Origin of the sequence: Methylomonas defluvii, from assembly GCF_033949435.1 — a bacterium.
GTDB classification, from domain to species: Bacteria; Pseudomonadota; Gammaproteobacteria; order Methylococcales; family Methylomonadaceae; genus Methylomonas; species Methylomonas defluvii.
This window is the reverse complement of sequence record NZ_JAXARY010000022.1, coordinates 57,672-98,921: the sequence shown is the minus strand read 5'-3', so window position 1 is coordinate 98,921 and position 41,250 is coordinate 57,672. Positions and strand designations below refer to the sequence as shown.

34 protein-coding genes and 2 pseudogenes (1 of these 36 cut by a window edge) are annotated in these 41,250 nt (G+C 51.9%); 20 read left to right on the top strand and 16 right to left on the bottom strand.

Annotated elements, in window-relative coordinates; genetic code table 11:
- The first annotated feature begins 147 nt into the window (after positions 1-147).
- Positions 148-639: a hypothetical protein gene (locus tag QLH52_RS19855; RefSeq protein WP_319962701.1), complete on the top strand. Its 492-nt coding sequence runs from the start codon at positions 148-150 to the stop codon at positions 637-639.
- A gap of 228 nt (positions 640-867) precedes the next feature.
- On the opposite strand, the pseudogene QLH52_RS19850 reads toward QLH52_RS19855, so the two are convergent.
- From QLH52_RS19850 to QLH52_RS19835, 4 genes and pseudogenes are all read right to left on the bottom strand, one after another.
- Positions 868-1,212 (bottom strand): annotated as a pseudogene (locus QLH52_RS19850) (DUF2956 domain-containing protein).
- Positions 1,205-1,573 (bottom strand): PIN domain-containing protein, encoded by a 369-nt coding sequence (locus QLH52_RS19845; RefSeq protein ID WP_319962700.1) that lies wholly within the window; start codon positions 1,571-1,573, stop codon positions 1,205-1,207. The pseudogene QLH52_RS19850 and the gene QLH52_RS19845 overlap by 8 nt, the downstream one beginning before the upstream one ends.
- On the bottom strand, positions 1,560-1,757 hold the full coding sequence (locus tag QLH52_RS19840) for a ribbon-helix-helix domain-containing protein (protein WP_054762424.1): 198 nt from the start codon (positions 1,755-1,757) through the stop codon (positions 1,560-1,562). Before QLH52_RS19840 ends, QLH52_RS19845 begins: the two co-directional genes overlap by 14 nt.
- Positions 1,758-1,769: 12 nt before the next feature.
- The gene (locus QLH52_RS19835) at positions 1,770-2,594 is read right to left on the bottom strand and encodes a restriction endonuclease subunit S (protein WP_319962699.1); all 825 of its coding nucleotides are present in this window, start codon (positions 2,592-2,594) and stop codon (positions 1,770-1,772) included.
- A 505-nt stretch (positions 2,595-3,099) separates the two neighbouring features.
- Between QLH52_RS19835 and QLH52_RS19830 the strand changes: the two genes are divergently transcribed.
- From QLH52_RS19830 to QLH52_RS19810, 5 genes and pseudogenes are all read left to right on the top strand, one after another.
- Positions 3,100-3,552 (top strand): hypothetical protein, encoded by a 453-nt coding sequence (locus tag QLH52_RS19830; RefSeq protein ID WP_319962698.1) that lies wholly within the window; start codon positions 3,100-3,102, stop codon positions 3,550-3,552.
- A 39-nt stretch (positions 3,553-3,591) separates the two neighbouring features.
- Positions 3,592-4,206 (top strand): annotated as a pseudogene (locus tag QLH52_RS19825) (PDDEXK-like family protein); the annotation flags it as partial.
- A 36-nt stretch (positions 4,207-4,242) separates the two neighbouring features.
- Positions 4,243-4,842: a hypothetical protein gene (locus tag QLH52_RS19820; RefSeq protein ID WP_319962702.1), complete on the top strand. Its 600-nt coding sequence runs from the start codon at positions 4,243-4,245 to the stop codon at positions 4,840-4,842.
- 163 nt (positions 4,843-5,005) lie between these two features.
- The gene (locus QLH52_RS19815; RefSeq protein ID WP_319962697.1) at positions 5,006-5,248 is read left to right on the top strand and encodes a type II toxin-antitoxin system Phd/YefM family antitoxin; all 243 of its coding nucleotides are present in this window, start codon (positions 5,006-5,008) and stop codon (positions 5,246-5,248) included.
- On the top strand, positions 5,245-5,508 hold the full coding sequence (locus tag QLH52_RS19810; RefSeq protein ID WP_319962696.1) for a Txe/YoeB family addiction module toxin: 264 nt from the start codon (positions 5,245-5,247) through the stop codon (positions 5,506-5,508). The genes QLH52_RS19815 and QLH52_RS19810 overlap by 4 nt, the downstream gene beginning before the upstream one ends.
- Before the next feature lie 391 nt (positions 5,509-5,899).
- On the opposite strand, the gene QLH52_RS19805 is transcribed toward QLH52_RS19810, so the two are convergent.
- Positions 5,900-7,519 carry a diguanylate cyclase gene (locus tag QLH52_RS19805; protein WP_319962695.1) on the bottom strand — a complete coding sequence of 540 codons (1,620 nt, stop codon included), beginning with the start codon at positions 7,517-7,519 and terminating at the stop codon, positions 5,900-5,902.
- Positions 7,520-7,580: 61 nt separating this feature from the next.
- Complete coding sequence (locus tag QLH52_RS19800) at positions 7,581-14,441, bottom strand: cadherin-like domain-containing protein (protein WP_319962694.1); 6,861 nt, start codon at positions 14,439-14,441, stop codon at positions 7,581-7,583.
- Positions 14,442-14,811: 370 nt separating this feature from the next.
- On the opposite strand from QLH52_RS19800, the gene QLH52_RS19795 reads away from it, so the two are divergent.
- The 6 genes from QLH52_RS19795 (at position 14,812) to QLH52_RS19770 (ending at position 23,432) form a co-directional block, all read left to right on the top strand.
- On the top strand, positions 14,812-15,678 hold the full coding sequence (locus tag QLH52_RS19795; RefSeq protein WP_319962693.1) for an HDOD domain-containing protein: 867 nt from the start codon (positions 14,812-14,814) through the stop codon (positions 15,676-15,678).
- 54 nt (positions 15,679-15,732) lie between these two features.
- Positions 15,733-16,566 (top strand): HDOD domain-containing protein, encoded by an 834-nt coding sequence (locus QLH52_RS19790; protein ID WP_319962692.1) that lies wholly within the window; start codon positions 15,733-15,735, stop codon positions 16,564-16,566.
- Entirely contained in the window at positions 16,563-18,311 is a 1,749-nt protein-coding gene (locus QLH52_RS19785; protein WP_319962691.1) for a GAF domain-containing protein, read from the top strand. Before QLH52_RS19790 ends, QLH52_RS19785 begins: the two co-directional genes overlap by 4 nt.
- A 21-nt stretch (positions 18,312-18,332) precedes the next feature.
- On the top strand, positions 18,333-20,477 hold the full coding sequence (locus tag QLH52_RS19780; RefSeq protein WP_319962690.1) for a biotin/lipoyl-binding protein: 2,145 nt from the start codon (positions 18,333-18,335) through the stop codon (positions 20,475-20,477).
- On the top strand, positions 20,470-22,467 hold the full coding sequence (locus QLH52_RS19775) for a preprotein translocase subunit SecA (RefSeq protein ID WP_319962689.1): 1,998 nt from the start codon (positions 20,470-20,472) through the stop codon (positions 22,465-22,467). Before QLH52_RS19780 ends, QLH52_RS19775 begins: the two co-directional genes overlap by 8 nt.
- A 77-nt stretch (positions 22,468-22,544) precedes the next feature.
- Positions 22,545-23,432 (top strand): efflux RND transporter periplasmic adaptor subunit, encoded by an 888-nt coding sequence (locus tag QLH52_RS19770; RefSeq protein WP_319962688.1) that lies wholly within the window; start codon positions 22,545-22,547, stop codon positions 23,430-23,432.
- A 578-nt stretch (positions 23,433-24,010) separates the two neighbouring features.
- On the opposite strand, the gene QLH52_RS19765 is transcribed toward QLH52_RS19770, so the two are convergent.
- From QLH52_RS19765 to QLH52_RS19730, 8 genes are all read right to left on the bottom strand, one after another.
- Positions 24,011-25,915 carry a hypothetical protein gene (locus QLH52_RS19765; protein ID WP_319962687.1) on the bottom strand — a complete coding sequence of 635 codons (1,905 nt, stop codon included), beginning with the start codon at positions 25,913-25,915 and terminating at the stop codon, positions 24,011-24,013.
- Between the two features lie 41 nt (positions 25,916-25,956).
- Entirely contained in the window at positions 25,957-26,421 is a 465-nt protein-coding gene (locus QLH52_RS19760) for a putative lipoprotein (RefSeq protein WP_319962686.1), read from the bottom strand.
- 91 nt (positions 26,422-26,512) lie between these two features.
- Positions 26,513-27,472, bottom strand: a complete 960-nt coding sequence (gene lipA / locus QLH52_RS19755; RefSeq protein WP_319962685.1) for a lipoyl synthase — start codon at positions 27,470-27,472, stop codon at positions 26,513-26,515.
- Positions 27,473-27,553: 81 nt separating this feature from the next.
- On the bottom strand, positions 27,554-28,174 hold the full coding sequence (gene lipB / locus QLH52_RS19750) for a lipoyl(octanoyl) transferase LipB (protein ID WP_319962684.1): 621 nt from the start codon (positions 28,172-28,174) through the stop codon (positions 27,554-27,556).
- Between the two features lie 9 nt (positions 28,175-28,183).
- Positions 28,184-28,450: a YbeD family protein gene (locus QLH52_RS19745; RefSeq protein WP_020485010.1), complete on the bottom strand. Its 267-nt coding sequence runs from the start codon at positions 28,448-28,450 to the stop codon at positions 28,184-28,186.
- Positions 28,447-29,286, bottom strand: coding sequence for a D-amino acid aminotransferase (locus tag QLH52_RS19740; RefSeq protein ID WP_319962683.1), 840 nt, complete (start codon positions 29,284-29,286; stop codon positions 28,447-28,449). Before QLH52_RS19740 ends, QLH52_RS19745 begins: the two co-directional genes overlap by 4 nt.
- Positions 29,283-30,446, bottom strand: coding sequence for a D-alanyl-D-alanine carboxypeptidase family protein (locus tag QLH52_RS19735; protein ID WP_033155709.1), 1,164 nt, complete (start codon positions 30,444-30,446; stop codon positions 29,283-29,285). Before QLH52_RS19735 ends, QLH52_RS19740 begins: the two co-directional genes overlap by 4 nt.
- 143 nt (positions 30,447-30,589) lie before the next feature.
- Complete coding sequence (locus tag QLH52_RS19730) at positions 30,590-31,258, bottom strand: helix-turn-helix transcriptional regulator (protein ID WP_308441609.1); 669 nt, start codon at positions 31,256-31,258, stop codon at positions 30,590-30,592.
- A 159-nt stretch (positions 31,259-31,417) separates the two neighbouring features.
- On the opposite strand from QLH52_RS19730, the gene QLH52_RS19725 reads away from it, so the two are divergent.
- Together QLH52_RS19725 and QLH52_RS19720 are read left to right on the top strand one after the other, a co-directional pair.
- Complete coding sequence (locus QLH52_RS19725; RefSeq protein ID WP_033155819.1) at positions 31,418-31,798, top strand: group I truncated hemoglobin; 381 nt, start codon at positions 31,418-31,420, stop codon at positions 31,796-31,798.
- Positions 31,799-31,813: 15 nt separating this feature from the next.
- Entirely contained in the window at positions 31,814-32,800 is a 987-nt protein-coding gene (locus QLH52_RS19720; RefSeq protein WP_319962682.1) for a 2Fe-2S iron-sulfur cluster-binding protein, read from the top strand.
- On the opposite strand, the gene QLH52_RS19715 is transcribed toward QLH52_RS19720, so the two are convergent.
- Positions 32,773-33,705: a LysR family transcriptional regulator gene (locus QLH52_RS19715; RefSeq protein ID WP_319962681.1), complete on the bottom strand. Its 933-nt coding sequence runs from the start codon at positions 33,703-33,705 to the stop codon at positions 32,773-32,775. The genes QLH52_RS19720 and QLH52_RS19715 overlap by 28 nt on opposite strands.
- Positions 33,706-33,796: 91 nt before the next feature.
- Here QLH52_RS19715 and QLH52_RS19710 point away from each other — a divergent pair, with 91 nt between their 5' ends.
- The 5 genes from QLH52_RS19710 to QLH52_RS19690 all read left to right on the top strand — a co-directional run bounded on the left by QLH52_RS19710 (position 33,797) and on the right by QLH52_RS19690 (position 39,775).
- Positions 33,797-34,654 (top strand): hypothetical protein, encoded by an 858-nt coding sequence (locus QLH52_RS19710; RefSeq protein ID WP_319962680.1) that lies wholly within the window; start codon positions 33,797-33,799, stop codon positions 34,652-34,654.
- Positions 34,655-34,678: 24 nt separating this feature from the next.
- Positions 34,679-36,259, top strand: a complete 1,581-nt coding sequence (locus QLH52_RS19705; RefSeq protein ID WP_319962679.1) for a DHA2 family efflux MFS transporter permease subunit — start codon at positions 34,679-34,681, stop codon at positions 36,257-36,259.
- Positions 36,259-37,704 (top strand): efflux transporter outer membrane subunit, encoded by a 1,446-nt coding sequence (locus tag QLH52_RS19700; RefSeq protein ID WP_319962678.1) that lies wholly within the window; start codon positions 36,259-36,261, stop codon positions 37,702-37,704. Before QLH52_RS19705 ends, QLH52_RS19700 begins: the two co-directional genes overlap by 1 nt.
- Positions 37,701-38,873 (top strand): efflux RND transporter periplasmic adaptor subunit, encoded by a 1,173-nt coding sequence (locus QLH52_RS19695; RefSeq protein WP_319962677.1) that lies wholly within the window; start codon positions 37,701-37,703, stop codon positions 38,871-38,873. Before QLH52_RS19700 ends, QLH52_RS19695 begins: the two co-directional genes overlap by 4 nt.
- A 167-nt stretch (positions 38,874-39,040) precedes the next feature.
- Positions 39,041-39,775, top strand: coding sequence for a DUF5765 domain-containing protein (locus QLH52_RS19690; RefSeq protein ID WP_319962676.1), 735 nt, complete (start codon positions 39,041-39,043; stop codon positions 39,773-39,775).
- A 35-nt stretch (positions 39,776-39,810) separates the two neighbouring features.
- Here QLH52_RS19690 and QLH52_RS19685 read toward each other — a convergent pair whose 3' ends face one another.
- A complete protein-coding gene (locus QLH52_RS19685; protein WP_319962675.1) occupies positions 39,811-40,692 on the bottom strand; it encodes a PfkB family carbohydrate kinase in 882 nt (293 codons plus the stop codon).
- 215 nt (positions 40,693-40,907) lie between these two features.
- On the opposite strand from QLH52_RS19685, the gene QLH52_RS19680 reads away from it, so the two are divergent.
- A protein-coding gene (locus QLH52_RS19680; RefSeq protein WP_319962674.1) for a circularly permuted type 2 ATP-grasp protein crosses the window boundary here: on the top strand, positions 40,908-41,250 show its 5' end (the start). Its footprint extends 1,091 nt past the window's final position; only the first 343 of its 1,434 coding nucleotides appear in the window; it begins with the start codon at positions 40,908-40,910; the stop codon falls past the right edge of the window.

Below are 41,250 nucleotides of genomic sequence, written 5' to 3'. Positions count from 1 at the left end.
GCTGCAGATTTCATTGAAAACATGCGGATCGTTTTCGACGAACATCTACCGCGCTGGAACTATCGGGCTATTCCTCAAACCAACTAATTTCAGGAAGTTATTTTTGGCGGAATCCTTAGCGATAGCCAGCCAGGGTCTAAATATTCGGTGGAAACCACAAGCGGACCAATTGGTGAGCGAGTTGCGACACTCCAGCGTGAGGCGAGCAAATACAAAGGCGCCAGTTTGCCAGCTGCCGTTACATGCTTACAAGAGGCTGTTGAGTTGATGCGGCAACATCCCAGTAATTATCCATTGGACCGGTGGCTTCGCTTACCGGTGGTTCTTCAAAAAGCAGGGCTATTTGACGCAGCTATCGCGGAATTTCACCGGTTGTTGGATGAGGTTGAAGAGCGCGTCAAGCATGAGGCTCCCCGCCAGAGACCCGCTATCAGGCAGAAGTTTGCGCACCTCAATTATTTCCAGATTTATGAAAAAATGAGCTTGGTTTGTGAGCGCCAGAAATTGGTTAATCAAGCGCAGCAATACGCAGTACTGGCCGAACAACATTATCAGGTGTTTATGGATATGTCGGTGGAGTCCGGTTACTATAGATCGAGACACGAGCGCTCGACCACCGATCATAAGCCTTTAGCGTGAATGACGCAAAACAGCGGTTAAAGCCCGTCGCCCTTCTCACGGCAGAGCCCATTCGACCGCTAGACGCGGGATGTCGGTCAAGCGGTGGCAGCAACCCTCACACCCCCTGCGGCAAAGCCATTCGGAATGTCTTTCGCGAATAGCGTTTACACGTTGATCGATGTCGGCATGGAGTTCGGTCAAGGCCTTTATTCCTTCCTTTTCAATCAGTATGTTTGGGGATTGGGGCTAGAGCGAATACAACTTGAAAGAATAGATTGCGATACCCAGCCAAGTCAACAGCAGTAAGGACCAGGGCAGCCAGTGTTGGTGATAAACAATGATTTCGACGACCTCCCGGTTATCCTGCTCGATCTCCGACGCTTTCTGTTTAGCTGATTTCTTACGCTGTTTACTGAGCTCGCGGGCTTTTTCTTTTTGCTGTCATTTGTAAAGATCGATGCCTTGCTGAATACCTTGGGCAATGAGCTTGGTTTGCTCTTTAGTTTGTGCGGGGCGCTGAATGCTCTTGGCGATTTTTAAGGCTTCTTCCTGAGTTTGTGGGGATGGCTCTTGGTAGCTGATTCTAGTCATGGATATAAGCGAGTTGCTGAATGGATGGCGGTCGATCCGTGTCGGGGACCAGTCCTACGAGTAGCAGCAGCGTAATGTACTGTTGTAAACACAAAGCCAGCGCTTCGCGTTCACCTTGATGCAAGGTATATAAAGCCGCGACGGCATTGACTTGTGCAGAGGCCGACAGCATCGATTGCCTGAGCAGCTTGACGGCGGGATGTGATAAAGCCTGCGGCCGGTGTTGTTGCACTTCCCGCCAAACCGCATCGGGGACGATCACGGCGGAGAAATCGCCAATTACATCCAGAGCGCCCAATTCATCCAGATGAATCAACGGCCCGGCGTCGGCGACGACCAGCGCGGCTTTAGTCATCCCCATGCAAGCCCCATTGCACATCGTCCTGGATGAGGGCTTCGGTCAACGCCTCCTGATGGGATTCCAGATAACGCCGCAGGGCATCGTTGACGATTTCCTGAAAACTGCCCGCCCAACCCTGATGCACCAGGGTTTGCGCCTGTTGGAACAGTTGATCGGGTATTTCGGCTTGTACGGTTTGGCTCATGGTCAAGTCCTCCTAAAGGATGCAGATTTTACCGGTCACGACATCGTTAATCAGGGTTTTACGCAATGCTTTCAGGTTATCGATTTGGCTGTTGATGGTTTCGACAATCGCATCGATTTGCGCGGTTTTCTCGTCGAGATAGTCGGCGATGGCTTTTTGTTCTAACAATGAAGGATATGAAAAAATAAAGCGATTAAACACATTTTGGTATAGATGTTGAATTGTTGAACCGCCTTTTGTCAGATCAATAAAAGCGGTAAACTGAAAAGAATGCAAAACCCAGTACATGAATTTAGTTACATACGAATTTTTAAGTGACCTTGTAACAAAAACTCCGCTATTCAAAGTTGCTGGCAAAGGAATGTCTTTAACAATGGCCACCTTACCAATTGTTCCATCTTTAGTAATTAAAATGTCATCAATTTTTAATTGAATATTTGTATCCTGTTTATATCTCTCTTGATCGACATAATAACAATTACTCCAATCAATTTCCCCCTGCTTTAGATCTGTGCCTGTAACACAGTAATAACTTCCGCTATCAAGAAAATCTTCGTTGCGTAAGCCTTGCCAACCTATGCGTCCTTTGACATAGGTTGTATCTTTAATACGCTTCAAATCCCAATGCGCCGGAATCTCCCCAATCCACTCAATCCCGCTGTCTTTCATCGGAACGGTTTTATCCTGCCCGCGTGTGACGGTTTCGTTAATCAGGGCTTGTTTCAGTTCGCCATAGTGCTTGGCTTTTTGGGAAAGCAGGTCGATTTGTTGGTCAATTTTTGCGGTTTTTTCGTCGAGATAATTGGCTATGGCGTTTTGTTCTTCAAGTGAAGGCAAACATAGCCTTTTTCCAAAACCAGCTTCGTAGCATCTCGCTTGAACTCAAGGCTGTATTTGGGCCGATTGTGTTTTTTGTCGTTACTCATGGTCACCTCTGCTAGCAGTATAAATTCTGCCTTTAGAAGTGTCCGGGGTGATTAGACCATTTCAATTCACTTGTGTTACTTTGAGCTAAATGGATTAGCTATAACGAGTCGCATCAATCTGTATTTCTCGTAATTCAGCGCTTACTGAGATTAATAACAGATCCGCCTGTGATTAAGTACTTTGGCGAGTAGTGTGAATGAGTTCATCACAAAGATATCGCAATCACTCGCCCTGACGAGTACTATCAAACATCTTATTTGAGATGAGTAACCCGAAGACTAAATGCCTATAAAATAGGGAAATAAAAGGCCTCGCCTTTGCTATGGTAGTAGGAGAGACAGCAATAATGGTAAAAAAGCATGTTCAAAGAGTTGTAGTTTCTAGCGTTTAAATAAAAATACATTAATCATTCTTCATGGACGTATTATCAGATTACTCTATAAACCTAAGTTCTGCAGTAATCCAACTTGAGGTTCTTTATCAATATAAAACATATCTAAGTGTTTTGACCGGCCATCCAACACATTCACAGAATGAGAGATTGGTAGAGAAAGCTATTAATTATGCGAAGGAAAAATTATGGTGTTGTGAAAATCCGTATTTAATTACACCAGTAGAAAGCGTAATAGATATTTCGCATAATAGTAAATTGTGTTCAAACGAAAACCAACATTATAAAAGATTGCCGTTTGTTACTTGCTGCGCAACCTTTAGCTCCTCAAATAAAGGCGCAAATAACAGGGGTGACTATTCGCAGATTCACATAGTTTGGTTCCAAGATCATTTCGCATTGCCGATAGCCGACGATGTTTTGAATGATATTCGCGCAATTGATTGGAGTGGCGTTGCTACTCCTTGTTACTTTTAGTGCATATTAAGTCCGTTAAATAATATTAAAAAAACTCTAATGGAATCTAGTGTTGAATCACAATTAAAAAAGTTGATGCTTGACGAAAAATTTACTAGTTTGCAAAACCTTGTAAATGAAGAAGTCAATCTTATGGAAATTCTTAAGGTTTCTAATAAGGAATTGCAACACTCAAATTTTCTGGCATGTATATTTAATCCAAAAGGAAGTCATAATCTTGGAGATCTTTTTCTAAAAGAATTCATCAAGATTTATTTCAGGGAAAACGAGCACAAAAACCTAGGGTCAGAGTCAAGTTTGTCAGTATTTGACTTTGTTTTACTTGATTTTAGTGATCTTGAGATTCGCAGAGAATACAAAAACATAGATCTAATATTATTATAAAATAAAAACAAGTTCTGCTTAGTTATAGAGAACAAGATTTATTCTGGAGAACGTGGTGGGCAGCTCAAAAAGTATAGAGAGCATATAGAAAAAGAATTAGCCGAATTCAAATACAGGATATACATTTATCTATCTCTTTATGATCAAGAAATTTCTGAAGATGAAAGAGATAATTATGTTCAAGTAACTTACAGTCATATAGTTAAAGTCCTGGAGCGCGTTATAAATGGGAGCGGGGTTCATCTTGCTGAAAAGACAAAGTTTGTTTTTGACCAATATTTGCAAACACTAAAATCAATGTTGAACATGAATAAAGAAATTGAACAGGTTGCTCAAGACCTTTATAGAAATTATAAGTCAGCTTTTGACTTGGTGTTTAAGTATGCAATGAGTTTTGATAACGACGAAACTAGCTCTATTTCAAACAAAATAGACGAACTGATTGCCAATCAAGCTAATATAAAACCATTCCATGGTAACAAGACTTATAGAAGATTCCAGCCTGTCTATTTGGTTAGCAACCTAGATATACTAAAATCTCATGGACTTGTTGCTCCCGATGGCGACTTAGAAAACAATTGGGTTTTTCTTTTTGAATTTAATATAAGAAAAAACAAAGTTAATTTTGATTGTAAAGTTGGAGATGGCGACCAGGCTACACGTAAAAAACTATATGATATTTATAAAAAATATCCAGATGTTTTTTCAAAAAAACAGCTCAATAAAGAGCTGAGTCCGCAATGGCACTTGGTTTTCCAAAGAGAAATTCTTTCTAAAGACGAAATTGCAAATTACTTGTCAGACGAAAATTCTGAAAAAATACTGACTGAAAGATTCAATAAGCTAATAAAGAACGATATTCAGAATATAGTTAGTTGCATCAAAAGCGAGATTGAAAAACCATGAATTAAAGTAAGTTAGTCCCCAAATGTTCTATTGATTTCTCAGCGCCTTGAAGCAATCTCTTTACCAACGACCTCTTGAGTCACAAGTGGCAAAACATGGGTGCGGTTGAATTTTAGTACGTAATATCGTACGATTGATAGCATTCTTTCTCCAGGAGTTTTACATGCAAACACTCACAGCAAGCGAAGCACGTACAAACCTCTATAGACTCATCGATCAAGCAAACGAATCGCATGAACCGATAACAATTACTGGTAAACGCTCTAACGCTGTTTTGCTTTCCGCTGAGGATTGGTCAGCGATTCAGGAGACGCTCTTTCTATTAAGTGTTCCCGGTATGCGAGAGTCTATTATTGAGGGTATGGCTACACCTGCTGACGAATGTAGCAAGGAACTAGATTGGTGAGTTGGGAGCTAATTTTCACGAAGCAGGCACAAAAAGACGCAAAAAATCTTGCATCAGCGGGTTTAAAGGAAAAGGCTTTGCAGCTGCTAGACATACTGAAGAACGATCCCTATCAAAATCCACCTGCCTATGAAAAGCTAGTGGGTGATTTATCAGGCGCGTATTCACGGCGAATCAACATTCAGCATCGCCTTGTCTATCAGGTGCTTGAATCTGAGCGACAGGTAAAGATTTTACGGATGTGGACACATTACGAGTAGCCTTTGCCTAAGTCAGTTCACTAGTGTTGAAGATTCAAAGGACCGCAAAAATCTTACGCGAGATTTACGCGACTTAGTTATGCTCAGTTGTGATTCGTCGTGTCGCGTAGATAGACCAGAAAAAGTTAATAACTAAATAAAAACAATAACTTACAAAAAAGTAATTGCACTTTTAATGCGATGGTCGTGCGTTAGAATCGCACACGACCCACCATCAATTCGATAAGCAAATCAACCAGTTGCTGAGAAATCAGAGCTGGTTTTTTTGTGCCTGAAATTTGGCTTGCGTGATTTTTGCGTGACTTGATTTTCACCGGCTCCAAGCCAACTTTGTTGCTGTGCTGTATCGATTCATCATTTGAGAGCCGCTTTCATTCAAACCAACATTCAGTCATTGATGATAACAATCATCGGCGGCCTTAGCGGCCTCTGGTTGCGGTGCAGGTAGATTTTTTTCGGCGGGCTCCGGAGCGGTTTTAACTTTTTCCGCAAATTCGTTTTGCAGTTGCCAGCGCACAACGCGGTTTCGGCCCGATTCCTTGGCAACATACAACGCTTCATCGGCAAATTTGTTCAATTCGCTCGGGTCTTCCGGTTTGTCTAGGATGCTGGCGACACCCAGACTCGCGGTCACCCAAGGGCCGGTTTCGTAACGGGCGACCGATTCGGATTTGATGCGCAACCGAATACGCTCCGCCACTGTAATGGCTTCGTCTACGCTTAGACCCGGTAACACGACGCAAAACTCTTCGCCGCCGTAGCGGCCAACCAAATCAATTTTGCGGGTGTTGTTGGTTAAGATTTCGGCGAGCAATTTGATGATGACGTCACCGGTGGCATGACCGTAATTATCGTTAACCCGTTTGAAATGGTCGATGTCGACCATGATGCAGCACAGCTCCAAATTGTTTTGCAGGGCATCGGCAAACGCTTTTTCAAACAGTTCGTTAAATGCTCGCCGATTCAAACAGCCGGTCAGAGAGTCCCTGGTGGCCAGAAAGTGCAATTCCTTGTTTTGTTCTTTAACTTGCGCCTGACTTTCCTCCAACTTGCTGACCATGATTTGCAACTTGGTATTGCGTTCTTCTATTTCGGTGATGTCATCCAGCGTGATCAACACGCCTTGAGGGGCGTCGTTGCCAGAAAGAATGGGCGATGCGTTGATCACAAATTTAAATGTGTCATTGTCAGGACTAGTCAGTTTCAGATGCGCGCCAATCGAACTTTTGCCGGTTTTTAAAACAGTTTGCCAGGGCAGGTAGACGTCGGTGGTCGAATCTTCCGCGCTTTTCCATTCTAATTGTGAGGCCTTTTTCCCCAGCAAAGCCGACGTAGGGCTGGCGATTTTTTTCAGAAAGGCATCATTGACCAAGACAATTTGCTCATGCTCATCAATGATGATGACACCCTCGGCCAGCGTATCGAAAGCCGCGTTGACCCGTTCGGGAATCACGGCGCTGGGGTCGAGTACTTTCAAGGTTCTGAGCATGAACGCCAAGTAAATAAAAAAGCCGACAACCAAAAAGAATATCGCCATTTTAAAACTGGGGTGTTCAAGAAAATCCGAGGCCGATTCTCCGGCTATTGGCGCGAATTTAAATTCAATATCCCCCCATTTTTCCGAGTCGCGAAAAATAGGCACCACCAAATGCGTGGACGTGGATTTTTGGCTATCGTAATCGGCCCATTCTTTAACGTGATCGTTGACTTGAAAAATTAATTGATTGTTTTGCAAGCGGATTCCGGCGGATAAAATGTCCGGGCTTCTCTTGATCAAAGCATTGAGCATTCGCTCAATGCGGTGTGGGTCTTGATCAGGGGCGATGGTGGAAAATTGAATGGCTAGTGCTTCGCTGACTTGTTTGCGCGACTCCAGCATAAACTTGGATCTATCCGGCATGAAACCCAACATTTCCGCTGCAAACAGTAAGCAGATACTCAGCATTACTAAAGCCAGGCTGATGCGCATTGCCGGCAATAAAACTCCGACCGCTTTTTTTAGGGCGTCCATGATTTTAAATGATGCGATGCCGGAATATTAAACCGAAACTCAAGCAAACAGTTTCTGATCATCACGGGGTTTCTTCAGAGTGGGAGGATACTGAGTCAAGCTCTTTGGCTTCATGGTCTTTTGCCAGCCTTGATTTTTTGACTGACCTCATTATAGGCAATGGATCAAAGCGTTTCAGTAAGGGCACCGTGGACATAAAGCTGGCCATTAACGACCCAGCCCGCAAGATCCAGCTGACAAATCCGGCAGTCAGACCGGCGCTGGTCCCCAGGATGATTTTAATGTTTACCGGATTGGCGTCCTCTACGACCGTAGGGTCGCTCATTTGCTTGTGAATGTTTTCCAATCTGTTCCAAAACTCCACTTCTTCTTGCTCGCTTAAAGTCGTCTGGCTATCAATTCTGTATTCATCGACCGATGGAATTCTGGATTCAAAGTGGTATTTTCGGCTAGTTTCGTTCCTGCGTGGTTCTTCGTTTTTATTAGTGTCCATCAGTCCGGATAAGCGTGGGCTATTTCCATTATCAATCCATGCGTTGGATTCTAAGATAAATCGATTGCCTGTTGCCTGCTTATCTTGGCTTAATTCCTGGACTGATTGATCTGTATAGGCTTTAAAATCGACAACAGTGGCAAATTGCTGGGCCGGAGCGTGTTGACTTGGTGAGATATTCGTTTGAGCGTCGTCTCCCTGATTTTTATCATTCAAACCATTTTTTTGGTTATAAGTGATGATGTCACTAAAAGTATCCGTAGTATCGGTAGATGTAACATAGTTAATGGTGGCGGCCACTGTAGTGGAGCCCGATAATCCGTCGTTGACGGAGAGGCTAAAACTCGGTGCCGATTCATTGTTGCCGTCGTCGATGAATTGCACTTGGTTGGCGGTCAGCTGGGCGCTGGTAAAGCCGGTGATCGGTAATCCTGCACGGGATGCCAATTGGAAATACCCCCCCGTTACATCGCCGACCGTGTAAGTAAAACTGTCACTATCCGGATCGGTTATCCCAAAATGGGCCGCGCTAAGCGTGACCGTTTCCCCCTCGCTTACCGTCAAGCCCAGATTATTGATGATCGGTGCATCATTGATACCGGTGTAGTAGATCGTCGCGGATAAGGTATTGGAACTGAGGCTACCGTCGCTGACCGTGACATCAAAACGCGGCGCCACTTCATTGCTGTCATCGACAAACTGCACCTGGCCGGCGGCCAGCTGGGTGCTGTTGAAACTGGTGACGCTGACACCGGGATTGGTGGTGAGTTGGAAGTACCCGCCACTCACGCTGCTGAGCGCATAGGTGACGCTGGCGTTGTCGGGGTCCGTAACGCCGAAGTTGGCGGCCGCTAGGGTGACAGTCTCGCCTTCATTCAACGTTAGGCTGGCACTGGTCAGGACTGGCACATCGTTGAGCGCGCTGTAGTTGATGGTCGCGGCCAGCGTATTGGAATGAAGCGTGCCATCGCTGGCTGTAGCGTTGAAGTTTGGCGGAGCCTCGTTGGCGTCGTCGACAAATTGCACTTGATTGGCGGCGAGTTGCGCGCCGGTGAAGCTGGTGATAGCAATGCCGGGGGCCGTTGTTAGTTGAAAGTAACCCCCGGTCAGCGCGCTGATGGTAAAAGTGAAATCACTACTGTCTGCGTCACTCACCACAAAATTGGCAGCGTTCAGAGTCACCGTCTGGCCTTCGCTCAGGGTCAAATTGGTTGCACTGAGCACAGGGGCATTGTCGTTGAGGTTGGTTATATTGATTGTAAAGCTTTGGCTGTCAGTCGAACCGTCGGAACTGGTCGCCAGCAGGGTGATGCTGTGGTTGGTGGCAGACTCGTAATCGAGCAGACCGCCATCGGCAACCGTGACCACGCCGGTGCTGCTGTCGATGGCAAAACGGCCGCCGGCGTTGTCCGTCAGGCTGTAGCTGATCGTCGCCCCCGTGTCGGCATCGCTCGCTAACGCCGTGATGCCCACCACCGTGCCGTTGGCGGTGTTCTCGGCGATACTGTTGGCGGTGGCGTTGCTGTCACTGATCGCCGAGACCGGATTGTCGTTGAGATTGACGACCGCCAAGGTCACGGCCAGACTACTGCTCAAGGTGCCGTCGCTGGCGACGACATCGAAACTGTAGCTGGACTTGCTTTCGTAATCGGCGAAGGCGTTGAGGGTGACTGCGCCGCTATTGGCGTCGATGGTCAATAACCCGGCATCAGTACCGCTTAGACTCCACGTCAGCGGGTTGCCGTCGGCATCGCTGCCGGTGGCGGTGTAGACCACGGTGTTGATCGGACTGTTCTCATTGACGCTGGCACTGCCGCCGGAGCTGATCGCCGGGGCGTTGTCGTTGACGGCCGTATAATGGATCGTTGCGGCCAATGTGTTGGAATTCAACGCACCGTCACTGACAGTCATACTGAAACTCGGCGCCACTTCGTTGCCATCATCGACGAACTGCACAAGACCGCCACTCAAATCGGCACTGGTGAATTGCGTGATCGAGTTACCCGCCGCGCTGCTCAATTGGAAGTAACCGCCGCTGACGCTACTGACTGTGTAGGTGAAGCCGGCATTGTCGGGATCGCTGACGCCAAAGTTGGCCGATGACAAAGTAACGGTATCGCCTTCATTCAAGGTCAGCGACGCACTGCTGATGACCGGCACCTCGTTAACATCAGCCAGCGAGATGGTAAATGTTTTATCGACGCTGAGCCCGCCTGTGTCGGTCGCACGGATGATGATGTCGTGGCTGGTCGCGGCTTCATAATTAAGTAGACTGTCGTTAGCGACGGTGATTTGGCCGGTGTTGGCGTTTATCGCAAAACGTCCGCCTGCATCGTTGATCAGCGCATAACTCCAATTTTCCCGCAGATCGTTATCAACCCCCACAACCGAGCCTATGACCGTGCCAATGGCGGTATTCTCGGCGATACTTGCCAAGGCAACAGTGCCGCCTTCCAGGCGCGCATTGGCCCAAACACCATGATCAAAAGCGTTGCCGTTATTGGCGTTGTCGATAGCAAGCCTTAACGTACTGGCTCCGGTCACGTCGATGTTCAGGTCGATAGGTGTGCTGGTGGAGTTTAGAATAGGGCTGCTATAAGTCTGTACACCATCGACATATACATAAAACTGCACCTTGCCATACGAGCCGGTTTGGTAATCGTTGATGCCGATTGTGGCCTTGAACGATGTGGCGCCATTGACCGCATAGTCGACATAACCGTAGCCATTGCCGCTAGCGGCGGGATGAGTTCCCAAGCCACGGGCGTAGCTGACCCCGTCCAGGACAATGCCGTAGCCACTATGTCCGGTATCGAGGGTTAAGTCATACATCGATTTTGTCAAATAGCTCTGCTCAGACAGATAGCGTGTCTCGGCGATGTCCGTTGGCGCTTCGTTGGCGGCGGTATAGTTGATTGTTGCTGCCAGAGTATTCGAATTCGCCGAGCCATCACTTACGGTAACGCTAAAACTAGGCGCGACTTCATTGCCATCGTCAACAAATTGCACTTGATTGTTAGACAGTTGCGTGCTGGTAAAACTGTTGATGTTGAAGCCGGGGTTGGTCGTAAGCTGGAAAATACCGCCGGACACATTGCTGACCGTGTAGGTGAAACTGTTGTTATCCGGATCGGTTACGCCGACGTTCGCCGCCGAAAGGGTGACGGTTTGGCCCTCGCTCAAGGTCAGACTGGCACTGGTCACAACCGGCGCGTCGTTGCTGGCAATAATACTGAGTGTGCCGGACACCACATTGCTGGTGCCGCCATCGCCATCAGTCAGATACCCTTGCAAGGTACGCACCAAATTTGACGGGGCGTCCGAGACATTCTGATAAGTAATGTTACGCCCCAAGGCCTGTGCTGCGGCTACGCTGGCGTTGCTGTTAAAGCTGATGACCAAAGGTGTCGTGCCGTCGGTACCGCCGGTGAAAGTACCCATTACGACCCCACCGTAGCTGACATTGCTACCCGACACGCCGATTTGTCCACTGGCCGTACCTTGGTTACGGATCGCCAGACGATCTTCTGCCTGGCCGTTGGCGCTAAACGAAACTACCAACTGGCCGCCGTTAAAATCTGTCGAGTCAGCATCGGTCACGGTCGCAGTGGGTGCCAATATCACGGCGCCGGCATTTTCCGGATAACTGACGCTACCGGTGGCAAAACTCAACACCGGCGCGTCATTGACCGCCGCGACCGAGATACTGCGCGTTCCGGTGTTACTTGCCGTGGTGCCGTCGGTCACGCTGAAGCTCACGGTGCGGCTGGCGGTGGACGGTGCATCGCTGGTGTTTTGATAGGTAACAGAACGCAGCGCGGTTTGGTATTGAGAAACGGTGGCCGTGCCGGATAAGGTCAGTGTGCCGGTGCTACTATTCCAACTGCCGGTGATACCGTTTTGGTTGGTGAATGCCAGTACGTCCTGCCCGCTGGCGTAGTTGCCGGTGATCTGCACCGTGGCGCCGCTCAGATTAGCGTTATCGACGTCAGTAAGTACCAGGCCTGAGGTAATCGCTGTCGCAGCGCCGTTCTCGGTGTAAGCCAGGGTCGTGGCTTCGATGGCGGAAATGAGCGGCGCATCGTTGACTGCCGTTACTGTGATAGCCACCGTATCGGTGTCTGTTAAGGTCAGGTCTCCGGCGAGTGCGGCAATTTCCGCCCCAGTTAAAGCGCGGTTATAAATCCGTGCTTCGTCGATCTTGCCATTGAAATCGTAGGTAGTACCACCGTTTCCGTGCTTGCCGATAAAACTATTGGTTCCCTGATTGTAAGCGATGGATGTGGTGTAAGCGGTAGAGGCCACGGCAACGCCGTCTATATAAACCGCTTGGGTATGGGCTACGCTGTCGATGGTGTATGCAACGTGGTGCCAGCCGGTTCCGGCCAATGTCGTAGCCGTTTCGGTAAATCTGAACGTGCCGCTATCGACATAACTACCTTTGATTTTGCCGCCGGCATCCAGGCGTAATATCACGTTGTCGCCCAGCGAAATGACTTCTGCACCCCCCGTGTCGGCGGATGTCAAGTTTACCCAGGCCGCCAGGGTGACACTGGATGGCTGGCCATAAACCCCAGTAGTTTGCACATAACCGTCGCCAGCCAAGCTCAGCACATTGCCGCGGGTAGTGTCATTGACGGACGTGCCATTGACGACCGAAACCGTGGAACCGGCCGCCGGACTGCTATCGGTCTCCAGTGCGCTAGTGTTATCGAAAGCGTAACGGCCCAAGAGGCCGGTATCGATATCCAAACTCAGGAGTACCGAGTCTTTGGTGGCTAATGTCAGCGTCGCGCTGCCGCTGTATTCGGCAGTGGGCGTGAAGCTCAAGCCATTCAGCGCCGTGTTGATGGCGCTGGCCGTGCCACGAAACCTCATCGTGTTGTCGGCCGTGCCGTCGCCGGCTACAAAGGTCAAGCCGGTGGTGCCGCCCAAGGTCAGGGTGCCGTTGGTGACCGTCAGAGTGATTTCGTTGTTTGCGCCGCCGGCATCAGCGTCGGTTATCGTAATCGCATTGCCATTGGCCGATGAGAACACTTTGGCCGTGTCCTCATTCGTCGTTTGTGCTACGGGTACTGTATTTACAGGCGCGGTGTTTATACTTGCTTTGATAGATACCGCACCTATCGACCAATCGGCAGCAAGTAACGCTGAACCGCTCATCGTTACTGAGCTCGCGCCTTCCGCCACGGAAGAGCCTGCCTTTGCCGTAGACAATAGGGGAGAGCTGCTCCATTGCGAAGTTTGCCCGGTACCCGAAGTAACAGCGGAAATAGCTTTCCAATACTGCACGTCGATAACCAAATCGCCAGTCGCACTGGCGACATTCACCGTGCCTGATCCTCCCAACAAACCGGTGGTGCCGGTGTTGCCAGCGTAAGTACCGTAGGGCGTCGATTGGTTAACACCGTTAAAGGTCGATGCACCCGCAGCAGCTTCTGTATTTCCGGTAAATGATATAACGACGTTATCGGTTCCCTCTGTGGGGTTGACCAACGCCCAAATTTCGACGGCGTGATTGGCTGCTGTGCGCCCTACGCGGGTGAGATCGGCGGTACCGTATTTAACGCTGTTGACCCCAGCGCTGCCGTCATCAATGGCAATCTCGACAAATAGTACCCGGTCGAAGCCGGCACTGACCGTATGCGACCACGTCATTTGGTTGGTGCTGGTGCTGCTGGTGGATGTCACTGTGCCATTGGCAGTCACCGCCATCAAGCCAGTCCATTCGCTTTGACCCGCCGTGCTGACTACAATTTCGGTTTCGACGTCGCCGGTTTGGTATTCAAGTAGCCAGTCCCCTCCCAAATCCGCACTGCCGGTGGTATCTTCCGACGCCGCGACGTCGATATTGGTGATCCCGGACAGATACTCGACAAAGCTCTGCCCGAACTGGGTTTCCGCGACATTGCAGCCGTAAATCAGAATATCGCCGTCGATATTGAAGGCATCTCCCCAGGCGCTGATGTCGGTCTGGTTTTGAATCAAGGTATCGAAATTGAGTTGACTGTTGCCTAAATCCAGGCTGCCGTCGCTGCCGTGCGAGATGATATGCACCGCGTCCAGATTGTCGCGCTCGGCCAGAATCTGTGTGATTTGTTGAATGCCGTCGGTGCTGTTGTCCAGCGTAATGATTTCCAGATTACGGTTGGAAACGTCGCTGCTTTTGATGTCGTTTAATAGCGATTCGTAGCCCTGGACGCGGGTATCGACAAACACGATTTCATTACGGCTGGTCTCGCTGGCGCTGGTTTGCACGGGGGGCTGTTGGGTGTCGGCGGGCGGTGTCGCGTTGGCGTAGGTCGCGTTGGGGGCCATGAGTTGTTCGGTCAAAAGCCCCTCGATGCCGCCGGAGAACAGCTGTCGAGATTCCAACTCTTCCAGAATCGGTTTGGAGTGGTAGTGCTTGAGATGTGACTTTGAATTCATGGGCGTTGAAAGTTGCAGTTTGACCGATGAGCATGGAACGCCGTTGGCATCGGATGCCTTAGATGCTGCTAGAGTTTAGCGACTTCGCTTTAATTATTCTGTGATTGCAGCAAATAATCCGTAATAGAACACAGATAAGCCTGCTCAAAATGTGCAGTGGTTAAGTGTCGGAGGGTATATGGAAAAAATGGAGCGCTTGTGGCTTTTATTAGCCCCACTCTTAAATACCGATCACCCCTCAAAGAGCAAACCAGCTTGAGTTTCGACGACCTCAGCCCGAACGGAATACCGGTAGTTTCCCTACTATAGCTCCGGTTTCCGTTCTATACTTCCGCTTGATTTAAACACTGTCTAATTTGGAGGGACGCCCTTGCTTGATCCTGCCGAGATCAATTCGCAAGCAGATTTGATCGAACGTACCTTGCAAGAAATCAAAGGTTTGGTTTCTTTGCCCGAGGTATATCAGAAAGTTAGAAATTTGATCGACGATCCCCATTCGGATATCGAGCACTTTGTCGAAGTTGTGGCCAGCGATCCCAACTTAACCGTCGCCGTGTTAAGAGTTGCCAACAGCGCTTTCTTTGGTTTTCCGGGAAAGATCGACAGCTTGAGTCGCGCCGTCAATATGCTGGGCATCGGGCAGTTACATGACTTGGTGCTCGCTACCTCGGCGATTGCCTCGTTAAAATTGCCCAATGACATCATGCCGCTGAAAACCTTTTGGCGGTTCAGCTTGTTCTCGGCGGTGTTGACCCGGTTGTTGGCAAGCCAGCTAAAAATCCCCAAGAGCGAACGCCTGTTTGTGATTGGTTTGTTATATGAGATAGGGCATCTGGTGCTGTACGCAAAGCACCCTGAGTTGGCGAAACGCGCGATGGAACTGTCCCGGAATAACCAGGAATTACTGCACATCGCTGAACAAAAACTGTTGGGTATGCATTATGGCGAGATCGGTGCCAAACTGATGGCGCAATGGTGTTTGCCGGCGCATTTTCAAGACATTGTGCATTATCAGCCCACCCCTGACCTTGCCCCGGATCAGCGCAGGGAAACCGCACTACTGCATCTGGTGCGGGCCTGTGCCGAAAAGTACATATCCGGGCATATGCGCGCAATCGAGGAGAGCGTATCCGCGGACATTTGGGATATTTTGCAACTCAATGCCGAACAGTTGGCAGAGGCTGTCGAACAAGCTTTAAAAGCCGCGACTGAGATGGAAAAGCTCATGTTCAATTAAGTCGCTATGAGAGCTGAACAACAATTCCTTTGCGATTTGGCCGAAAAAATTTCGATGCCTGAGGTGTATCTGAAAATCAGGCTGTTATTAGAAAAGCCGGATGCCAGAATCCGCGATTATGTCGCGGTGCTGCAAACCGATGCCATACTGACCATCCGCATAATCCGCATGGCCAACAGCCGCTTCTTTGGTTTTAACCGCAAAGCCTACGATCTCTACGATGCAATCAGCTTGATTGGTACCATTCAGTTGCATGATTTGCTGTTGAGTAGCCTGTGCATGCGCACGTTTTGCAATATTCCCGACGCGGTGATGGACTTGAAGGAGTTCTGGTTGCACGGCATCGAATGCGGCATCGCCTGCCGTACGCTGGCTAAACTGGCCGGACTACCCGCTGGACATCGTTTTTTTGCACTGGGGTTGTTATTGGAAATCGGCCACGCGGCGATGTTTGTCAAAGCCCCGGAACAGGCGCTGGACGCATTGCTGGCAAGCCGGAAGCAGGGCTTGCCGATTGACGAGCAGGAACGGCTGTTGTTTGGCTTTGATTATTGTCAGTTGGGCTCGGAGTTGATGCGTTTATGGCATTTACCCGAGGTGTATTCGCATATCATCGGTCACCAACTGCATCCTGAACTTACCGATCCACATTATCGCAACGAAACCTATCTGGTTTATCTGGCGCAGCAAGTGTTTGCGGAGCCGGAACAATTTAACCAAGCGCTCAGTGGCTTAAAGGATAGCCATCAACAATTTGCCGCCATCCCCAGTAATTTGAAAGACTTGGTCAGTCAGGAAATAGCCACCCATCTCGATGACATATTTCTGATGTTGTGTCCGCAGAGTGTGGTTCAGAGTAATGCTTGTGCGGAAGGTTTTCCGCCATGAGCGCTAGATTTGCCCAACAATGGCTGGAGATAGTCTGCCGCATTGTGCCGCAAACTGAGGCTGCGGCATTGATGGTGAGCGATGCGGATGGCAAAACGCTGCGGCTGTTGGCGAAATGGCCGGAGAACCTCGCCGATGCTGCTGAGCTATCGGCTATTTGCAAACTCACACTGGATAAAAATCAACCCAGTTACATGCCTAATGTGGCAAAACCGGATCAACGGCAATATGACTTTTTCGGTCTGCCGGTATTTGACGGTTCGTTACTATTGGGCGTGATTGCGCTCAAACTTGAGCACTCTGTTGCTGATCGGCGCGCGGCTGTTTTTGCCACGCTGGAGCAGAGCGTGGAGTGGTGGCGTTTGGCGCAAGGCCGTTTGCAGCAAAACGACGATTTTTACAGCTCGGTAGTCGGTTTGCTGGCGGCTTGTTTCGAGCAAAATAGTTACCGCGAGGTTTTGATTAGCCTGGGTACGGAATTGACGCGCATGCTGAGTTGCGATCGGATTGCCATCGGCGAATTCAAAGACAACTACAGCACGGTAGTGGCGATTTCCAATAACGCGCAATTTGACCAGCAAGCCAATTTGTTGCAAAAAATCGCCGATGCGATGGACGAAGCCATTGAGCAGGATAGCGTGGTGGTGGTTCCGGATGTCAAATCGGTCAGTATCCAGCGCGCCCATCAGGAAATCGTCCGCAAGTATGGTTATGGTTCATTGCTGACCGTGCCTATGCTGCATGACGGTAAGTTTATCGGCGCGGTTACCCTGTTACGCAGCGAAGAACAATCCTTTGCCAAGGAAACCGTACTACTTTGCCAACAAGCCCTGGCACTGATCTCCCCGTATCTGACTTTAAAAAAACTCGACGAACAAGCGTTGTCGGTAAAAATCGGCATCAAGCTTAAACAGCGGCTGGCCGAACTGATGGGCGTCAAACACTTCAAAGTGAAATTGACCGCCCTGGGCTTGGTGTTGTTCTTGTTGATCAGCTCTGTGTGGCGCAGTGATTTTCGGGTGACCGCCAACGCGGTGTTGGAAGGCAAAATTCAGCGGGTGGTCGCTGCGCCCATTTCCGGATTTTTGCAATCCGCGGCGGTAAGGGCCGGTGATACGGTGCGGCAAGGCGAACTGATGGCTAGTCTGGACGATGCGGAATTACAACTGGAATTAAGCAAGCTGGACGGGCAGTTGCAAAAATTCCGTCGCGAATACCGCGAAGCCCTGTCTGGTGGTGATCTCGTGAAAGTCAGGGTCATTAGCGCGCAAATCGACCAGGCCGATGCGGAGATGGAGCTGACCCGCCAGCAGTTACAGAAAATCAATCTGGCGGCGCCATTCGATGGAGTGGTGATTGAAGGCGATTTGAGTCAGAAGCTCGGTTCACCGGTCGAACGCGGTGAAATCCTGTTCAAAATTGCCCCTTTGGAAGGTTACCGCATCATCCTGAAGGTGGATGAAAGCCTGATTTCCTATGTGCAGGCAGGTCAAAAAGGCTCTTTGGTGTTGGCCAGTATGCCCAGCCGGACCTTTCCGCTACAGGTGCAAAAAATTACCGCAGTGGCCAAAACCGATAGCGGCAAGAATATCTTCCGCGTCGAAGCCAGTCTGGAAAATGCGCCTGAACTATTACGGCCGGGCATGGAGGGTGTTGGCAAAATCGCGGCCGGGCGCGCCAGTTTATTGTGGATATGGAGCCACGACATGCTGGCTTGGCTGCGTTTGTGGATTTGGTCCTGGTGAATCGGATGCTGAGGTTTGCTCATGGCTAACGAACTGTTCAGTCCGCACTGGTACCGAGTCGCCAAGCTCAAACCCAAGTTGCATAGCCATATCGAGATTCATCGCCACGAGTACCGCGGCCTGATCTGGTACATCCTCGAAGACCCCAATACCGCCCGCCATCAGCGCTTTAACAGTCTGGCCTATCAGTTCATCGGGCTGTTGGACGGCAAGTTGAGTGTACAAGAGATTGCCGACATCCTTAGTCGGCAGCTGGGCGACTATGCACCCAGCCAACAGGACCTTATTCAACTACTGGGGCAATTACATCAGGCCGATTTGATTCAAACCGAAGCCTTGGTCAACACCGAAGAATTGTTCGAGCGTCAGGCGCGGCTAAGCAGCGCGAAAAGCAATCAGCGATTGTTGAACCCGCTCTCGCTGAAATTGCCGTTGTGGGATCCGGATGAGTTTCTCAGCAAACATGCGCCTAAAGTGGCGGGTCTGTTCAGCGTCAAGTTCGGCGTGGTCTGGCTGCTAGTCATTGCAATTGCTTTGCTGCAAGCAGGGGCTAATTGGCCGGAAATCAGCCATCATTTCGAATTGAACGCTTTGGCTCCCTACAATTTTTTGATCGTGTTCTTGTTGTACCCCTTGATCAAAATTCTGCATGAATTGGGGCATGGCTTTGCCATGAAGTTGAAAGGCGGCGAAGTGCATGAAATGGGCGTCAATTTTTTATTGTTCATGCCGGTGCCTTACGTCAATGTCTCCGCCGCCAACCATCTGCGTAACAAGTACGACCGGATGTTGATCAGCGCCGCCGGCATTTTGGTGGAGGGATTTCTGGCCGCCCTGGGCTTGTTCCTGTTTTTGAGCACAGAAACCGGGATTGTTCAGGATATTGGTTTCGACATCCTGCTGACCGGCGGTGTCTCGTCGCTGTTTTTTAACGGCAACCCGCTATTGAAGTACGACGGCTATTACATTCTGGCCGATGCCTTGAGCATTCCCAATTTGTATCAGCGTTCAAGCCAAATCTGGGCTTATTTGGCCCAGCGATATTTGTTTGATTTGAAACAGGCGGTGTCCCCGGCCTCTGCGCCGGGCGAAACGGCTTGGTTTGTCATTTATAGTTTGGCGTCGCTGACTTACCGCCTGATGATGTTGTGGTTTGTCTGTATTTATCTGACCGAAAAATTTTTCTCACTGGGCATCGTCGTTGCGTTGTTAATGGTGTCATTACAGGTCGTGTTTCCGCTGTATAAAGCCATACGTTTTGTGTTTACCAGCCCCAGTCTGAGTCGGAAAAGAGATAAGGCGCTGCTGACCACGGCAGGCGTAACCTTGTTTGTGGTTCTGGTTTTTGGTGCTTTGCCGATTCCCAATTACACGCTGGCAGAAGGCGTGGTGTGGCTGCCCGATGAGGCGTTGATCAAGGTGGAGCAAGAGGGTTTCATCGGCGAATTGCTGGTGAAATCGAACCAATTCGTGAATCAGGGTGATGTGTTGCTGACCATGCATGACGACGCATTGGAAGCCAAAGCCAAAATCGCCCGCGCCAAAGTGGCCGAGTTGCAAAGCCAATATCGGGCGGAGAAAGAGTCTGATTTAGTGAAGGCGGAAATTTTGAAAGAATCGCTGCGCGTTGCGGAATCCGAACTGGATCATTTGAATCATAAATCCAGCGCGATGATCATAAGCGCCGCCAAATCCGGTTATATCCTGTTGCCGGATGCCGACGATCTAACCGGTAGCTATTTGCGCCAGGGTGAGTTGATTGGTTACATTCTGGATGAACAGCCACCGACCATCCGCATGGTGGTAACGCAAGACAATATTGGCCTGCTGCGGCAAGGCAGTCCGGAAATCAGCGTACGTCTGGTTAGCGACCCGTATCGCGAATACCCGGCCAACATCATCCGCCTGGCGCCGGAAGCGACCAATACGCTGCCCAGCCCGGCCCTGGCGACCACCGGCGGTGGCAAAATCCGGGTGAATACGGAAAACGAACAAGACATGCAAACCCTGCAAAAAATCTTTTTGGTTGATCTGGACTTCTCGCCGCCGAAAAATCTGCCGATAGGTATGCGCGCTTATGTGAGGATCAACCATGGCGGCGAATCGATTATGACTCAGCTGTACCGCCGGGTACGTCAGGTATTTTTGAGGCAGTTCAATGTCTGAGTTGGTGTTGCGTCCAGGGGTACATTTCGGCAGCTACCCGCAAAAGCCGGAAAGTCGACTAAGCGATTTCGAGCAAGGCGCCTCGGCATTTTTCGACATACTCCACAAACGCCTGAACCGCCAGCGTTTCAGCCAGGCTTATATCGTCAGTCGAGTTGAAAAAGTTGCCGCCCCGTTAAGTAACTACAACGAGCAACAGTTGACCATTGCCATTCTGGAACTGCGGGAAAATCTATATCGGTATGGTCTGACCGAAGAGCTGATGATCAGAGCCTTCGCGCTGATTCGCGAAGTCGCCGGCCGGACGCTGCATAAACGGCATTTTGACGTGCAATTGTTTGGCGGCTGGTTAATGATTAACGGCATGCTGGCGGAAATGGAAACCGGCGAAGGCAAAACACTGACCGCGACCTTACCGGCCTGCACCGCCGCCTTGGCTGGCATCCCGGTGCATGTGATTACTGCCAACGATTACTTGGCGGCTCGCGATGCGGAGATTCTGAAACCGCTTTATCTGCGCCTGGGCTTGAAGTCCGGTGCGGTGGTTGACGGTATGGACCTTGAACTGCGCCGAAAACTGTATCAACAACCCATCGTCCATACGACGAATAAACAAATTGCCTTTGATTATCTGCGTGACCGCATCGAGATGGGCGAGGATGTGGGCTTGTTAAAATTTCAATTCAAGCAGATTCAACAGCAAATCAAACAGCCGAAAAGCAACCCTCTGATCATGCGCGGCTTATGTTTTGCCATTATCGACGAAGCCGATAGCGTATTGATCGATGAAGCCAAAACGCCGCTGATCATCACCCAGACCCGGCCGAATGAGGCGTCTCCGGAAACCTACGGTGACGCCTTGTATCTGGCCTCGTCATTGTTCATCAACGACGACTTTGTCATGGACCCCAAAACTCGCGACGTCGAACTGACGCAGCAAGGCGAAAATACCCTTGCGGATATGATTATCGGCTTGGGGCCGCGTTGGAAAAACAAGCGCTGGCGGGAAGCCATGGTCAAACAGGCGCTAATCGCCGAGTATTGCTTCAAGCGCAACAAGCAATACATCCTCAAAGATAACAAGGTGCAAATCATCGATGAGTTTACCGGCCGGGTGATGGAGGATCGGTCTTGGGAGCAGGGCTTGCAACAAATGATAGAAACTAAGGAAGGTTGCTTGATTTCTGAACAACGCGAGCCGCTGGCCCGGATCAGTTACCAGCGCTTTTTCGGCCGCTATCTCAAACTGGCCGGTACTTCGGGGACGGTACGGGAAGTGGCGACGGAAATGCAGCGTGTTTATGGTTTGCATAGTGTAAAAGTGCCTACCCATAGAGTTTCGAAACGAAAACTGCTCAGCGAGCGGGTTTATGCCACGCAAGCCGCCAAGCAACGGGCATTTTTACAACGGGTCGCGGAAATACATGCGCAAGGCCGGCCAATTTTGATAGGCACCGGTTCGGTTGCCGAGTCGCTGGAGGTCAGTGTCTGGCTGGAAGCGGCGGGTTTGGTTCACCGGGTGTTGAATGCGGAACAAGATCAACACGAGGCTGAGATCATCGCGCAAGCAGGGCAGTTGCACGCTATTACGGTAGCTACCAATATGGCCGGCCGTGGTACCGATATTGCGCTGGGATTGGGCGTTTCGGAGTTGGGCGGTTTGCACGTGATTGCGCTGAACTGCAATGAATCTCGGCGCATAGATCGGCAACTATACGGGCGCTCTGCCCGGCAAGGCGATCCGGGTAGCTGCGAAGCGATACTGTCGCTGGAGGATACGGCGCTACGGGAGTTTTATTCGTCTGCTATTCTCAAGACTCTGGCCGGCCTGGCTAAAGATCAGCAAGCTTTGCCGGGTTTTTTGGGAAATCTGATATTACGCCTGACGCAAATTTATAACGAGCGGCAACAGCGCAACGTCAGAAGGCAACTCAGCAAACAGGATAAGCATTTGTCGCGTATTTTGGCGTTTTCCGGCAAGTTTGAATAAACGCTGTGGCCTTAAATTTACTATTTTGTTAAAAATCAGACCGTTTCAAATCAAACTAATCGATTAGTGATTTTTACATGCCCATACGCCACCATTTTTTTTGCGCACTACTCGGCCCTGGCCTGTTCAGTGGCGCCGTGCTCGCCGCCAATCTGGATTGCATGGTCAAGCCGGAAATGTACGTCGAGTTGAGTAGCCCGGTGGCGGGGACTGTCGCAGCGCTGTTGGTCGATAAGGGTGATCACGTTGCCAAAGGCCAACCGCTTGCCCAATTGGAAGCGTCGGTGGAGTTGGCCAAGTTCAACCAGGCCAAAGCCGATGCTGAGAGTAGCAGCGAGGTACGCAATCAGAAAGTGAAACTGGAGTACGCCACGCGCAACCGCACCCGTTATAGGAGTTTAGCCACCACCAATGTCATTTCGCAAATCGAGAAAGATAAAGTCGAAACCGAAGTGGTGTTGGCTGGAATCGAGTTGAAAAAGGCAGAGGAACGTAAAAAGTCGGCGATGTTGGCACTGGAAATGGCCAAGGCGCAACTGGAGGTTAAAACCATCAAAAGTCCGATAGACGGTATTGTGATAGACCGTTATGCGATGCCCGGCGAGTCCGTTAGTGATCGCGCGATTATGAAGCTGGCGCAAGTCAATCCGTTGCGCGTTGAGCTGATCGCGCCGACTGAATATTTTGGTCTGATTCAGCCTGGTATGGATGTGGAAGTACGCCCTGAGCTGCCGGCCAAAAAAGTCGTGAGAGCTACTGTCACCAAAGTGGACCAATTGATCGATCCGGCCAGTGGCAGCTTTACGGTGCGCATGACCTTACCCAACCCTAGCGACGAACTGATCGGCGGCGTCAACTGTATCGCCACCTTTGATTTTGCCACGCCAGCCCCAACCACGACGCCGAGTCCACCGCCTTTTGTACCGCAGAACGTGGCGCCGGTGAGTCCGGTCATCAAGCGTTGAGCCAAGCAACAGCGCTTACCCGCCGCATTGATACTAACAAATAGGGTGGATTGACAAGCGAACGCTTACCGGTGTTTTCCTGTCTGAAGCCTCGCGAGAACGGTTTAATGCGGCATATCGGGCAAATTAGCGCAATTCAGGTATATGCTTCGAAGCTGGTATAGCAATTATCTCGAAAACTGCGAGGCAACAGGCAACTCATACAAAGGGCTTGGAATAAAATTGGCTGCTCTCAAGTAGAGTTGTAGCCATTAAATCCGTGAACAAGAGGTAGCCAATGTCATACATGTCAATTAATTCAGGCGCGTCGCAAATTTATAGTGCTGCCGGAACCAATGTTCCGACAGTCAAAAAAGCCCAGCCAAACAGCCCCATACAAGCGTTTCAGCAAGTCCAACCGGTTGCTAAAGACGCCTCCGATCAAAATAACGAAGGTGGTAAAGGCAGATTTATTGATGTTCGAGCCTGATGCCCGAGAATTTCACCGCAAACTGCCTAGGGTCTGAGGGCAGTCCGGTAAAGAGGCAACGAATTTTCTTCCCTCCTCTCACCGTCGCTATACCCGCAAGCTAGCCTAGTTAAAAAGCCTCAGGCCAATATAGACCTGCTTCCGGCAGCAATCCTGGAAACGAGCCTTTACGGATGTTAAAGAACAACAGTTCAGGCAGGCTGACCACAAAACCTTTCAATCCTTTGCGTAGATTGTCCCCACCATCCCAAGGCCAACTGAACATACCATAAAGGCCCTGGCCGCCAGCTATCGCTAGATTGAAGCCGCCCTGCAATGGCCGAGGCCATAGCTGATCTTGAGTGAAGAATAAAAACGCCGCGTCATCCTCGTTCCATTGATAAATACTCGAACTCAGGGTATTAGATTCCTGTAAATCCACCAGCCATTGCGGCATCTGCCGGTAATGCCGTTGACGCTGTCGTTCTCTGTAGGGCTGGCGCTGGAAGCTGGTGCTTAGTCGATATGTGCTTCCTATCTGTTCATACGCGATAAACGGAATCATGTTCAAGCCGTCTTCGTCAACGTAACCGCCCAGCAGTCGCTGGGAAGCCTGGCTTGTGCTTTCCTCGGCTGTAGACGAGATTTCCGCAACCGTCTGGTTAAGGAGCCGAAAGATTTCGGTGGCGCAATTGCGGCTAAGCAAGTTATAGCCATATAAGGATTGCAATTGGCTTTGATATGTTTCGAGTTGCTGTGTGACGCTGTTTTGGAAATCTGCCAGTTCGCTGGTAGGCAGCGGTAACCCAATCAATTCTGCCGCTGCCGGTCGCGATGGAGTGGCTGTCAACGGCAACAGCTGCAAAGACTGCTTATCATGGCGCGGCTTATGCAACTGCATTAGCGCCGTCGCGCTTAGCTCCAGTTCCGAGTAAGCAAGCTCATCCAGCGCTATGGGGCTGTCGAGTTGTTTGGACGCCGCGGCAAATAGCTCTTGACTGTATTGCAGCGCTGCCGGCAAGTTGTCATTGTCGATAATAGTGGCTTGTGGATCCGCACTGTCGGGGCGACTGCGGTCCAGCACGCTCAGATAGCCCGAGGCGACGGCATGGTCCAGCGCATGCAAACGGGCCATTCCCACCAACAGCGGATAACCCCAGTCGCTGCGCTGGCTGCGCATCAGGGTCATTAAATCGGCAAACAAACGCTGCCGAAAATCTTGCAGCTTGGTACGTTGGGCCGTGTTGAGTTTGTATGTCGCCTCGGGAATTTGTAACAAACTTTCGCTAAGCGGGGATAGCCTGGCGTGCAGCACATCCAGCGCGGCCAGATTCAGCAACTGATTGCGGTAGCGTTCGGCAAATGAGCTGTTCGTGGCGGTAAACCGTGTATCCGTGGGTTCAGCGGGGTTAACTGCTAACTCAGGTTTCAGAGTTTGCAAGGTTTGCCAAGCTTGCTGGCGCTTGGCCGGCAAAAAATCTTCGCCATACTCGTTAACGATGGCTTCGTGCAATTGTTGTAGTGCTTGGCTGTTGTTGCTGGGTTTGTCTGCCTCGACAGGGAACGCTTCCGTCGCTCGGTATTGCCTCAAAAAATAACCCAATCCCTTTATGGCTAAAGGCGGCGCAGAGCCAGGATTTTGCAAGCCTGAAACCAGCGTCTGGTCGTCGTGCAGGGCTTGTAACAGCGACAATTGCTGGTGTTGAATGAACAGGCGGCGACTAAAGGTATCCCGTAGTGCTTGAAAAAAATCCTCAGACACTTCGATGCGGTGACCGTATATGTTACGGTTCTCCTGAAAGCCGTAGGCAAACTCAAAGGCGGCCGCATCGTTGCGATACAGGCGCAGCAGGCCAGGTTCGATGTGCTGAAAATGAAAGACTTGCCGGTCGAATTTAATGGCGGCATGGCCGCCGCTGGCGCTGCCTTCGTTGGCTTCTATGTACAGGAATTCGAAATGATGACTTTGGTCTGCTTCGGCAACGGCTACCCAAAGTAAACAGCCCAGCGTCAGCGCCCACTTTGCGAATTTCAAGCCAGCAACTGGCATGACCAAGTGGGCGACTGCCTGCGGGATTATTTTTTCAAACCTTCTTCAATGGCCTGTTTCTTCCAGGGCTCGTTATCGCTCAAACTTTCAGTAAATGCCGAGATTTGCGGTTTACCGAGCTTGGCTTTAGCAAGTCCGCGGCCGATGCCTACGTAAGTATTCCGGTCGGTTTCCCAGTTGGTGATCTCATGGCTTTCGGCTAATTCGCTAAGATGGCCGCGAAAACTGTCCAGCGTGCCGCTACTGGACACTACGAAGGTAGCGGTATAGTCGGCTACATCGGTTTCGTATTTTTCGTGTTTGTTACGCGACGAGTCGGAACTGGAGGTAAAGGGGCTGGACGCGCTTTTGAAGATGCCGCCAGAACTGTCAGACAAGCTGCCTATGCTGTCGGACGAACTCTCGGAGCTGGTGGAAAACGAGCAGCCGCTTATCAGTGCAGTTCCCAAAGCGACAGTGCTTGCCAAAGTAAAGGTTCTGAATCGGTTCATATGCTTGGATGGCTTTAAAAAAACGAATAGTGTTATCGGTTATGTGCCTAGACGCAAGATTTCACGTCTCTAAAACGTTTCGATGGCTTGGCTATTTGCCAACACCCGCTGCCTGCAAATCGGCGTGATAGGAAGACCGTACCAAGGGCGCGCTGGCGACCTGTTTGAATCCCAATTCCCGGGCGATCTCGGCATAGCGTTGAAATTGGTCGGGGTGAATGTATTCCTGTACTGCCAAATGGTCCTTGCTGGGCTGCAAATACTGGCCCAGAGTCAGCATGCTGACGCCGTGGGCCAGCAAGTCTTTCATCACGTCTATCACTTCCGCTTCGGTCTCGCCTATGCCTAACATCAAGCCGGATTTAGTCGGTACATCAGGCAAGCGTTGACCGTGCTGTTGCAACAGACTTAAAGAGACTTGGTAATCGGCGCCGGGACGGGCTTGCAGATACAGGCGTGGCACGGTTTCCAGATTGTGATTGAACACATCGCAAGGTTGCTGCTGCAAAATGTCCAGCGCGGTGTCCATCCGGCCGCGAAAATCCGGTACCAATACTTCGATGGTGGTATTGGGCGACTGGCTGCGCACCGCTGCGATGCAAGCGGCAAAATGGCTGGCGCCGCCGTCTCGTAAGTCGTCGCGGTTCACGGAGGTGATGACCACGTATTTCAAAGCCATTGCGGCGATGGTCTCGGCCAGATTGGCCGGTTCTTCGGCATCCAAAGGCTGCGGTTTGCCGTGGGCGACGTCGCAGAACGGGCAGCGGCGGGTGCATAAGTCTCCCATGATCATGAATGTGGCGGTGCCGTGGCTGAAGCATTCGCTCAAGTTGGGGCAGGCGGCTTCTTCGCAGACGGTGTGCAGGCGGTGTTCGCGCAATGATTGCTTGATGCGATTGACCTGATCACCGCTGGGCAATTTGATGCGGATCCAGTCCGGCTTGCGCAGGATTTGTTCAGGCTTTTCCACTTTTACTGGAATCCGCGACAGCTTGTCGGCATTGCGTTGATGGGTTTCCGGGGTGGAGCGGGAAGGGGCGTTGAGTGTCATATTGCCACCGGGCACTTGGGTTGGTTTTCGAGTTTCCTCAAGCTTGGCTGTTTCCAGCGACGCTCGTCGAGTTTGCTTACTTCAGTTTTCTATTGCTTGCAGTAACTGATGCACAACCGGCACCGCGAGTTCCTGATTAGTTATCTTAACCCCCAAGTCAGCCAGTTGCGTGACTTGCAAGCCGGCATAGCCGCAGGGATTGATGTCTGCAAACGGCGCCAAATCCATATGGTTATTGATGCTCAGGCCATGGTAACAGCAACCGCGCTTGATACGCAGGCCCAGCGAAGCAATTTTTTGCTGATTGACGTAGACGCCCGGTGCCTTGGGCTCGGCCTGGGCGGCGATGCCGTATTGCCGCAAGGTGTTTATCACCGCGTTTTCCAGGATAGTCACCATTTGTCTGGGACCTTTGTTTAAACGGCGCAAATCGGCCAACAGGTAAATCACCAACTGGCCGGGACCGTGATAGGTCACTTGGCCGCCGCGGTCGCTTTCGACGATTTCGATGTTAGTGGCTTTAAGAAAATGTTCGCGCTTGCCGTTTAAACCCAGCGTGTAAACCGGCGGATGCTCGACGATCCAGATTTGATCGGCAGTGTTGTCGTCGCGTTCGGCAGTGAATTGCTGCATGGCCTGCCAGACGCCGAGATAGTCTTGTGTCCCCAGATTACGCAGGACGGTCGTCGCCTTACTGGGCATCAGTCCGGCTTACAATGCCATCAATACATCAGGGCAGGCCGTCAAGCCCAGGTAGATGGCGTCGAGCTGTTCGCGGCTATGAGCTTCGATCATGACCGTCACCGCCAGATAATTGCCGCCTTTGCTCGGACGGGTGGTGACCGCGCCTTCCAGGATGTCCGGGACATGGCGGCGGACGATTTCCACGACGATGGCGTCAAAATCGTCGCGATGCTTGCCCATCACCTTGATAGGGAACTGGCAGGGAAATTCCAGTAAACTTTCGGTTTCGCTCATGATAGTGATTTTTTGTAGGCTTGCAGTAAGTCGTCCATGTGTTTCCAGACGGGGCCGGGCTTGCCGTCGCCGACTTGCCGGCCGTCCAGTTCGATGACCGGCACGATCTCGCGAGTGGAACTGGCGACCCAGATTTCGCTGGCGTTGTTTAGCGCTTCCAACGCGATGATGTCTTCTTGATACGGAATGTTATGCGCGGCCGCCAATTCCAGAATCACGTCGCGGGTAATGCCGGGCAGGATTTCATGGCTTTTCGGCGGCGTGATCAATTCGCCGTCCAGCACCGCAAACAGATTGCTGGCCGCGCCTTCGACGACGTAACCGTTGCGCACCAGTATCGCTTCCGCGCAGCCTTGGTCCAGGGCTTCCTGCCTAAGCAGGATGTTGCTCAGCAAAGTGATGGCTTTGATGTTGCAGAGCTGCCAGCGGGTGTCGTCCAGCGTAATCGCCTTGATGCCGTCGATCCGGCCGGCGAACGGCTTGATGTCCGCAGACATCGCAAATATCGTCGGTACGATTTGTTCGGGGAAACCGTGATCGCGTTTCGGCGCATAGCCGCGGGTGACTTGCAGGTAAATGTATTGATCGCGGTCATCTGCCAGCAACGGGCGGAAAATCGCTTCCCAGTCCGCAACGCTATGCGGCAACGGTAAACGGATGCCGTTCAGGCTGTTGTTGAGCCGGGCAATATGGTCTTCCAGTCTGAACAGCCGGCCGTTATAAGCCGGAATCACCTCGTAGACGCCATCGCCGAATAAAAAACCGCGATCCAGCACCGACACCTTGGCGTCGGCTAATGGCAGATAAGCGCCGTTCAGATAGACTTGCTCGGTCATTCTTTTTCCAATAAGCCAATAGCTGCGTCGTACAGCCGGCGGAAAATGCCGCCCTCGGCGACAGCATCCAAAGCCACCAACGGTTTGCTGAGGATGGATTCGCCAGCCAAGGAAATGTTGAGGTTGCCGACCGTGTCGCCCTTGTTCAGCGGCGCGAATACGCCTTTGTCGATCTGCGTTTCGGCTTTTAACTCGTTAAAGTGTTTACGTGGGGCGGTGACGTACAGGTCTTCCGGCAAACCAACCGCGACTTTGGAGGTTACGCCTTTTCTAACCCGCGCGTCGCCCAAGGGTTTATTGCCTTCGTACAGACGATGGGTTTCGAAGAAGCGGAAACCGTAATTCAGCAGCGATTGGCTCTCGTTGGAACGCGCGCCGGCGCTGGCTGTACCCATGACCACCGAAATCAAACGCATATCTTCGCGTTTGGCGGAAGCCACCATGCAATAGCCGGCATCGTCGGTAAAACCGGTTTTCAAACCGTCAACGGAAGGATCGCGCCACAGCAACAGGTTGCGGTTTTGTTGGGTGATGCCGTTGTAGGTAAATTCTTTTTGCTTGTCCCAGCGATAGTATTCCGGGAACTCTTTGATCACCGCGCGGGCTAAGGTCGCCAGGTCATGTGCCGAGCTGTAATGGTTGGGGCTGGGCAGGCCGGTGGCGTTTTCGAAATTGCTGTTGGCCATGCCCAAGCGGCTGGCTTGTTCGTTCATCATCGTCGCGAAGGTTTGTTCGCTACCGGCGACGTGTTCAGCCAAGGCGACGCTGGCATCGTTGCCCGATTGAATGATCATGCCTTGCAACAAGTCTTCGACTGCCACTTGTTTGTTTACCTCAACGAACATTTTTGAGCCGCCGGTTTCCCAGGCGTTCTGGCTGATCGTGACTTTCTCGTCCAGCGTCAAATGCCCAGCTTTCAGCTCGCGGAACACCACGTAGGCGGTCATGATTTTGGTCAAGCTGGCGGGAGATACGCGCTTGTCGGCGTCTTTTTCGGCCAATACCCGGCCGCTGTCGAAGTCCATCAAAAAGTAACTGGAGGCCGCGACGCTGGGAGCGGCGGGGGTGAAAATCGGGCTGGCGGCTTGCAGCGAGAAGGCGGTTAACAATAACAGCAGCCCGCTAAACAGGCTGAGTGTCCTACGGTAAGGTTGGCTCATGATCGCAATTCAAAATAGTCATTCTGGAAAGGGCCATTGTAACACCGAGAGCCGCCGCGTAGAAAAACCCGCGTATTGTGCTAAGGCGCTTAAGCCCAAAGCTGGAAATTTTGGCAACTGTTTGGAATAGTTGGAAAGTTGGCCTAAGCGCTGGTATTGCAGATTTTGAATTTGCAGGCGCAATCCTGTAAGGCCATGCACGCGGTTTGTTCGACGGGCCTATCCAATAAGGTGGTAATCAGCGCGCGGTCAAATTCGCACAATTCCGGGTGTTGCTGAGCTAAATCGTGATAAACACAGTTAACGGCTTTAATGGTCGGCTGTGTTTGTTCGGCGTCCATTTCGGCGTGATAACCCAGCGATTGCATCAATTCCAGCAGCGCGCTTTGCTTTTGTGCCGGGTCCTTACCGCTAAACTGCGGGGCCAGCGACTGTGCCAGGTTAACGCCCATGCGCCACAGCATTTGCCTTAAGGCCGTTTCGCCCAGTTCGGTTTTTAGCTCGCCCAGCAACAAATTACAAAACCAGGGATATTGCTTGGGCAGGCGGTTGCGGCCTTGTTCGGTCAGCGTGTAATTGCGCGAAGGCCGGCCGCCGGTGCTGTTCAGTGCCGCTTCCTGAACCAGCTGATCTTTTTCCAGGCCGGTGAGGTGTTGCTTGACGGCGTTTCTGGAAATCTCCAGCTGTGCGGCCAGCTCGTCGATGCTCATGCCGGACGTGGTGGATAGCAGCAATTTTAAGATTTGCTCTTGGCGCGAGCCGGTAAGTTTGACCATGGCGTGTGGGGTGGTCGGAAATAAGTGATGCGGCATTCTACGCCGGATCAGCTATCACGCAAAGCGCTGTAAGTCTATTTTTGACATATAAATTACTTTTATAATAAAAATATTGCAAAAGTAATTTTATTCGCTTACTCTGTGCCTGGCTTTAAACAGCCGCATTTTTTTATTTGCAACGAAAGGCAGACCAACATGAGCGAAACCAAGGCAACTCTTTACGAACAATTGGGTGGCGAAGCGGCCGTTAACGCGGCTGTCGATATTTTTTATCGCAAAGTCTTGAGCGATCACCGCATCAACCGCTTTTTCGATAACACCGATATGGACAAACAGGCAGCCAAACAAAAATCCTTTTTGACCATGGCCTTCGGCGGTCCGAACAACTATTCCGGCGCCGATATGCGTCAAGCGCATGCGCATCTGGTTAAAAAACTGGGTTTGGATGATTCACATTTTGATGCGGTGGTCGAGAATCTGGCGGCTACCTTGCAAGAGCTGAACGTGCCGCAAGAGCTGATCAATCAAGTCGCGGCGATTGCCGAAAGCACCCGTAACGACGTGTTGGACCGCTAGGCGCCGGAGTAGGGGATGAGCTTGCATAAACTCAGCGTGAACGACCGCGAAATTGTTTGCGGGTCTGGCGAAACCGTGCTGGACGCCTGTCTGCGCGAAAACATCGACATCCCCTACGGTTGTCGGCAGGGCGCTTGTCAAAGCTGTATGGTGCGCAGCTTGCAGGGCCCGCCGCCGCTGGCGGCGCAAGACGGTTTAAAAGACGTATTGCGGCATCAGAACCATTTCCTGGCCTGCCTGTGTTATCCGCAGCAGGATATGTCTATCAGCATTAGTTCGCCCGCCGATTTTTTTACCGAAGCGACGGTGATCGAAAAAAGTTTGTTGAATGCGGAAACGCTGCAACTCACTTTGCGGTGCCGGGAAACCATGGATTATTACGCCGGCCAGTTCGTGAATCTGAAACGCGCCGACGGATTGACCCGTAGTTATTCGATTGCCAACAATCGCTTGCATGCCAACAAATTAAGTTTTCATATCCGCCGCTTGGCCGGCGGCCGCTTCAGCGAATGGGCGCACCGGGAACTTCAGGTAGGCGACAAACTCGAGGTATCCGATCCGCAGGGGCTGTGTTATTACCTGCCGACTACCCCGGAAAAAAATCTGTTGCTGATTGGCACCGGCAGTGGTTTGGCGCCATTGGCCGGGATTGTCAGCGAAGCTTTGCACCACGGCCACAGTGGCGATATTCATCTATTCCATGGCAGCCGCGAGATGGATGGTTTGTATTGGATCGAGGAAATGCAGGCGCTTGCCGACCAATACTCAAATTTCCATTACACCGCCTGTATCTCACGCGGCGATGCGCCTGATGGCGTGACCAGGGGCCGGGCCAACGACGTGGCGATGGCGAGTTTGCCCAGTCTGAAAGGCTGGCGCCTGTATTTATGCGGCCATCCGGACATGGTGCATCAAACCAAGCGCCAGGCGTTTTTACATGGCGCGGCTTTGCAGGACATCCATGCCGATGCATTTCATGTGGCGTCGGCCACCTTGGATTGAGCGGGCAGCGCATAAACCTTTTGCCGCTCCAGAGCCGCCAAGGTGCGGATCTGCGCCAGCACCTGCTGTAAAACCGCCGAATCGTTATCGCGCTGCGACACCATGTAGGCCGGTAATTTGAATTGCGGGCTGCCGGCGACCGGAAACAGTTTGCCGGCTTGTAGCAACGGTTCGGCCAGGCGCACCGGCAGGAAACTGGAGCCGCGGCCTTGCGCCAGAATCAGCTGTACCGCCATCCAGCCGATATTGACCACCTGCGCCGGCCGTTCCAGGTTGGGGTAGCTATTACTGTGCTGAGCATAAAATCCGGGCGCCCAATCGACATAAATGTAATCGTCGTTCGGCCAGGGCTGGCTGGGATCGGTGGTCAGCAGCACCAGGGTTTCATCGAACAAAGGTTCTATTTGCAGGCCGGGGCTGTGTTGGGGGGTGTACATCAAGCCTATGTCCAGCGCGCCCGCTACCAGGCTGCGCATCAAGTCTTCCTCAAAGCCGATGTCGCTACGGATGGAAATATCGGGCATGGCCTGTCGTATCTCGCTGATCCATTCCGGCAACAAGGTTTCGCACAAGGCAATCCGTGCGCCGATGCTGACACTGCCGCGAAACCGGCTGGGCAAACCAATATCGTGCCGGGCTTGTTCCAGGGTTAATAGCAAGGATTTGGCGTGCGGTAAAAAACGCCGACCCGGCAAAGTCAGGCTGGCGCCGGAGCGATTGCGGACAAACAGCGTCACGCCCAAATAAGCTTCCAGGCGCTGGATACGGGTGCTAACGGTCGATTGCGTTACATACAAACGATTGGCCGCTTCCAGGAAACTGCCGTTGGCCGCAACGCTTAAAAAGGTTCTGATTTGGTCGATGTCCATCAGTTTAATATTGCATTTATCGATATTAAAGTCCAATAAATATCGCTTGTCTTATATCAACGTGGTTTTTATAGTACCTCCTGAGTAATGTATCGATTCGATGGCATTGTTGGGTGCGGAGGAAATCATGAAAACTTCAATATGTTTATTCACCAGGCTTTGGGGTAACCACAAAAACATGCTGCTGGGATTGGCTTTGCCGTGTTTGCTGGCGGCATGCACGGCACCCAGCATTAAGCCCGCCGCGTCGCAGATCGACCGATTGCACAGTTTTTTGATTGTGCCGGTGCAAGCGCCGCCGCTGGAAGTGATACCGGATTTGATCGAGCGGCGCGATCCGGCTTATCGACATTTCGAAAACATGGCCATGGGTTATGCGCTGCCCATTGAACTTTATCAAATCCCTGGCGGTATCGAAATTGCGGGCATGGTTAGCGACAGCCAAACGGCCGATGTGGACGCGATGACCAAGGCGGCGCCAAGCGCTGCCGGCGGCCCTGCAAATACCGATTTGGGTTGGACGCCCGCCAAGGCGGCGGCGCAGAAGCTGCCTGGTCTACTGGCGGCGGAAAATCGCAAAGGGGAATTGAGCCGCGAGTATTATCAATTACCGGCGGCGGGTGATGCCAGTTTGCAACATTGGCATCAGGCCATTCAAGCCTGGTACGGCCAGAACACCACGTCAATTGATTATGCGACGATGGGCCGCTACGACGCGGTGATAGAGGTTGGGATCGGCAGGTATCGGATTTTTGAAGGGCAAACGTCTTTGCAGCTAATGATCAAACTCATTGATCCCGTATCGCGCCATGTCATCGCTCGGACACTATCGGAAAGTTTCAGGGTTGACGATCAGGCGTTCGCCTCTCTGGACAATGGCGGCGATGCTTTTAAACAATTGATCGGCGATATGGCGGTGCCGCTGTTGCGGCAAAGTTTGGGTGACATTGGTCTGCGCCTACCCCCTCAAGCCGACGAATCTTAGTGTGTTGACCGGGCCGATAAGCGGATGAGCCTCGTCTATCAAAAGCGTCTGCGCGGCTGGCGTTTTAAGCTGTTTAACCTATGTCTGGGATTTGGGCATGCGTTGGTGATCTTTAATGCCGGCGCGTACATCGCCATGCTGCCCAGAGTGGCCGGCGGCTTAGGCGTCCCGCCCAGCTTTGCGACCTGGACCCAAACTGATTACATGATAGCGCTGGCGCTGGCGTTTCCGGTGGGCGGCTGGTTGGCGCGGCGCTTCGGCGAATACCGGCCCTTCGTTCCGGCTTTCCTGGCTTTTGCCTTGGCCTCTTTCCTCTGCGCTTATTGCACTGGTTTTTATAGCTATCTGGCCGGGCGTATTTTGCTGGGATTTGCCGGCGGCTTGACGCTGCCCTTGGGTCAGGCCTTGTTGCTGAAGGAATATCCTGATAGACGCAAATCGCTGGGCATCGGTATCTGGAGCCTATTCACGTTGACGCCGTTCACCTTCGGCCCGCCCTTGGGTGGTTGGATAGCCGATAACTTGGGTTGGCGCTGGCTGTTTTGGCTCAACATCCCGGCGGCATTGGCGATTGCCGGCATCGTCGGCGCGTTGTTGTATCGGCGGGGCCACACACGATCCTGGCAGCGCTTTGATAGCGTGGGTTTTATCTTATCGGTGATGCTGGTGTTTGGCTTACAGACTTTGTTGAATCAAGGCAACGATTGGGACTGGACCGATTCGGCCTACATTAGAAGCTTGATCGCATTGATAGCCGCCACGCTGATTTATTGGGTGGTCTGGGAATTGCGCGTGCGCCGGCCATTTCTGGATATTCGCCTGTTTGCCCACCGCAATTTCGCCATCGGCGTATTCATTTTATTCACCGGTTTTCTGTATTTTCAAGGCTTGCTGTCTTTGCTCATCGTGCAGTTACAACTGGCGTTCGGCTATTCGTCGTGGGAAGCCGGTTTGGTATTTCTGCCGATGGCTATCTGCGCCAAACCGATGGCCAGCGTTTTGCACGAGATCGTCAAACGCTGCGATGCCCGACTGTTGGCAAGTGCTAATTTGCTGGGATTTGCCGCTACCTATTTCTGGTTAAGTCGCTTCGACGATCCGGACTCGTTTGCCCAATTGTTCTGGCCGAAATTGCTGGAAGGCGCCTGCCTGGGCAGCTTTTTTGTGCCGATGACTGCGTTGCTGCTGCACGGCCTGCCAGCCGAGCGGCAATGGCGGGCGCTGGAATTGGCTAATCTGTTGCGGATAGCGGCCGGGGCAATCGGCATTGCGGTGCAAGGCATCGTGCTGTATCGGCGGGCGCCGCAGCATTTGACCCGCTTTGCCGAAAATCACGGCGCGTTCGAATTGGCCGATCATTCCGCCTTGTCAACGCTAAATTTCCTAGGATTTACCGAGCCGGCGGCGTTGACCAAATATGCCAAGCTGGCCGGACGTGATGCGGTGTTACACGCTATGAACGATGCGTTCTGGATGGCCGGTTGCGTGTTTGTCGGTATGGCGGCGCTAGTTTGGTTGGCGCACCCAACTCGCACCCCGGTTAAAGTCAGTGACGAGCAGGAACTGCGCCGGGAAACTCAGGAACTGCTGGCGGAGGAGGCCTGATGTCCGCTCGTCAGCTAATTGCATTAGGGTTGATGTTGGGTATTTCGTCAAGTTGCGCCCGGTTTGGTGGAGAAGAAACTACGCGCGCCAGTCTGTTACCCATGCCCGACATGACCAATACCGTCGCTGCCGTACGCGGCAATTTCGCAAGCAGCGATGCCTGGCCGGCGCCGGATTGGTGGACCGGCTTTGCCAGCCCGGAGTTGCAGCGTTTGATAAGCGCGGCGCTGGCCGATAATCCGGATTTGAAGGCCACCGCCGCCCGGTTGCGGCAGTCTCAGGCGATGGTCGATGCGCAGGCCGCCGAGCTTTATCCGACGGTTGATGCCAACGTCAGCTTCTCGGCGCAACGTTTCTCGGCGAACAGCGTGCAAGCCAAACTGGCCGGCGAAAACTTTCGGCAGATGTTGATTAACCCCTTGATCTTGCGTTACCACCTGGATTTTTGGGGGCGCGATGCAGCGGCTCTGCAAGGCGCGGTTGGCCGCTCGCTGGCGGCCGAGGCGGAATTGGCCGATGCGCGGCTGCTATTGTCGTCTGCCGTGGCTAGGGGGTATTTCGAATTGTTGGCTGCCGCCGCAAAACAAGGCATCGCCGAGAACATCGTCGCCGAGCGGCAGGCCTTGTTGAGATTCGAACAAACGCGGCTGGCGACTGGTCTGGTTGCCGACGCACCGCTATTGCAGGCCAGAATAGCCCTTGCTAACGCCGAACAAGGTTTGGCTGCGGCGCGGGCCGACGTGGCGATAAATAAAAATCTGTTGGCGGCGCTGGCCGGGAAGGGGCCTGATTGGGGAGCGGGCATCGTTATCGAATCCGATCGGCTTGAGCAAGCCTTAACCCTGCCGGTGGATTTGCCTTTACATTTGTTGGCGCATCGCCCGGATATTAGCGCGGCGCGGCTGCATGCCGAGGCGGCTGCCGAGGAAATCAAGGTGGCCGAGACCGCGTTTTATCCGGACGTCAATCTGGTGGCCTTCACCGGCTTGCATAGCGTCAGTTTGAGCGACGTGTTGTTGCAAGGTTCCAGTCTGGCTTACGCGGTGGGGCCGTCCATCGAGTTTCCGATTTTCGAAGGCGGCCGCCTGCGTGCCAATCTGGCGTATCAAGAATCCGCTTACGACGCCGCTGTCGAGCGCTATAACCGCAGTCTGGTGCATGCGGTGCAGGAAGTGGCCGACGCGCTGAGCCGTTGGCGTGAGCTGGATGAGCGCTTGGCGGCAAAGCGGCAAAGCTTGGCGGACGCATTAGCCGCTGACAAGCTGGCCGATAGTTTGCGCCGTCATGGCTTGTCTGATCGTGCCGCGCCGAGTCTGGCCAAATTGGAGGTCTACCAGCAACAGTTTCGCTTGGCGGCTCTGGTGGGCGAGCGACATAAAGCCGAGATCAACATCATTAAGGCGCTGGGCGGCGGCTACAGCGACACTAAACCCGCAAAGCCATGACCGCAAACGTGCCCAAAAAAATTCGTCCTCGGGAAATTCTGCGCCAACGCCGGCGTCGCTTGCAAGGCGTCACCTTGGCTTTGCTGCTGGCCGGTTTGGCTTATTTGGCGTATTGGTGGCTGGAGCATCGCGACTGGGTGGCCACTGACGACGCCTTCGTGGCAGGGCATTTAATTACGCTGAAAACGCAGACTGACGGTACCGTGGTCGAAGTACTGGCGGAAAACACGCAGTGCGTGCAAAAAGGCCAGGTCTTGGTGCGGCTGGATGGTGTGCATGCCGGCATCGCCTTGCAGCAGACGCAAGCCGAATTGGCGGAAGCGGTGCGGAATATCGTTAGTTTGCAGGCCAAAGCCGAGACGCTGAAGCAGCGGGCCTTGGTGAAACAAGCTTTACTGGCACAGGTCAATCACGATCTGGCGCGCTTCAACGCGGCGGCCAGGGATGGCGCGGTTTCCGATCAACAGCTACAAAATGCCCAAGATAAAAGCCACGAACTGGAGGCGGCGATTAAAGAAATTCGCGCCGAACAAAGCGGCATTGAGGCGCAATTGCTGGATTCGGGGATAGATAATCATCCGGCCGTGGAAAAAGCCAAGAGCCGCTTGCGCCAGGCGTTTCTGGATTACCAACGCCGGAATCTGATGGCGCCGGTGTCCGGTTGCGTGGCCAAACGCAAGGTACAAGTTGGCGATACGCTGAAGGCTGGTGCGCCCTTACTGGCTATCGTGCCGCTGAACGATCTATGGATAGAAGCCAACTTTCTGGAAAGTCAGATCGCGGGGGTCAGGCCGGGGCAGGCGGCGGAAATTCGCGTGGCGGCGTATGGTGACGACCGGGTTTATCACGGCCGGGTGCAAGGCATCAACCCGGGCACCGGCAGTATCTTTGCGGTGTTGCCGACCGATAATGCGACCGGCAATTTCATTCATATCGCCGAGCGGTTGCAGGTGCGCATCGCGCTGGATGCCGCGGAACTCAAGGCCAATCCCTTGCAGCCTGGCTTGTCTACATTAACCAGCATCAACATAGAAAAAGCCGACGGTTTGGTATCGGCATCCGCGGTTACGCTGAATGGCGAGGCTTATCGCACCGATGTCTATGATCGAGAGTTGGAGGGTGCCGAACAGTTGATAGAACAGATTGAGTTGGCCAATCGGCCGCACTAGTTCGGCCGTATTCAGGCGGCTAGCGATTAATTCCCACAAAATTGCTGCAATAAAGCGCCGCTACGTGTATCTTTGCCTTCCGGCAAAAATGGCCGGCACTCATAAATCAAACCGGCGACTGCGATAAGGTACGCGCCGCTTCTAAAAATTTAAATGACGGATTAACCATGTGTTTTAGCGCCAATATGTCGCTGGGATTGGGCGTAGCAGGCCTGGTCGCAGCGAGTGTGACTTTTTTGGATAAAGACGAAACCTTTTGGGTCAGATTGGCCCGTGCCTATGCCATCTTCCATTTTTCCTTGATGGAGTTCATTCAATTTTTCGCCTATCCGGTGGCGGACCAGTGCGGCTACGGCACCAATCTTTTTCTAAGCGAATTGTCGTCGGTGCATATCAGCCTGCAAGCCTTTGCGATCATGCCGGCTTTGGCGACGTATTCGTCGGACCCTAAAGCCTTGAAGAAAGCCTTTATTGTCGGCAGCTCTTTGAGCGGTTTGTTTTTGATTTTGACCCGCTTGCCGAACGACTGGCAACTGTTTGACATAGATCCTAACTTTATCGGCCGGATGAACTCCTGTCTGTTCATGGGCATATACCACATCGGTTATGCGATTTCTAGCGCCTTTGGTTTGCTGGTGACCCATGGCTCTTTGTTTGCCCTGGCTTTCAGTGCGTTTGTTTGGAAAAACAATTGGCGGATTGGTACCTATCATTGCTTCGGGGCGATGATGACTCTGTTCATGCCGCAATGGCTGTTCGGCGTCAGTACTGGCGAGGCGGCGGCGATGTATTGTTTTTATTCGATCCCGATCACCGCCAGTTTCATGCCGCCATTTAAAAAGTTTTTCTCTGCCCAGTCTGACGATTGGTCAGACGGCGTGCCTGCCAGACAACAGTCTTGATCAGTGCCGCAGAGGCAAATGACATTGCGACTCTGCTATCGCCAGGCTTCAATAAATCCTTGATAAAACGCTGGGTCGGCGACGGTAGCGCCGCGCTGACCTACCAACGCCGACGCAAAATCCTGCGCCCGTTTTAGCATCACAGGCATAGGCCAGTTTTCGGCAATCCCCAATAACAATACTGATGCAAACGCATCGCCGGCGCCAACCGTATCGACTATTTCAATGTGGCCTTCGGGGGCGATACTGAATAATTCCCCCGACGAATTCAACGCCAGCGCGCCTTGACTGCCGCGCGTAAGCACCACGCCTTTTAAATGATACGTCTGCTGCAATAGACGCATTTTGGTGTCTATGCTCTGCTGGTCAGGCAGCAATAATTCCAACTCGTCATCGTTCAGTTTCAACCAATCCGCGCCAGCGATCCATCCCAAGACCTCATCCGCTTGCCACCAGGGCGCGCGCAGATTGACATCCAGAAACACCAGGCCACTCCAGTTCTGTTGCATATCAAGCAATGTTTGTCTGGAAACCGGGTTTCGTAAAGCCAGGCTGCCATGATAGAGCAAGCCCTGTTTGGGGGCATGATGGAACGCCTTTGCTTCAATGTAGTCGTAAGCTTGCTGGTCCAGAATCCGGTAGCTGGGTTGCCCGTCTGTTATGCTGACCGCTACGCTGCCGGTTGGATGCGTAGCGTCGATCTGCATGGCAGATCGCGTCATACCGGTACTTTGCATGGCCGCGAGGATCTCGCGGCCTGCGTCATCTTCACCTACACGGCTGACAAACAGGGCTGGCCGGCCCAAAGCTTGCAAATGCCAGGCGACATTAAACGGTGCGCCACCGAGGATTCGGCTGCCGTCCGGAAAATTGTCGAATAGTACTTCACCGAATATCGTGAAAAAAGCTGTCTGCATCTGTCTGGCCTCGCCGCAATTGCTGGTTTAGAGCGATCACAATAATCAACGCCTGCGGAAATGACAATGGCGTTTGAACGGCTATGGTCGTTTTCAGGGCACTTACCGATGTGTGCTGCACTGATGTGGTGCGTAAAGCAGTTTGGATGATGTGGCGGCGATTTAACTTTTTGATAAATAGACATTAATAAGATTGGCATGTGGATTGCTGAAAGATGGTCATGAATATAAATACTTTTTTCGATGAAATGCGTACCTCAACCGGTAGCGTCCGGCGGCTGTATCAACCCTTCGCGAAGTGGTTGAGCAGTACCGATCACGCCCAGTTGATGCAAAAGTCCCGCGAAGCGGAAATGCTGTTTCGGCGGGTGGGCATTACTTTTAATGTCTACGGCGACGAGGCGGGTGCCGAGCGCTTGATTCCATTTGATGTGGTGCCGCGGATTCTGGCCGCGACGGAATGGCGGGTGTTGTCGGCTGGCGTGATTCAGCGGGTCACGGCGCTGAATGCGTTTTTGAACGATCTGTATCACGATCAGGAAATCATCAAAGCCGGTA

Bases quoted from the DNA above. Each gene is read 5' to 3' on its own strand.
- QLH52_RS19845 (WP_319962700.1), bottom strand. From the start codon at position 1,573: ATGGGGATGACTAAAGCCGCGCTGGTCGTCGCCGACGCCGGGCCGTTG.
- QLH52_RS19840 (WP_054762424.1), bottom strand. From the start codon at position 1,757: ATGAGCCAAACCGTACAAGCCGAAATACCCGATCAACTGTTCCAACAG.
- QLH52_RS19830 (WP_319962698.1), top strand. From the start codon at position 3,100: ATGGACGTATTATCAGATTACTCTATAAACCTAAGTTCTGCAGTAATC.
- QLH52_RS19820 (WP_319962702.1), top strand. From the start codon at position 4,243: ATGAATAAAGAAATTGAACAGGTTGCTCAAGACCTTTATAGAAATTAT.
- QLH52_RS19815 (WP_319962697.1), top strand. From the start codon at position 5,006: ATGCAAACACTCACAGCAAGCGAAGCACGTACAAACCTCTATAGACTC.
- QLH52_RS19805 (WP_319962695.1), bottom strand. From the start codon at position 7,519: ATGGACGCCCTAAAAAAAGCGGTCGGAGTTTTATTGCCGGCAATGCGC.
- QLH52_RS19800 (WP_319962694.1), bottom strand. From the start codon at position 14,441: ATGAATTCAAAGTCACATCTCAAGCACTACCACTCCAAACCGATTCTG.
- QLH52_RS19790 (WP_319962692.1), top strand. From the start codon at position 15,733: ATGCCTGAGGTGTATCTGAAAATCAGGCTGTTATTAGAAAAGCCGGAT.
- QLH52_RS19785 (WP_319962691.1), top strand. From the start codon at position 16,563: ATGAGCGCTAGATTTGCCCAACAATGGCTGGAGATAGTCTGCCGCATT.
- QLH52_RS19780 (WP_319962690.1), top strand. From the start codon at position 18,333: ATGGCTAACGAACTGTTCAGTCCGCACTGGTACCGAGTCGCCAAGCTC.
- QLH52_RS19775 (WP_319962689.1), top strand. From the start codon at position 20,470: ATGTCTGAGTTGGTGTTGCGTCCAGGGGTACATTTCGGCAGCTACCCG.
- QLH52_RS19770 (WP_319962688.1), top strand. From the start codon at position 22,545: ATGCCCATACGCCACCATTTTTTTTGCGCACTACTCGGCCCTGGCCTG.
- QLH52_RS19760 (WP_319962686.1), bottom strand. From the start codon at position 26,421: ATGAACCGATTCAGAACCTTTACTTTGGCAAGCACTGTCGCTTTGGGA.
- lipA (WP_319962685.1), bottom strand. From the start codon at position 27,472: ATGACACTCAACGCCCCTTCCCGCTCCACCCCGGAAACCCATCAACGC.
- lipB (WP_319962684.1), bottom strand. From the start codon at position 28,174: ATGCCCAGTAAGGCGACGACCGTCCTGCGTAATCTGGGGACACAAGAC.
- QLH52_RS19745 (WP_020485010.1), bottom strand. From the start codon at position 28,450: ATGAGCGAAACCGAAAGTTTACTGGAATTTCCCTGCCAGTTCCCTATC.
- QLH52_RS19740 (WP_319962683.1), bottom strand. From the start codon at position 29,286: ATGACCGAGCAAGTCTATCTGAACGGCGCTTATCTGCCATTAGCCGAC.
- QLH52_RS19735 (WP_033155709.1), bottom strand. From the start codon at position 30,446: ATGAGCCAACCTTACCGTAGGACACTCAGCCTGTTTAGCGGGCTGCTG.
- QLH52_RS19730 (WP_308441609.1), bottom strand. From the start codon at position 31,258: ATGCCGCATCACTTATTTCCGACCACCCCACACGCCATGGTCAAACTT.
- QLH52_RS19725 (WP_033155819.1), top strand. From the start codon at position 31,418: ATGAGCGAAACCAAGGCAACTCTTTACGAACAATTGGGTGGCGAAGCG.
- QLH52_RS19720 (WP_319962682.1), top strand. From the start codon at position 31,814: ATGAGCTTGCATAAACTCAGCGTGAACGACCGCGAAATTGTTTGCGGG.
- QLH52_RS19710 (WP_319962680.1), top strand. From the start codon at position 33,797: ATGAAAACTTCAATATGTTTATTCACCAGGCTTTGGGGTAACCACAAA.
- QLH52_RS19705 (WP_319962679.1), top strand. From the start codon at position 34,679: ATGAGCCTCGTCTATCAAAAGCGTCTGCGCGGCTGGCGTTTTAAGCTG.
- QLH52_RS19700 (WP_319962678.1), top strand. From the start codon at position 36,259: ATGTCCGCTCGTCAGCTAATTGCATTAGGGTTGATGTTGGGTATTTCG.
- QLH52_RS19695 (WP_319962677.1), top strand. From the start codon at position 37,701: ATGACCGCAAACGTGCCCAAAAAAATTCGTCCTCGGGAAATTCTGCGC.
- QLH52_RS19690 (WP_319962676.1), top strand. From the start codon at position 39,041: ATGTGTTTTAGCGCCAATATGTCGCTGGGATTGGGCGTAGCAGGCCTG.
- QLH52_RS19685 (WP_319962675.1), bottom strand. From the start codon at position 40,692: ATGCAGACAGCTTTTTTCACGATATTCGGTGAAGTACTATTCGACAAT.